The organism is Breznakia sp. PFB1-19, assembly GCF_029893935.1.
GTDB classification, from domain to species: domain Bacteria; phylum Bacillota_I; class Bacilli_A; order Erysipelotrichales; family Erysipelotrichaceae; genus Breznakia; species Breznakia blatticola.
The window spans coordinates 115343-173013 of sequence record NZ_JARXXJ010000001.1 but is presented as its reverse complement, the minus strand read 5'-3'; the positions used below and the strand labels follow the sequence as shown (position 1 = coordinate 173013).

The 57671-nt window shown below is 33.7% G+C and carries 50 protein-coding genes and 1 tRNA gene (2 of these 51 running past the window's edge); 12 read left to right on the top strand and 39 right to left on the bottom strand.

Going from position 1 to position 57671, the window contains the following annotated elements; all coding sequences use genetic code 11:
* From M2098_RS00690 to M2098_RS00675, 4 genes are all read right to left on the bottom strand, one after another.
* Nucleotides 1-113, bottom strand: the 5' portion of a protein-coding gene (locus M2098_RS00690) for a transcriptional regulator (RefSeq protein ID WP_280680838.1). Its footprint begins 184 nt before the window's first position; 113 of the gene's 297 nt are visible here — the first part of the coding sequence; it begins with the start codon at nt 111-113; its stop codon lies off the left edge, out of view.
* 1586 nt (nt 114-1699) lie between these two features.
* Entirely contained in the window at nt 1700-2038 is a 339-nt protein-coding gene (locus M2098_RS00685) for a hypothetical protein (protein WP_280680840.1), read from the bottom strand.
* Nucleotides 2039-2123: 85 nt separating this feature from the next.
* Nucleotides 2124-2199, bottom strand: a tRNA-Asp gene (locus M2098_RS00680).
* 134 nt (nt 2200-2333) lie between these two features.
* On the bottom strand, nt 2334-2945 hold the full coding sequence (locus M2098_RS00675) for a pentapeptide repeat-containing protein (RefSeq protein ID WP_280680842.1): 612 nt from the start codon (nt 2943-2945) through the stop codon (nt 2334-2336).
* 124 nt (nt 2946-3069) lie between these two features.
* Between M2098_RS00675 and M2098_RS00670 the strand changes: the two genes are divergently transcribed.
* On the top strand, nt 3070-3444 hold the full coding sequence (locus M2098_RS00670; RefSeq protein ID WP_280680844.1) for a nuclear transport factor 2 family protein: 375 nt from the start codon (nt 3070-3072) through the stop codon (nt 3442-3444).
* Between the two features lie 39 nt (nt 3445-3483).
* On the top strand, nt 3484-4410 hold the full coding sequence (locus M2098_RS00665) for a polysaccharide deacetylase family protein (RefSeq protein WP_280680846.1): 927 nt from the start codon (nt 3484-3486) through the stop codon (nt 4408-4410).
* 82 nt (nt 4411-4492) lie between these two features.
* Here the strand turns inward: M2098_RS00665 and M2098_RS00660 are convergent, their stop codons facing one another.
* The 3 genes from M2098_RS00660 to M2098_RS00650 form a co-directional block, all read right to left on the bottom strand.
* On the bottom strand, nt 4493-4756 hold the full coding sequence (locus tag M2098_RS00660) for a hypothetical protein (protein ID WP_134167447.1): 264 nt from the start codon (nt 4754-4756) through the stop codon (nt 4493-4495).
* A 208-nt stretch (nt 4757-4964) separates the two neighbouring features.
* On the bottom strand, nt 4965-5426 hold the full coding sequence (bcp, locus tag M2098_RS00655) for a thioredoxin-dependent thiol peroxidase (RefSeq protein ID WP_280680850.1): 462 nt from the start codon (nt 5424-5426) through the stop codon (nt 4965-4967).
* Nucleotides 5427-5480: 54 nt separating this feature from the next.
* Nucleotides 5481-6017, bottom strand: coding sequence for a GNAT family protein (locus M2098_RS00650; protein WP_280680852.1), 537 nt, complete (start codon nt 6015-6017; stop codon nt 5481-5483).
* 79 nt (nt 6018-6096) lie between these two features.
* Between M2098_RS00650 and M2098_RS00645 the strand changes: the two genes are divergently transcribed.
* The gene (locus tag M2098_RS00645) at nt 6097-7134 is read left to right on the top strand and encodes a lysylphosphatidylglycerol synthase transmembrane domain-containing protein (RefSeq protein ID WP_280680853.1); all 1038 of its coding nucleotides are present in this window, start codon (nt 6097-6099) and stop codon (nt 7132-7134) included.
* 30 nt (nt 7135-7164) lie between these two features.
* Here the strand turns inward: M2098_RS00645 and M2098_RS00640 are convergent, their stop codons facing one another.
* Together M2098_RS00640 and M2098_RS00635 are read right to left on the bottom strand one after the other, a co-directional pair.
* On the bottom strand, nt 7165-8382 hold the full coding sequence (locus M2098_RS00640; RefSeq protein WP_280680854.1) for an ATP-binding protein: 1218 nt from the start codon (nt 8380-8382) through the stop codon (nt 7165-7167).
* Nucleotides 8375-9058 (bottom strand): response regulator transcription factor, encoded by a 684-nt coding sequence (locus M2098_RS00635; protein ID WP_280680855.1) that lies wholly within the window; start codon nt 9056-9058, stop codon nt 8375-8377. Before M2098_RS00635 ends, M2098_RS00640 begins: the two co-directional genes overlap by 8 nt.
* A gap of 128 nt (nt 9059-9186) precedes the next feature.
* Here M2098_RS00635 and M2098_RS00630 point away from each other — a divergent pair, with 128 nt between their 5' ends.
* The 6 genes from M2098_RS00630 to M2098_RS00605 all read left to right on the top strand — a co-directional run bounded on the left by M2098_RS00630 (nt 9187) and on the right by M2098_RS00605 (nt 14059).
* Nucleotides 9187-9978, top strand: coding sequence for a polyphosphate polymerase domain-containing protein (locus M2098_RS00630; RefSeq protein WP_280680856.1), 792 nt, complete (start codon nt 9187-9189; stop codon nt 9976-9978).
* Nucleotides 9911-10594, top strand: a complete 684-nt coding sequence (locus tag M2098_RS00625; protein WP_280680857.1) for a DUF4956 domain-containing protein — start codon at nt 9911-9913, stop codon at nt 10592-10594. The genes M2098_RS00630 and M2098_RS00625 overlap by 68 nt, the downstream gene beginning before the upstream one ends.
* A gap of 8 nt (nt 10595-10602) precedes the next feature.
* Nucleotides 10603-12204, top strand: a complete 1602-nt coding sequence (locus M2098_RS00620; RefSeq protein ID WP_280680858.1) for a carbohydrate-binding domain-containing protein — start codon at nt 10603-10605, stop codon at nt 12202-12204.
* Nucleotides 12205-12260: 56 nt separating this feature from the next.
* Nucleotides 12261-13250, top strand: coding sequence for an aldo/keto reductase (locus M2098_RS00615; RefSeq protein ID WP_280680859.1), 990 nt, complete (start codon nt 12261-12263; stop codon nt 13248-13250).
* 99 nt (nt 13251-13349) lie between these two features.
* Nucleotides 13350-13829, top strand: a complete 480-nt coding sequence (locus M2098_RS00610) for a DUF2975 domain-containing protein (RefSeq protein WP_280680860.1) — start codon at nt 13350-13352, stop codon at nt 13827-13829.
* A complete protein-coding gene (locus M2098_RS00605) occupies nt 13829-14059 on the top strand; it encodes a helix-turn-helix transcriptional regulator (RefSeq protein WP_134167469.1) in 231 nt (76 codons plus the stop codon). Before M2098_RS00610 ends, M2098_RS00605 begins: the two co-directional genes overlap by 1 nt.
* Nucleotides 14060-14103: 44 nt before the next feature.
* Here the strand turns inward: M2098_RS00605 and M2098_RS00600 are convergent, their stop codons facing one another.
* The 5 genes from M2098_RS00600 to M2098_RS00580 form a co-directional block, all read right to left on the bottom strand.
* Nucleotides 14104-14436 (bottom strand): hypothetical protein, encoded by a 333-nt coding sequence (locus tag M2098_RS00600; RefSeq protein WP_280680862.1) that lies wholly within the window; start codon nt 14434-14436, stop codon nt 14104-14106.
* A gap of 199 nt (nt 14437-14635) precedes the next feature.
* Nucleotides 14636-15295, bottom strand: coding sequence for a TrkA family potassium uptake protein (locus M2098_RS00595; protein ID WP_134167471.1), 660 nt, complete (start codon nt 15293-15295; stop codon nt 14636-14638).
* 10 nt (nt 15296-15305) lie between these two features.
* Nucleotides 15306-15953 carry a TrkA family potassium uptake protein gene (locus M2098_RS00590; RefSeq protein WP_280680864.1) on the bottom strand — a complete coding sequence of 216 codons (648 nt, stop codon included), beginning with the start codon at nt 15951-15953 and terminating at the stop codon, nt 15306-15308.
* Nucleotides 15954-18770 carry a cation-transporting P-type ATPase gene (locus M2098_RS00585; RefSeq protein ID WP_280680865.1) on the bottom strand — a complete coding sequence of 939 codons (2817 nt, stop codon included), beginning with the start codon at nt 18768-18770 and terminating at the stop codon, nt 15954-15956.
* Nucleotides 18771-19011: 241 nt separating this feature from the next.
* On the bottom strand, nt 19012-19653 hold the full coding sequence (locus M2098_RS00580) for a Crp/Fnr family transcriptional regulator (RefSeq protein WP_134167477.1): 642 nt from the start codon (nt 19651-19653) through the stop codon (nt 19012-19014).
* 94 nt (nt 19654-19747) lie between these two features.
* On the opposite strand from M2098_RS00580, the gene M2098_RS00575 reads away from it, so the two are divergent.
* Both M2098_RS00575 and M2098_RS00570 read left to right on the top strand, forming a co-directional pair.
* Complete coding sequence (locus tag M2098_RS00575; RefSeq protein WP_280680866.1) at nt 19748-20488, top strand: 4Fe-4S dicluster domain-containing protein; 741 nt, start codon at nt 19748-19750, stop codon at nt 20486-20488.
* Between the two features lie 12 nt (nt 20489-20500).
* On the top strand, nt 20501-20836 hold the full coding sequence (locus M2098_RS00570; RefSeq protein ID WP_280680868.1) for a cupin domain-containing protein: 336 nt from the start codon (nt 20501-20503) through the stop codon (nt 20834-20836).
* A 32-nt stretch (nt 20837-20868) separates the two neighbouring features.
* On the opposite strand, the gene M2098_RS00565 is transcribed toward M2098_RS00570, so the two are convergent.
* The 8 genes from M2098_RS00565 to M2098_RS00530 all read right to left on the bottom strand — a co-directional run bounded on the left by M2098_RS00565 (nt 20869) and on the right by M2098_RS00530 (nt 32176).
* On the bottom strand, nt 20869-21834 hold the full coding sequence (locus tag M2098_RS00565) for a carbohydrate kinase (RefSeq protein WP_280680869.1): 966 nt from the start codon (nt 21832-21834) through the stop codon (nt 20869-20871).
* A 100-nt stretch (nt 21835-21934) separates the two neighbouring features.
* Complete coding sequence (locus M2098_RS00560) at nt 21935-22657, bottom strand: class C sortase (RefSeq protein ID WP_280680871.1); 723 nt, start codon at nt 22655-22657, stop codon at nt 21935-21937.
* Nucleotides 22629-23474 (bottom strand): class C sortase, encoded by an 846-nt coding sequence (locus M2098_RS00555; protein WP_280680873.1) that lies wholly within the window; start codon nt 23472-23474, stop codon nt 22629-22631. Before M2098_RS00555 ends, M2098_RS00560 begins: the two co-directional genes overlap by 29 nt.
* Nucleotides 23475-23562: 88 nt before the next feature.
* Entirely contained in the window at nt 23563-25134 is a 1572-nt protein-coding gene (locus M2098_RS00550) for a SpaH/EbpB family LPXTG-anchored major pilin (protein WP_280680875.1), read from the bottom strand.
* Between the two features lie 12 nt (nt 25135-25146).
* Entirely contained in the window at nt 25147-28641 is a 3495-nt protein-coding gene (locus M2098_RS00545; protein ID WP_280680877.1) for a SpaA isopeptide-forming pilin-related protein, read from the bottom strand.
* Nucleotides 28642-29019: 378 nt separating this feature from the next.
* The gene (locus tag M2098_RS00540) at nt 29020-30132 is read right to left on the bottom strand and encodes a hypothetical protein (protein ID WP_280680879.1); all 1113 of its coding nucleotides are present in this window, start codon (nt 30130-30132) and stop codon (nt 29020-29022) included.
* Between the two features lie 3 nt (nt 30133-30135).
* Entirely contained in the window at nt 30136-31506 is a 1371-nt protein-coding gene (locus M2098_RS00535) for a hypothetical protein (protein ID WP_280680880.1), read from the bottom strand.
* The gene (locus tag M2098_RS00530; protein WP_280680882.1) at nt 31499-32176 is read right to left on the bottom strand and encodes a response regulator transcription factor; all 678 of its coding nucleotides are present in this window, start codon (nt 32174-32176) and stop codon (nt 31499-31501) included. Before M2098_RS00530 ends, M2098_RS00535 begins: the two co-directional genes overlap by 8 nt.
* A 362-nt stretch (nt 32177-32538) precedes the next feature.
* On the opposite strand from M2098_RS00530, the gene M2098_RS00525 reads away from it, so the two are divergent.
* The gene (locus M2098_RS00525; protein ID WP_280680883.1) at nt 32539-33048 is read left to right on the top strand and encodes a hypothetical protein; all 510 of its coding nucleotides are present in this window, start codon (nt 32539-32541) and stop codon (nt 33046-33048) included.
* A 29-nt stretch (nt 33049-33077) separates the two neighbouring features.
* On the opposite strand, the gene M2098_RS00520 is transcribed toward M2098_RS00525, so the two are convergent.
* From M2098_RS00520 to pflA, 17 genes are all read right to left on the bottom strand, one after another.
* On the bottom strand, nt 33078-35732 hold the full coding sequence (locus M2098_RS00520; RefSeq protein ID WP_280680885.1) for an HAD-IC family P-type ATPase: 2655 nt from the start codon (nt 35730-35732) through the stop codon (nt 33078-33080).
* 151 nt (nt 35733-35883) lie between these two features.
* A complete protein-coding gene (locus M2098_RS00515) occupies nt 35884-37908 on the bottom strand; it encodes an ABC transporter permease (RefSeq protein WP_280680886.1) in 2025 nt (674 codons plus the stop codon).
* Entirely contained in the window at nt 37898-38665 is a 768-nt protein-coding gene (locus M2098_RS00510) for an ABC transporter ATP-binding protein (protein ID WP_134170972.1), read from the bottom strand. The genes M2098_RS00515 and M2098_RS00510 overlap by 11 nt, the downstream gene beginning before the upstream one ends.
* A 113-nt stretch (nt 38666-38778) precedes the next feature.
* Nucleotides 38779-38982 carry a DUF6440 family protein gene (locus tag M2098_RS00505; RefSeq protein ID WP_134170974.1) on the bottom strand — a complete coding sequence of 68 codons (204 nt, stop codon included), beginning with the start codon at nt 38980-38982 and terminating at the stop codon, nt 38779-38781.
* 8 nt (nt 38983-38990) lie between these two features.
* A complete protein-coding gene (locus M2098_RS00500) occupies nt 38991-39179 on the bottom strand; it encodes a hypothetical protein (protein ID WP_134170975.1) in 189 nt (62 codons plus the stop codon).
* 11 nt (nt 39180-39190) lie between these two features.
* Entirely contained in the window at nt 39191-40204 is a 1014-nt protein-coding gene (locus tag M2098_RS00495) for a sensor histidine kinase (RefSeq protein ID WP_280680893.1), read from the bottom strand.
* Nucleotides 40197-40868 (bottom strand): response regulator transcription factor, encoded by a 672-nt coding sequence (locus M2098_RS00490; RefSeq protein WP_280680894.1) that lies wholly within the window; start codon nt 40866-40868, stop codon nt 40197-40199. Before M2098_RS00490 ends, M2098_RS00495 begins: the two co-directional genes overlap by 8 nt.
* 59 nt (nt 40869-40927) lie before the next feature.
* A complete protein-coding gene (locus M2098_RS00485) occupies nt 40928-42241 on the bottom strand; it encodes a sigma-70 family RNA polymerase sigma factor (protein ID WP_280680895.1) in 1314 nt (437 codons plus the stop codon).
* A gap of 144 nt (nt 42242-42385) precedes the next feature.
* Nucleotides 42386-43756: a hypothetical protein gene (locus M2098_RS00480; RefSeq protein WP_280680896.1), complete on the bottom strand. Its 1371-nt coding sequence runs from the start codon at nt 43754-43756 to the stop codon at nt 42386-42388.
* A 609-nt stretch (nt 43757-44365) separates the two neighbouring features.
* Nucleotides 44366-45697, bottom strand: coding sequence for an RNA polymerase sigma factor (locus tag M2098_RS00475; protein ID WP_280680897.1), 1332 nt, complete (start codon nt 45695-45697; stop codon nt 44366-44368).
* A 186-nt stretch (nt 45698-45883) separates the two neighbouring features.
* A complete protein-coding gene (locus M2098_RS00470) occupies nt 45884-49006 on the bottom strand; it encodes a SpaA isopeptide-forming pilin-related protein (protein ID WP_280680899.1) in 3123 nt (1040 codons plus the stop codon).
* A 736-nt stretch (nt 49007-49742) separates the two neighbouring features.
* A complete protein-coding gene (locus tag M2098_RS00465; protein WP_280680901.1) occupies nt 49743-51995 on the bottom strand; it encodes a Cna B-type domain-containing protein in 2253 nt (750 codons plus the stop codon).
* A 362-nt stretch (nt 51996-52357) separates the two neighbouring features.
* Nucleotides 52358-54601 carry a hypothetical protein gene (locus M2098_RS00460; RefSeq protein ID WP_280680903.1) on the bottom strand — a complete coding sequence of 748 codons (2244 nt, stop codon included), beginning with the start codon at nt 54599-54601 and terminating at the stop codon, nt 52358-52360.
* 217 nt (nt 54602-54818) lie between these two features.
* Nucleotides 54819-55052, bottom strand: coding sequence for a glycine radical domain-containing protein (locus M2098_RS11555; RefSeq protein ID WP_134169972.1), 234 nt, complete (start codon nt 55050-55052; stop codon nt 54819-54821).
* Between the two features lie 26 nt (nt 55053-55078).
* Entirely contained in the window at nt 55079-57085 is a 2007-nt protein-coding gene (gene pflB / locus M2098_RS00455; RefSeq protein ID WP_348521530.1) for a formate C-acetyltransferase, read from the bottom strand.
* Between the two features lie 179 nt (nt 57086-57264).
* Nucleotides 57265-57597: a thioredoxin family protein gene (locus M2098_RS00450; RefSeq protein ID WP_280680905.1), complete on the bottom strand. Its 333-nt coding sequence runs from the start codon at nt 57595-57597 to the stop codon at nt 57265-57267.
* On the bottom strand, nt 57584-57671 hold the 3' end of the coding sequence (gene pflA, locus M2098_RS00445; RefSeq protein WP_280680907.1) for a pyruvate formate-lyase-activating protein. The gene runs 668 nt beyond the window's last position; the window shows 88 of its 756 coding nt (coding positions 669-756); its start codon lies off the right edge, out of view; its stop codon occupies nt 57584-57586. The genes M2098_RS00450 and pflA overlap by 14 nt, the downstream gene beginning before the upstream one ends.

Genomic DNA, 57671 nt, shown 5'->3' with positions numbered 1-57671 from the left:
CAAATATCTTTTAATTCGCGATATGTTAAATCAGATACTGAAAGGCTTGCGATCATTTGCAAACGAATATTTGATTCGAATACCTTTGACGTTTGAAGAAGTTTAGTCGACATCTTTAGCACTTCTCAATAATAACCAGCAATACAATAAAGAAATAATCGGAATTATATTAAAATCTGCAAACCAAACAAAACAATCGTTCATTTTAACTATAAAAAGAAAATAATCTGTCAATTCAACCGCTGTCTCCATAGTTATCCTTACATAAACAACACATGCAAAATAGATTAACAAAAAAATAATCGGTAGTAAAAAAGTTTTTCTTTTCGTAAAGTTATATATAAGCAGAAAAGCAGCTATCATAATAATTACTTCCAACGGTATCATTAAATGCATATAATACATTATAATTGAATCAAAATAGTATATAAGTATAAAAACAAGACTATTAAATGACAATAAAATCGGTATTATCATAAATGAGTGCAAGAAATTTTTATCAGATAAATTCATTTTATTTCGCTTAACAAGATAATAATATAAGCATGGAATTACTATATAAAATGATATCAGCATTATTCGATATATCGAATAATATAGTTCACTCTGATAAAGTCCATTTATGCGCATAATTGATTGGTATATATATATAATTGTAGATGCGATAAAATAGAAAAGGAAAAGATATTTCATATATTTCGATATATTACGAGTATCTTTGTTTTTCGACAATACAAAATGAGTATTACTTATTGCGGTGTTAATTATTTCTTTTGAATTTTTCATGTGATTCATCCTCTAAAATAATTATAGGAAAAGCATTTAAGTATGTAAAGATATTTGTCACGTAAACTAAGTGTTTTATTTTATCGATATTACTATTTATTAAAAAGTAATAAAGCTAAACTACAACTGTCGTAAAAAGCTTTTGAAAATTTATAACTCGATAGTTTGATAAAGATTCATTTCTTTTAATTTTACATTTATTATCAGACTTTAGCTTTCTTTTCATTTTAGAATAAGTTAAGTATTCTGTTTATTCCTTTAACTCAACTATTAATAATATGTGTACCATACATACACATTGTCTAATATCAACAACTTTACATCAATAGTAGCTTCAACTATAATAACCATATCGATAACTGTAATACATAAAGAAAGAACTACTAGATTCAGACTACTGACTTGAAAGGAGAAAACAATACATGTATAGACTTATTTATGACGTAATACAATTAATGTTATTATTATATATCGCAATAAAAGTTAGTGATATTAAGAGTAATGATCATGACAGATAATAAAAATATTAGCAGTAATTCTGTTTATCGCTGACTAATCTCAACACGATATAACACAGTGTTTATATAACTTGAGAAGATTAAAACGAGTAAAAAGCACTAGAGTTTATGGTGTGTGTTCATGCAAGCGAATAGTACACCACTATTGCTATTAAAAAGGGACCTCGCATACCACAATCTGTACAGTTCCGTATACACCGTTTCAATTAAACTTATATCTTAGTACATATCAATCTAAACAACTAACTAGTCAATCTTGACTAGTTTTTTAGGTATTACATGCACCATATATTATAAGCGTATAAGATGATAATGCAGGTTTATGTATGATTATTTGTCTTGCTTGGTCTATACAATAACTAACTTTTGAAGTCACCATTATTCTATTTATAAATTTATTTAGCAATATCTTCGTCACTAGCATCTTTGATATTTAATATATAACCATCGTCTGCATACGTCACTATCATTCCTTTGTATGGTTTTGGTAACCCCGTAATCTTCTCATTGCGTACAAGTTCTGGATATCCTCCTTCTTTGATAAGAAATGAGCGTTCATCCTGAAATTCAATGATCGTACCTGGCTTCATACTTGCAGGAATGAGACTTTCCACATTTTCACATGGCTCGCATTCCATTTGATTTGAGTTATCCTTTGCTTTCGATTCTTGTTGAGACTGACAACCACTTAGATATATACAGATGCAAACACATAAACACAACACTTTTTTCATACACAAGTCTCCCTATTATGAATTCAACTAGCTTTTACTAAAGCACAAAAAAAACTTGGAACATATCCAAGTTTAATAAGTAATATGGCGGTCCTGATGGGACTCGAACCCACGATCTCCTCCGTGACAGGGAGGCATGTTAACCACTACACCACAGGACCATATTTTCTTCGTTTGCGAATTGTTTACCGCTAACGAAGTTAATAATAACAAAGTTTTTCTATCTATGCAAGTCTTTTTATGCAACTTTTTTAAATTTTTTTCTTTTTTTTATAATTCGCTATATTTACTTGGTTTACGCAATCTCTAAACCTAGCATAATCGCGATACTTGCTGCTTGATCAAAACGTATTTTTAAGCCTTTACTATGCTGTAGATCTAGAAATAAACTTTCAAATTCACAAGTACTTATATCAATCCCTGCCAGTTTGGTTTCTCGCAAGTCTAACTTTTGAATCATACAATGATCAAATTGTAATTCCTTATGTTTCGTATGTAGAAATGAAGCTTCTACAAGTTCACATGATTCAAATAAGACATGTTTTATTTTTGTTGATGCAAAATTAGCATAACGAAGAATTGAATCTTTAAAACGTACATATCCCAAATTCGCTTCAATAAATAAAGAACCAACCAATTTGCAGTGAATGAAATCAACACGATGGAGTAAGGTTTCTTCAAAATTGCAGTTTGATAAATCACAGTATAAAAAGATCGTATCCAACATTTCAATCTTTTCAAAAGTTGGTAAGGTAAAAGTACAACGTTCAAACTTCACTTGATCATATGTATATGTCTCTTCATCAACAATCGTACATGATTTATAGTACGTATTTGGTTCAATATGGCTAATGACTTCATTTTCGATAATATCATCGTATTGTTCAATCGGTGTTGTATGTTTCATATATTCTATGATAGCTCAAATTGTGAAAATGCTAAAGGATTTTTTCAAATCCGTGTACCTGCTTTGCATGTATAGAAATGCTAAGGTATAGTAGAATTAGCTAAGAACTAGGGAGGGACGACAAATGAAACAGTTTGATGCGAAACGTATTACTGAAGTTGTTGAACGCTATATGGAAGCTGTATACAAAGGAGATATTGAAACCTTAAAAAGTATTTTCTATGGGGATGCAGCAATGTATGGATACATCAAAGAATATGGAGTGATGGCTACACCACAATTATTCTATGATGAAATCACAAGTAAACCAACAATGGAAGAAAACCATGATCTATGTGAATATGTGATTACACATTTACAAGTAGAAGGAAACATTGCTTCTGTTTGCTTGCAAGTAGAAGGCTTCTATGGAGAAGGTACAGTAATCGATATGTTCCACTTAATGAAAATCGAAGGTGTTTGGAAAATTACGTGCAAAACATTTTCACATAGAGCATAAAAGAATCCCAATGGGATTTTTTTATAGTATGATATACATATGAAAAATAGAAAACGAAAAAGTACTTTTTTAATTGGACTATCAATTCTTTGTGTTGTCTTACTAAGTGTAATTGCCTATGAAGGTGTTCGTACAATTATGCACAAAGAAGATATGACACCAATTGCTTTATATGAAAATTCAACAAGCTTATTTACAAAACAAACACCAGATATTTCTAGTGTAATAGAAACTGATTTTCCAAATGGAAGATTTTATGAAGAACGTAAAAAAGCAGAGGAAGAAAAAAAGGCAAAAGAAGAAGCAGAACGTAAAGAACGTGAAGAAAAGCAACGACAAGAACAAGAGGCAAATAATCAGCAACCGAACACCCCTGTTCAAATACCACAGTATAATGGTGATAAAATTGTGTGTTTAACTTTTGATGATGGACCTGGTTATGGCTCTACAGAACGCATTCTTAACACATTGAAACAATATAACATCAAGGCTACATTCTTTGTATTGGGTCAAAAGGTTGCACAAAACCCTGGTTTGCTTATGCGTATGGTAGCTGAAGGTCATACAATTGGTTCGCATAGTTATGACCACCCAGATTTAACTACTTTATCTATAGAAAGTATGAAGGCACAACTTAACTCAACTGACCAACAGATTATTGCTGCTGGTGGCTATACAACAAAATATCTTCGACCACCATACGGAAGTTATAATGATGCAATTACTCAAGCAATTGATAAAAAAATCATTTTATGGAATGTGGACAGCAATGATTGGCGTAACAAACAAAACCCACAAGGTACAGTTAATAATGTAATGTCAACACTTCAACCACATTCACTCATTCTTTTCCACGACATCTATGATAGTAGTGCAACTGCACTTGAACAAATCATTCCACAATTACTTGAAAATGGATATCGTTTTGTGAGTTTGGAAGAGTATATACAATTAACTGGATATTAAACAAAAAAGGTAAGTCAATCACCCCATGTGAACTTACCTTTTTTGCTCTCGATTTGCATGTATGTTTGTGAAACGACTCGATTTAGTTTCGATATTTACTGAATAAAATATCCGCTAGTTCTAAACTGAACTCACCTTTACCAATAAGTTCAATCGTTTTTGGATCAAATCCATCTTGACCTTTTACAAGATCTTCAATCTTCGAAAAGATTTGTTCATGTTTTTCTTTCACTTCACCATAACTTAAGTTATACATTTTGGCTAGCGAAAGTAATGAACCTTCTGCTTTTACATAGTCATCCATGTATGTTTTTTCTTCTTCATTTAAAATATTGTACCAATTCATGATAAGTCCCCACTTTCATATCGCTAATCATTTCACATTTTGTATAGTAAGAAATCCCCATACAATTGAATTTCTTAGTGCTATTCTAACAAAACCGAAATAAAACTTCTATAGAATCTTTTGTGTTTTTTGTGTGATGTTATACGTAATTTACTTTTTCTTAAGATTTTTCATGAAATCCAAAAGAAAAGTGAGCATACATCTCACTTTATAGTGCTTTTAAGTAATCAACAATTTGTTGCGCATTCTTTTCTGGACTTGCCTTTTTATATACTTTTATAATCGTTCCAGTTTCATCGATAACAAATGTTGAACGAGCAACACCCATGTATTTCTTTCCATACATGTTCTTTTCTACCCATACACCATAGTTTTCAATAGCATCTAGACTTGGATCACTCAACAAGATAAACGGAAGATCATATTTATCAATAAATTTCTGATGACTTTCTCTTCCATCTTTACTAATACCAATAACTACTGTATTTTCATCCTGTAAATCTTGAAATGCATTACGAAATGCACATGCTTGTTTTGTACATCCTGGGGTGTTGTCTTTTGGATAAAAGTAAACGACGACTTTCTTTCCTTTATAGTCATGTAAATGATGCAGTTGTCCTTGCGCATCTTCTAAAGCAAAATCATATGCTTTCATTTTTTCTTCTAACATGATATCCACCTCTTTTCATCCATACTTTATCGTGGTTAATAGTTGAATGCAATTTTATTGCCCGTAGTGTTCATTACATAAAGCATAAATTAGATGATCTTGCCATGCTCCATGTACATATATACTTCGCTTTGCTAGACCAATCTTTTCAAAGCCACAACGTTCAAGCAAATGAATGGACTGCTCATTTGATGGCATAACCCAAGCTTCCAAGCGATGCAATTGAAGTTGACTAAAAGCAAGTTGAATAATTTGCTTCATTGCTGCAGTTGCATAACCTAAATGCTGATAGTCTTGATCAATACAATAACCAATCCAGGCATTTTGCATAGCTCCTCTTTCCACTTGAAATACATCAAAAGTTCCAATCAATTCATCTTCAACAAAAATACCATAACTATATGCAAGATCGCTCATCCGCAATGCAAGTACATGCTCCATGCGCATTTCTTGTCCCTCACGCGTAAAAAAGCTATCTGGTTTGGTTGGGTTAAACTTCTCAAAATTTTCTTTATTGTATGTTTCGAACTCGACCAATTGGTCAATATCGTTGACGCTCAAAAAGCGTATTGTAAATTTTCCTTCATTCATATATCTATTATACCCTATTTACCTTACATTTTTGTTATGGGATACTTGAGTTATTCATGGTACAATAATTTCGGAGGGATTGCCTATCAAAAAAAATGTACTAAACGCACTGCTTTTAATTGCTCTTATTACATTTGCTTTGTGGTTTGCTTTACATGATGATTACCAACAAGTTATTGAAAACATTAAGGCTATACCAATATGGCTAGTCTTCATTGTTTGTGGCTTAGGTATCACCTATTATTTACTACAAGGATATGTTATAAGCCAATGTGCGAAAATATATAAAAAAGATATTCGAGTTATCGATGGAATTCAAAATGCATACGTTGCTGCTTTCTTTAATGGAGTTACTCCTGTTGGTGGTGGCCAAGTTGCACAAAGTTTTGCTTTAAAACAAATTGGAATGAAAATTCCTGACATTGCAAGTACGCTTTGGATGGATTTCTTCATGTTTCAAATTGTTGTAATTATCTATGCGGCTTTGATGTTGCTGTTTAATTTAGAATTTGTCTTTGGAAACATAATGCTGTACTTCCCGTTCATCATAGCTGGTTGGTTGATTAATTCAGCTGTAATTGTCGCTTTATGGTTAATGACAAAATTTCCAAACTTCTTTATTAAGTTAACAACAAAAATCATTAATTTATTACACAAAATTCGGATTATAAAAGAACCAGAAGAAACAGCAAAAAAATGGAAACTCTCATTGGAGTATTTCCATAGTGAAATCATCAAGTTGAAAACACGCAAGAAATTACTTGTCAAAGGAATTCTATGTAATATCATTCGTATGACAATTTTCTACAGTATTCCCTATGTCATTGCTCTAGGTTACAACATGCCTTTTGATGCCATTGATGTACTACATATCATTGCGATTTCTTCATTTGTGCATATGCTAAATGCATTGACACCACTTCCTGGTGATACAGGATTTACCGAAACCATGTTTATTTTAATGTATGCCGTTGTCTTCCATGATTATGCAAAACCAATCATGATTATATGGAGACTAGCAACATACTATATCAACATCATCATTGGTGCTTGTGTACTTTTCTATTTTCGAATCAAAGGTGCAAAAGCAAAAAGTGATGACATCTATCAACAGTAAGAGACAGATCCAATGGACCTGCCTCTTTTTTTATTGTATAGGTAGTATAACCTGTACTGTAAATATATCATTTTGACTATGTATTGCCATCGTTCCTTTATGCATCTCTACAATACGTAAGCAAATGGATAATCCTAAGCCATGTCCACCCGTTTGTGAGTTGCGATCATCATCTACACGATAGAAACGCTCAAATAAACGGGACTGTTTCTCTGCTGGTATGGTTGGACTTGGATTACTGATTGATAGGTTCACCTGCTTTTGGTCAACATGTAAATCTACATGGATTGTATGCCCTGCCTGTGTATACTTCAATGCATTTTCTAGTAAAGAGCGTACGACTTGTTCAAGTAATTCTTTATTTCCTAAAATGTGTACATGTTCTTGAATATTTGTTTGTACGCTTAACTCTTTTTCAAATGCTTGAACTTCAAAAGTTAAACATTCTTCATCAACGACACGTGAGAAATCAAAATCTTGATGTTGCAGTTCATGTTCATCTTCAATTTTGGTTAAGTACAGTAAGGAATTCGTCAATTTCGTTGTACGTTTTAACTCTTCTTGAATATTATCTAACCACTTTTTCTGACTTTCTACAGTTGCATCCTTGCTTGTAAGAATCGCATCTACATTTGTAGAAATGATGGTAAGTGGTGTTTTTAGTTCATGTGATGCATCACTAACAAAATCTTGTTGCTTCTTGAAGTTCTTTTGAATTGGTGCAATTGCTCGTCCTGCAAAGTAATTAGAAAATAGTGCAACCACTACAATAGAAACTACACTCACAAGTCCAAATGCAATCAACATTTCTGTAATCACACCAACTTGTTGGTTAATATCTAAAAATGCAACCAAATAATTATTACCGTATGCTTTCAACTTATAGGCAAAATAACGTCCATCTAGTTGGAAATATCCATCTTCATCTTCAATTTCCACATGTTCAAGTAAGTTTGAATAGACACTTTCACTCATAGATACAAATGATGGTTCATCTAAAGAAAGAATCTCTTTCTTTTGATTTACCAATACCAAATACGTCATATTTCCAGGACCTTCATCTTTTGGTTTCCCTTTTAAATCCGGCATGTTTCGTGGCACATCTAGACGCATGCTCAATTCATTATCAATATCTCTTGATGTATTTTGAATACTTATAAAACCAACGGCAAAAAAAGCAACCAAAAGGATACAAACAATACTGAGCAAATTCATCCATAAAAACTTTTTGCGTAACGTTTTAAACATCGGACACCTCCGTAAGTTTATAACCAACACCACGAATGGTTTGAATGATCGTTGTTGAACTTAAATATTTCAGTTTCTTACGAAGAAAGGAAATATAGACTTCAACATGATTGAAATTTGCATCACTGTCATATCCCCACACTTTATCCAAAAGTAACTCTTTTGTGGTAATACTTTGTTGGTTTGACATAAGTAGTTCAAGTATTTCTGCTTCCTTCAAAGTTAAACTAATTTGATCATTTCTACTTTTGACAATTAGATTTGCTTTATCAAGAACAATATCATGAAACACTAATTCATCATCTTCTATTGCCACATTGCGTCGTCGTAAATTGGCACGAATTCGTGCTAGCAATTCTTGTGTATCAAATGGTTTGGCAATGTAATCATCTGCACCATAATCAAGTCCACGAATTTTGTCCTGGATACGATCTTTTGCAGTCAACATTAAAATTGGAATTTGAATATCTTGCGCACGTAAAGCAGATAGCACTTCAAATCCATCTTGTTTGGGTAACATCACATCCAAAAGAATTAAATCATGGATATTTGCAAGTGCTTGCTCTTCTCCATCAATTCCATCATATGCAACGTCTACTATATAATTGTGCTTTTTTAGAACTTGCGCTAATGAATCAGCAAGTTTCTTTTCATCTTCAATAATTAATATACGCATAATGTTTTTCCACTTTGATTATAACATTCTTTCTTAAAATAACCTTAAAGTTCATTTCAAGTTCTTTTAAGACTTCTTTTGTATACTCACTGATGAAGCAAGAGCTTTACCAACAGAAAGGATAGATTATGGCAAAAGAAGTATTTGGTCGTCATGAATGTAAATTCAAAGTGACTCAACAACAAAAAGATGCATTACTTGCAGATCTAGCAGGTACAATCGAAAATGACATCTACAATAAAGATGGAAAACCCTATACCATCTATAACTACTATATCGATGATATTCACAATACCTTTATTCAAAGATCCGTAAGTAAACCGCTGTATAAAGAGAAATTGCGAATTCGCGCATATGAACCGTTTTGTGATAACACGATGGTTTTTGTGGAAGTCAAAAAGAAGTATAAGAAATATGGAAATAAGCGACGGATTATGATGCCTTTCAAACAAGCAAAAGCATTTGTTGAAAAAGGTGAACTACCAAGTGACCTTACAGACATCAACCAACAAGTTTTACGCGAATTGAAATATACCATTGATAAACATCGGTTACAGTTAAAAGTACATGTACAGTATGAACGATATGCGTATTTTTCAACCGTGCAAAAAGGACTGCGATTCACCTTTGATACAAATATCATCAGCAATCGTATTCGTGACAAACAACGAAGTTTACTAGAAAAGAACATGTACATATTGGAAATAAAAGCAGAACAAAGTTTTCCATTATGGTTAGTCAAACTACTACAAAAACATAAGATATATAAACAAAGTTTTTCCAAGATTGGAAAAGAATACGAGTTATATACAAAAGAAAGAAAAGAGATGAAACAACATCAGGAGGAATTATATGTTAGAAACACTTTTAAATATGAGTACGGATACAACAACGCTGTCGCTCACAAATCTACTACTTAGTATGAGCATTGCCTTAGTACTTGGAGCAAGTATTGCATTTACCTATAAACATACAAGTAAGAACCACTATTCGCAAAACTTGATTAGTAGCTTATTGTTACTGCCTGTATTAATGTGTTGCGTATTTCTACTTATTGGAAACAATGTAGCAGGTGCATTCTCATTAGCTGGAGTATTTTCTGTCATTCGCTTTCGGAGTGCACCAGGAAGCAGCAGAGATATTGTATATATTCTATTTTGCGTAGCGGTTGGTCTTGCTTGTGGCTTACAAGCTCCCCTATTCGCCATTATCATTACAGTATGTATTTGTATTGTCTTCTTTGTTTTGGACCTACTACAAGTAAGTACAAGTGGCACAAAACGAATGAAACTTGTGATGCTTGTTCCTGAGGAAATGAATGAAGAAGAAAACTTTAGCGAAATCTTAAAAGACTATACGAAATCATATGAACTGGTTCGTATGCGTACAAAAGACTTTGGCAGCATTTTTGAATTAACCTACGTGATTACCCTTTATGAAAGTCAAAATAAACACGAACTTTTAGATAGTTTACGTTGTCGTAATGCAAACTTAAACATATCGTTAAGTAATATGATGCATACAGATGAATTTTAGGAGGCTACATGAAATATATAAAACACATACTACCTATCTTACTTGTGTTAGTGCTTGTTAGTGCTTGTCAGACAAACACAAAAGAAGAAACTGATACAAGTACTACAGGATCAACCATCACCTTAAAAAACGATACCATTACCAGTGATGATACAAGTGTCCAAATTAGCGATACAACAGCTACAATAACCAAAGCAGGAACGTATACGATTAGTGGAACACTTGATAATGGACAAATCCTTGTTGATGCAAATGATACTGCAAAAGTTACCATCATTTTAGATAATGTAGATATTCACTGTGAAACAAGCAGTGCATTGTACATAAAAAATGCGGATGAAACAACTATCACCCTAAAAGAAAACACAGAAAATATACTAAGTGATGGAAGCACATATACAGTTCTTGATGAAAGTGAAGAAGTGGATGCTACACTGTTTTCTAAAGATGATCTTGTGATTGACGGAAATGGAAGTTTAACGATTCAAGCAAACTACAAAGATGGAATTGGTGGAAAAGATGATGTAAATATTAAAGATGCTACAATTTCCATCCAAGCAAATGATGATGGGATTCGTGGTAAGGATTCTCTCATTATTGAAAATGCAACGCTTACTATCACTGCAGTAAATGATGCACTAAAAGCAACAAATGATACAGAAGCAGACAAAGGTATATTAGAAATTCATGGTGGTTTGTATACTCTTACAACAACTGGAACTGATGCGACAAGTCACAAAGCCATCAAAGCCTATACATCTATCACTATTAGTGATGGTACATTTGATATTGATGCAACAGATGATGCAGTACACTCACAAAATGTCACAATTGATGGTGGAACCTATACGATAGCAACTGCTGATGATGGAATGCATGCAGATGCAACTTTGCTTATTCATGATGGAACAATAAATATCAAACAATCTTATGAAGGTCTTGAAGCTGCTGACTTACAAATCCATGGTGGGAATATTCAAATCATCGCTAGTGATGATGGGATAAATGCAGCTGGTGGTACAGACAGCAATACAGAAACAAGTACTCCAGGATTCAATGGTGGTCCTGGTGGAAATGATATGTTTTCTACCTCAACAGGTACTTTACAAATAAGTGGTGGTACAATCACTGTCGATGCACAAGGAGATGGAATTGATGTAAATGGAGATGCAACGATCACAGGTGGTTCAATTACTGTATACGGACCAGCTAACGATGGAAATGGTGCACTTGATTATGATGGAAGTTTTACAATTTCAGGTGGTCAATTAATCGCCTATGGAACAAGCGGAATGGCATTAAATGTAAGTGAAAGTTCAAGTCTAACAACTGTTATGATAAATCTTGATACAACCATTGCAGCAGGTGCAAATGTTTCAATTGTTGATGATGAAGGAAATGAAATTTATAGTGGAACAAATGCTAAAAACGCAAATTCCTTTATTATTGCAAGTTCTAAACTAGCAATTAATAGCACGTATACACTACAAGTTGATGGTAGCAAACAAACAACATTCAGCCCAACTAGTACAGTCACAACCATTGGAAATAGTGGTGGTATGAATGGAGGCCCAGGTGGTGGTTTTGGTGGACCCGGACAAGGAAGATAAGCTTCCTTGTTTTCTATTATTCTATTCATATGCTACACTATCACAGGAGGCATATCATGCAAAACATAAATAAAGATCGTTACAATAACATGCAGTACAACTACTGTGGCAAAAGTGGATTAAAACTGCCAGCTTTATCATTTGGACTATGGCATAACTTTGGTGATCATACACCGTATCAAAGTATGGTTGACTTAGTACTTACAGCATTCAACAATGGAATTACACATTTTGACTTAGCTAATAATTACGGACCGATTCCAGGACGTGCTGAAGAAAACTTTGGCAAGATTCTAAAAGAAGAAGTGGCGGGATATCGAGATGAGTTAATCATTTCAACCAAAGCTGGATATACCATGTGGGATGGTCCATACGGAGATTGGGGTTCAAGAAAATATCTTATTGCTTCACTAGATCAAAGTTTGAAACGACTAGGTTTAGATTATGTGGACATTTTCTATCATCATCGCATGGATCCAAATACACCACTTGAAGAAACAATGGGAGCTCTTCATTCTATTGTACAAAGTGGAAAAGCGTTATACGTAGGATTGAGCAACTATGATGGACCTACTTTAGAAAAGGCACTAAACATACTTAACAAGTTAGGTACACCTTGTATTATCAATCAAAATAAGTATTCCATCTTTGTGCGCGAGATTGAAGAAAATGGACTAAAGGAAACTGCAATCGCTGCTGGTAGTGGGATTATCAGTTTTTCACCATTAGCACAAGGCTTACTCACGGAACGTTACATTCACGGAATTCCTGAAGACTCACGTGTAAAAACAGATGCTCGCTTTCTTCAAGAAACTGGAGTGAAAGAAAAATTACCACAAATCCAAGCACTTCATGAAATTGCTAAGAAAAACAATATGACACTTTCACAAATGGCAATTAAGTGGCAATTTAGAGAACCAGGAATTATCAGTGTACTAATTGGAGCAAGTAAGCCTTCACAAATCATTGAAAATATAGAGGCACTCAATAAACCCGACTTAGATGCACAAACCATCGCTGAAATTGATGCAGTAATAAAACCCTAACAAATCGCTAAACAATACTTATTTATCGTAAAACGATATATTTGTATTGTTTTTTAATATTTATTGTGGTATTTTAAATATAGAAACATGGAGGTACTTATGAAGGGAAAACATATTCCAACCATTTTGTTTATATTTATTACATTGATTTTAGTATTCGTAGCATTTCTATATGGATTTTTTATTCCAGTATTAGCTGAACAGTATGCACATGGTTTTCCAGAATTAGAAAGCATCAAAAATATCGTCTTAGTTTTCATTGAATGCACAGGAATTCCTGTACTTATCATTCTTGGACTTGGATATGCTGTTGGTATTCAAATCATGAAGTTTGAACACTTTACAAGAAAAACCGCAAAGTACATGCGTAGTATTTCTGTTTTATCTTTGCTTGATGCAATCTACTTTGGTATTGGTATGTTTATTATGGCATTTCTTGGTTATATAGATCCACCTACGATCATTGGCTCAGGTGCTGCTATTATCTTTGCACTTGCTGTTGCTGGTGCAAGTTATGCTCTTAGTTATTTCATTTATGAAGCAGCAAAGTTACAAGAAGAAAGTGAGTTGACAATTTAATGGAAGAACAAGGTAAAATTGTTTTCAACATTGATGTAATGTTGGCAAAACGAAAAATGAGCGTCACCGAATTATCTAGACTTGTAGGAATCAATATGCCCAATATGTCTATTTTAAAAAATGGAAAAGCAAAAGCCATTAAAGTTCATACATTACTAAAACTCTGTGAAGCTCTTGACTGTCAGCCTGGTGATTTACTAAGCTATGAAAAAAATGATGATAACACATAAATATAAGCAAAAACCGCAGTTCTCAATTTTGAACTGCGGTTTTCTTACGCTTGTCGTAAATATACTACCATTTTTATATTATACTTCTTTGCAAGCGTTTCATATGTGACTTCTTTTATTTGTGTAATCTCATATATAATTCCTTGATAAGAAACTGTTTTTCCAACTGCGTATTCTTCATAAAATCTTCTTGTTCGCTCTTTTTGGATACCTCCAAAATTCAAAAATTCCATACATAATGAACCGTCATCCATTTTGCGAAACACTGGTTTAAATGCAGCCTTTTTCACATGGTGTCTAGATCCTAATATAATTGCGATAACAAGTACGATAATTACAACGGTACAACCTCCAATTACTAATGTTGCCTCATCCATATTCAATTGTCTCCTCTTCTTTACATACTATAGCAAAGCAAGAAAACAACCACAACGTATTCTATGTGTATATCGTGTATATTATGAATTATTGACATATTATGACTTGAAATACACAAAGCGATATAATTGTGTAAATTACATTAATAAAGAAAAACCCATCGTTAAAATGGATATTCTAACGATGAGTTTTTTATGTTTATGCAAATAATGCATTTAGTTCTTCAAGTTGATCATCATAACATAAGAACATGATGTGATCATTACTTTCAATTGTCGTATTTCCTTTTGGAATGACTACTTCATGGTTTCTTGTGATTGCAATTAAGACAGCTTTATCAGGGATTGCTAGATCCTTAATTTCTTTTCCAATTGCCATTGAGTTTGCTTCAACTGTGATTTGACTAATTGAGTATTCACCACGGTTTAATTTCATCAAGGTCATAACATTACGCATGTCAATTTCATCAACTACTAACCGTGCAAGCAATTCTGCTTGATTGACTTTCACATCAACTCCCATTTCTAAAGTAAACAGCCATTCGTTACTTGGGTGATTTACACGTGCGATTACACGGTCCACACCAAACTCATATTTTGCGATAGTTGCACTTACAAGGTTAACTTCATCTTTACCTGTAACACAAACCACAACGTCACAATCTTGCATCCCTGCTTGTGACATGATCACTGGATCACTACCATCACCTTCAACTAAGATGTCTGGACTAAATTTACCACGAATCTTTTGTAGTACTTTTTCACGCGATTCGATAACTTTTACATCGATTTCGTGTTTAACGAGTATATCTGTAATGTAAGAACCAACTTGTCCTCCACCAATAATAATAACTTTCATGATGTACCTCCTAATTCATTCCCAGTAGGCTTTTTAGTGTACCTACTGAAGAATTTAAGACAGCGATAAACAATCCATCATTTGGTTGAAGAATCGTTCCACTGGTTGGTAAGAAAGCATCGTTGTTGCGCTCAATTGAGACAACACGTACTTCTCCAAGTCGATTGATTTCTTCAATGGTTTTTCCTACAAGTAATGCTGGTACATCCACTTTTACTAATTCTACACCACCACCAAGTGACATAATACCATCAAGTTGAGTGTATGTAATAATCTCACTAGCTCTTGCGATTCCCCAGTCTGTTGTAGAAATGGTTTGTACACCTAACATTGAGTATATCTTTGCTTTGTCGCGGTCATACAAACGCGCAATAACATGTGGAACACGATAGATGTTCTTTGAGATTCTTGCAATTAGTGCATTGGTTTCATCAGAATTGGTACAACTGATTAATGCATCACTTCTTTCAATTCCTGCTTGTTCTAATACCTTTTTATCAAACCCCAATCCATTAACTGCTGTGAATGTACTTGTTTTTGCAAGTTTTTCTAATACTTCTTGGTTGGTGTCAATCAAGGTAATTTTGTGGCCTTCTAAAGAAAGTTTTTGGCATAATCCGCTTCCCATTCTTCCGCCACCGACGATAATGATATTCATTTACTTCACCCCTTTGCTTGATGATTTTTGATTCGCAATTTCTTTTCCATACATGATTTTCTTACGTAATTCTTCAAGTGCTACAACTGGAATTGGAATAAGTGCCAATATAATCCATTGCGTTAAACCAAGAGGTCCTGTATTAAAGACATCTTGTAAGAATGGCACATACATCAATAATGCAAGAAGCACGATTTCAAAGACAATTCCAAATACGATTTTTTTATTTGAGAATAAACCAACGGTAAATACCGAACGTTTATTTGTTCGACAGTTAATAACTGCTCCAATTTGACAGAACACAATTGCTGCTAGCGTCATTGTTGTTGCTTCCTTATAAACAGCTCCACTACTTGCAAGCGGCACATTTGGCCAACCATTTGCAATATTAATTAAGAAATATCCTGCCATTGAGATTACTGCCGCAATCAATCCATACCATAAGAATGCCTTGATGATTAGAGATTTCGACAACAAGCGATCTGATTTCTTACGCGGTGGTTGATCCATAATTCCTTCTTCAGGAAGTTCTGTTCCTAGACCAAGAGCAGGTAGCATATCTGTACCAAGGTCAATTGCAAGAATTTGCATAACTGTTAATGGAAGTGGAATGAGTCCACCAGAGAATAAGAATGCTGCACTAGGCACAGCTTCTGCCATATTTGAGTTTAATATATACAGTAAGAAACGACGAATGTTTGCATATACTGCACGTCCTTCTTCTACTGCTTTTACAATACTTGCAAAGTTATCATCTGTAAGAATCATATCTGCAGCTTCTTTGGCAACATCGGTTCCCGTGATCCCCATGGCAACCCCGATGTCTGCCTTTTTCAGTGCTGGTGAATCATTTACTCCATCTCCTGTAACGGCAACCGTTTCACCCATTTCTTGGAGCATGCTCACAACACGATATTTTTGTTCTGGTGCAACTCTGGCAAAGATAATTTCATCTTTTAGCGCTTGTTTTAATTCATCATCTTCCATGCTTTCTAGTTCCATTCCAGAAACTACACGTGGATTTTCGCCTTTTACAATACCAATACGTTTGGCAATACTTTCAGCAGTCAATCCATAGTCACCTGTCACCATGACAATACGAATACTTGCCTTGTGACATAGTTCAACAGCTGCTGCTACTTCTGGACGTGGTGGGTCAAGCATAACAACTAACCCAACAAAGACCATATCTTGTTCGATAATCTCTGGTGTATAAGCACTCATTTGTACTGGCACATTACTATCCTTTGTAATTGGTCGATAACTTAATGCCAACACACGTAATCCATTACGCGCATACGTGTCATTTGCTTCCATGATTTTCGTACGATATGCTTCGCTCATTTCCACTTTCTGACCATCAACGATAATATGTGTAGATAGTTCCATCACTTCTTTTGGTGCACCTTTTATAAATGCAATTCGCTTACTACCATCTACTTCTTGATGCATTTGATGAATCGTTGTCATACGTTTACGACGAGAATCAAATGGTAACTCACGAACTCTTGGCGCTTCCTGTGCAAGTTGTGTTAAATCAATTTTTGCTTTTTGAGCAACAACACCTAAACATGCTTCCGTTGGATCTCCTAACACGGTAAACCGATCATTATCTTCATTTGGTGGCACAATTCTAGCATTGCTACATAGTGCCATCCCACGTAATAATAAATCTAAGTCTTTATCATCCTTGTATGTTACAGCTTTTCCATCAAGTTCGACACTTCCTTCACTTGAGTAACCCAAGCCTGTAACTTTATATTCTTTATTTGGTAACCAAATATCACTTACTGTCATTTCATTTTGCGTTAGTGTTCCTGTTTTATCCGAACAAATAACACTCGTACTACCTAGCGTTTCAACGGCACTTAGTTTTTTAACCAAAGCATGTTCTTTTGCCATACGTTGTACAGCCATCGCTAGAGATAATGTAACTGTTGGTAATAAACCTTCTGGAATAAAGGCAACCATCATTCCTAAAGCGAAAATAAAGCTCTTCGCTACTGGATCATGTACAAATACAATTGCTGCAATAAAGAAGAATAATCCAATTCCTGCTGCAATCATTGAAATTTGACGGGTTAAACGGTCCAATTCTTTTTGGAGTGGACTTGATTCAACTTCCATGTTTTGTGTTAAATTGGCAATCTTACCAAATTCGGTATTCATTCCAATTGCAGTAACAACTGCCTTTCCAGAACCACTTGAAACACTTGTACCTGCAAAGATTAAATTTGGATATTCAAAGCGTGTTAAATCATCTTTTAGTACCGCATCACTTTGTTTATGCACAGGATTACTTTCTCCTGTTAAGGCACTTTGATTCGCTTGAAAATCTGAAGTTTCGACAAGACGTGCATCTGCACTAATCTTATCCCCTTCTTCGACAAGCATCACATCTCCAGGCAATAACTCTTCTGTTAGGATTTGTTGTTCTTGTCCATCACGAATCACACGTGCATATGAAGGCAACATTTTCTTCAATGCGTCTGTTGCTTTTCCAGCTTGGAATTCTTGCCAGAAACTAAACAATCCATTGATGACATTAACTAGCCAAATCGCTATACCTAACTCTGGCATTTCGGCAATAATCGCAACGATACCACCAAACCAAAGCAGAATTGCCATCATCGAAGTAAAGTGACCTAGAAACAATTTCCAAGTGGGCTCCCCTTTAACTTCTTCAATTTCATTCTTTCCATAGGTAGCACGTAAACGATCAAGTTCATCACTTGAAAGTCCTTGGGGCTTGCTACCAAGTTGTTCATAAACTTCTTGAGGGGGAAGTTTATAAATCTGCAAATTTTTCTTCTCCATAATTACCTTTCCCATAACATTCTAACAAATGTAAATATGAATGGACCTAAAAATCCATAAGCACAATCATACTCTTTTCTTCCTATAAATCAATACTAAACTTTAATGAATTTTATAGCAATTATGATACTTCATTTGAATGTTAAGATTCGGTTAAAATACGGTTAAAAATCGCTTATTTTCCCCTTATTATTTACGAAAGTATATGAGAGAAATATAAAACTTATATGGCTATTGTTGACTAGTAAATCGTGAATTCACTAAGATGATAATCAATGATTCCTTCATCACGCATCTTAGATAATTCAGCACTCAAAGCCGAGCGATCGACGGATAAATAATCAGCGAGTTCGTTTCGATTGAATGGAATACTAAAACGATAGTTTCTTTGTTGCTGGGCTTGCATTGATAGAAATGCAAGTACCTTATCACGTATTTTACGTTTACTTAAAATATCCATCTTTTGTGACATAAAGACATTTTTACTTGAAAGGATATACATCATATTTTTCATCAGTTGTGGATACCGAACACCAAAGTCAATAAACTGTTCCCCTGTAATAAATAAGATATCACTATCTTTATGTGCGACAACATTTACAGGTAATTCTTCTACCCGAGAAAAGGCAAAGGACTCACAAAAAATCTCACCTTTTCCTAATACATTGACAATACTACGATTTCCCCAGTAATCCAGTTTTGAAACGGTCACATTCCCTTTTAAAATGAAACCAATTGCATACTGCGATTCTCCCATCGCAAATACAGTCTGCTCACGGTCGTATGTCTTACGATGCAAACTTTCTAAGATTACTTGTACTTCTGAATTTTTTAATCCCTTGAATAAAGGATGTGCATAAATCATTTGAAATATTTTATTCATAAATTACCCCATCTGTTGTAAAAACAACATACTTCTTAAACTCACTATAGTATTCTATCATTACAAAGTCAAACGACGTAAAGGAGAAATTCAATTGAAACGTAACATAGTAACGATAAATGAAGATTTATGTAATGGATGTGCTGCATGTGCAGTTGCCTGTCACGAAAGTGCCATTGCAATGATTAATGGAAAAGCCAAACTAATCAAAGAAGACTATTGTGATGGACTTGGTGATTGTTTACCAAGTTGTCCAACAGGTGCAATTACCATTGAAGAAAAAGATGTAGAAGCTTATGACCAACAAGCCGTTGATATCCATGTGAAAGCGATGGCAGAAAAAGGAAATCCACATCATACGAATGTCGAAGTTCCAATACATGCGCATGCACACAGCGGATGTCCAGGGTCTATGGCAAGAAGTTTACAACCACAAGCAAACACTCAAGAAAACACACAAGTAAGCAGTCAAAGTCAGTTAAAACAGTGGCCAATTCAAATCAAATTAGCTCCTGTGAGTGCACCTTATTTTGAAGATGCAAATCTACTAATTGCAGCAGACTGTACAGCATATGCATATGCAAGATTTCATGAAGACTTTATTAAGAATTCCATTTGTATTATCGGTTGTCCAAAATTAGATGAAGGTGACTATACTGAGAAACTCGAGCAAATCATTGTGCAAAACAATATAAAGAGTGTCACAATTGTACGTATGGAAGTACCATGTTGCGGTGGGCTTGAACAAGCCGCAAAACATGCACTACAAAACAGTGGAAAGTTTATTCCATGGCAAGTAAAAACCATCAGCATCGATGGCAAAATCATAGATTAGAAAGGAGCTATCATGAATAAAGTTGTAAAGAATATCACACCAAGTGAAGTTATGGAACTAAAAGATTTAGTGAATGCGAACCCTGGAGAAGTCGTAAGTAAAATCATCGTCCAAAATGATAAAGTATCGATGACATTGTTTGCATTTGCCCAAGGCGAAGAAATTGGAGCACATACCTCAAAAGGGGATGCCCTTGTTACTGTACTAGAAGGAAGTGCGATTATTACTATCGATAATGTAGAACATACTGTATCTGCGAATCAAAGTATTTTAATGCCTGCAGACATCTTACACGCACTGTATGCTAAAGAACCGTTTAAAATGCAACTTACCCAAATGTTTGAATAATGCAAAGCGACCGATTTCACGGTCGCCTTTTTTTATAGATTTTGACTAAATGTATCAAGTTGCGCTTGTGTTGCTAGTACACTAAGTGCTCCTTTTTGTGTTACGGTATGTGCTGCATACAAATTTGCAAAATCCGCAAATTCCTTTAGTAGTAAGTCATCTACTACTTCGATGTTCTCTACATTTGCTTCAAGTAGTTTATACAAGAAAGCTCCAATAAAAGAATCACCAGCTCCTGTCGTATCAACGGCTGTTACTTTTACTCCTTTCGATGTAATGCATGTATCCTTACGATATATACTTGCGCCTTCTTCTCCACCTGTAATAATCAGTAGCTTACAACGATACGTAAATAATAGTTGCTTGATTTCTTCAATCTTCATTTCATCAAATAAAAATTCAAGTTCATCTTGTGAAATCTTCACGATATCAGCGTATTGTAAATACTCATGAACTACGTTTTTCAACGCAACTAAATCGTCCCATAAAGAAAATCTTAGGTTTGGATCAAAACTAACAAGAATATTTTGTTGGATTGCTTTTTTTATTACATATGTATGTGCATCTTTCATTTCACTATCTACAAGTGAAACCGAACAAAAATGTACAACTCCACAATCTTCTAGAGTCTTATTTGTCACATATGATGGTTTGTAATGTAAATCTGCAGCTGTTTTCCGATAGAAACTAAAATCTCTTTCTCCATTAGCTGCTAATGATACAAATGCAAGCGATGTATCATAATCTTTACTTTGGTGTAGTTCACTTGTATCCACACCGACTTTTTGTAATGTTTCAACAATATGATCACCAAATGCATCTGCACCTACTTGGCTTAAGATTTTAGCATGACCTCCAAGTTTAGCAACTGCACCTGCTACATTCGTTGGTGCTCCACCAACGACTCGATGAAAGCTTTCAACATCTTTGAGTCGACACCCTTTTTCTACTGGGATAAAATCAATTAACGCTTCTCCGATTGCACATAGATTTTTCATAACGATACTCCTCAATTCTTCTTTATCTAATTGTACACGAATTCCATTTTTCATCCAATAGGTTATATAGCATTCACTTAATCACTTAATACTTTATATATCATTCTGTTGTTCGTATAGCATAAACTACATATCGATGACTAAATACATCAATTGGATGGCATGTAAACAAAGTTAATCTATCATCACCTGGATGTATCAATATTTTATCAATACTGGTCGGATCAATAATTTCTGTCTCTACAACTGTATATGAAAGTTTTTCTTTAAAATTCTGTATATAAATTGTATCTCCAATATGAATTTCTTCAATGTCATGAAACATCTTTGCTTTATAGTGATTTCGATGTGCTGCAACCACAGCATTCGTATTAACTCCGCCTATTGGCATCGATGTATAAGTTAATAAAGTTGCACCATGTAACATGTTTTCTTCACTAGCTCCTAAGTATATAGGAAGTTCTAAATCAATTGTTGGGATACTAAGATATCCAATCATATTATCATCAATCCCATATTCGGATAAATCAAAACCTTGTTGTTCATAACTGAACGGGTCACTCAATTCGATTTGTCCGCTTTCAAATAACTCTTGATTATACTTTTGAAGTGCATCATATAATTCTTGCACACGCACCTGCTTTTTATTTTTATTGTCATATGTAACCTTGAATTCTTTTATTGTTTGTTTCATCTCTTTATCAAAAACAAATCGTGTTACATGTGGATACAGTAATGTACCTAACCCAACAAAAAAAACAATTATCCCAATAATCCAAATAAACTTCCTATGTTTACTTTCTTCCTTCTTCTTTGTTTTCATCCTTCTTCTTCCTTTTTTTAAAGTAAATATAACCTCCTACGCCTGCAAGAACTACACTACCAAATATGTATGGCCAGCGGATACTACGTTTTAACACCTGATTATTACTTACTGTGTTTTGATGCTCAACTTCATATGCAACTCGTGTTCCACGAACCAATAAACGTTCTGTATTTACTCCATATGGCACACAAGTTACTAGCGTTATATAGTCTTCACCAACAACTGGTAATAATTCATCTGTTTCATGCGGATACACCGTTTTAATTTGATCTACCTCATATTTCAAAGTGTCATTCAAGACATGGACATAAAATGTATCACCGACTTCAAGATCAACTAAATCAGTAAATAGATTTGCTTGAGGAAGACCACGATGTCCACTAAGTACGGTATGGTTATTTGGACCACCAATAGGCAGAGAAGTTTGCAATAAATGACCAACACCTTTTTGAAGTACCTTTTCACTAGTTCCATGATAAATTGGCAGTTTTACATCAATTGCAGGAATTTCAATATATGCCATAACACCATTTCCAATATCTAGTATTTCTGAATAATTTTCTGGTAAGACTGTCCCACTATTTTGTATAAATGGATCTTGAATATTTTCTCCAGAGATACTTGCATTATATTCTTTTGCTTTCTTCATTTCTTCGTCAACTTTTTCTTGAGAATAAGTATCTATATTTTGCTGATACGATGCGATGACCTTCTCTTCTTGCATTGTTGCCAGTATATTGGAAACTACTGGATACATAAGTAAGGCAAATCCGCCAAGAAATAGTAATGCCACAAGTGTTTTCTTTACTTTCATATTATCACCCTTTATATCACAAATTGAACGGCTAGATGCCGCTCAATTTGAATGATTACATAATATATGTATTTACTTTTTCTAACAATTAGTTTACTTTACTTTTTTTTGATTTTTTAATCAATAGAAGTGCAGTTCCCATTAATGCAATACCTGCAACTGTGAATACCACTGTACCTGTTCCACCAGTATTTGGTAAAGCAAATTTTTTATTGTTATATACACTTACTGATCCAATTTGTTTGTCTAAGTTAGAATTTGCTCCTACTTTTACTTCAAATGGTTCAGCCAATAATTGATATCCACTTGGTGTTTTAGTTTCAACAATCCAGTATGAAGTTGTAGAATTTAAAGTATATTTCAATCCTTGGAATTTTACAATACCAGTATCTGTAGTTGTAACTTCGTACACTGGTGCTGCATCATATCCTGCATCGCCAGGGAAGTAGATTTTTCCCTTCGAGTCTTTTTTAATGAACTTTCCAGCTGTTGCATTTGCTTTTGTATCAGCAATTACAAATGTAACTCCAGCAAGTTTATCTGTTGTACCAGAAACATATTTTGTAAATCCTGTTGATCCTGTATTAACTCCAGGTTTTGTTGGATCTGTTGGTTTATCATCTTTGGTATTTTTTTCGAAGTCTACACCTAAGTTATTTTCATAGTTAAGTGTTGCATCATTTGTTACTTCATCAACAGTAAGTGCATGTTCATTTACAGTAGTAGTTACTTCCACCATAAAGTGAGTAGCTTTACCACTTTGTGCTAATTTTACTTTTTTCATTCCAGTTTGTGTTAAAGTGAACACCATTTTCGTATTCTCACCATCTGCTGTATTAACAACTTTATAATCTGTGTTTTCAGTAAGAGTTAATGTTACTCCTGCATTTGCATTAACACGTGTTTTAAACGTAATACTTTTGTATGTTAATGCTTTATTTAGTGTATCTGTAATTTGGAATAACTTTGCATATGATTCTTTATTATCTTCATCTTTAAAGTATAAATCATCAGAAATTTCTGTAGTGATTCTCCAAGTTACATCATCACCAACATTTACACCTTTTTTTACACCGTTATCTGCATCAAGTACTTCTTTATCAATATCTGGTCCATCAACTACTTTATTTTTTGGATATGCATGAACATCGTAGTTCCATCCATCTCCATCTTTAGTCGTTGTTGGAAGTGATACTAAGAATGGTTTCCCTAAATCTGCTGGATTACTAATTGCTGGGTTTGAAACCTCTTCAACTAAATATATTCCTTGCATTGCTGAAGGAACTGTTTGAGTTGCTTCACCATCTTCATCTGTGATTAATGTATAATTAGCTGCACCAGTAATCCCGTATGTACTTTTATTTTTTGACACTGTATCAGCAGATGGCATCTCTGCATACGCATTTGGTGTTTGTGCCAAATTTGTTTTATACATTTTGAATTTAACATTTTCTAATGCTGTGTATCCATCTAATGAATTATCTGTAATTTTTGTACCATCTGTAGTATCTCCTACAGTTGTGTTGTCATATTTATGAATCGTGAAGTCCACACTTTTTGTTGTATCAATCGTTGTTCCTGCTGCATTTACTGTTGGAGCTGTTGATAAAAACATCACCGCAACTAATAAAACTGCAAATACTTTTTTCAATTTATTCATTTTTGATTCTCCTTATCCCTTTATCATTTTTCTTTTTAATACATATGCTAAACCAATAGCACCTACACCAAGTAACATGATCATAATTGGTGTAATATTACTTCCAGTGCTTGGAAGGTCATATGTTTCATAGTTGTAAATTGTGTATGTCTTGTCTTGGTTAGCAATGACTGCTGGCGGCATTCCGCCATTATCATTAGCAATACCTGTGAAACTAATAGTAACTGCTGTTGTTCCACCATTGTCTGTTACATTGATTTCCCAATGTCCATACGGTAGTTGATAACCTTCCTTAGTTTTTGTTTCACGTAACACATAAGTTCCTTCACCTAGATTGTCAAAATTCACTTTTCCGTCAGTTAAATCTGTGTCTTTTGTTTGTGTAACAAATTTATTATCATTTTTCTTAGTTAGTTCAAATGTAACACCACTCATTTTTGTGTTAATTCCATTAGTCCCATCTTTCTTTAAGATTGTAACTGAAGTATTTAATCGCCATTCACCAACTAGAACAATACTACCTCCGTTTAAGTCAATTGATTCGCCTGGTTCATAAATTTTGCCACTCGTATCGCCTTCTATTTTCCAACCAATAAATTCGTAGTCATCTGCTGTCAGCGAATCTCCTAAGCCATTATTTCCATCATTACTTTTAACTATAATTGACTCAGTTCCATCATATGTTCCGTTATCAACTGGCACATTACCTTTAATACTTGATTGACCAGCTTCACCAGGTTTATAAGTGACTGTATAACTAGCATTTTTTGTCCATTTTGCAGTTAATGTCACATTTTTTGCAGGCATAACAAATGTTGAGTTTGCATCATGATCTGTTTTAGCACCGCCATTATTTACATCAGTACTTGACCATCCATCGAAACTATGATTTGGCACGCTTAGTGGGTATAGCCCATCTTCACTCCATCCGACATTCCCCTTAACAACCACTTGTTCACCTTCATAGTATGATGCGGATAAAGGTAACGTACCAATAACTTGTTGTCCATCTACTTCATTAGGAGAGTCATAAGTGACTCTATATGTTTTTGCATACACAAGTTTAAATGTATTTTGTTGATTTTCTGCCCTGATTTCATCTAGTACCTTCAACTCATCTGAACCATTCTTTGAATTATTAACTCTTTTGTAGTTACCTTCATTGTCATAATAGCCTACTAGTTTAACACTAAATCGAGAAGAAACGTCTTCACCAATCCATCCCTGTACTCTAGCATTTAAATCAAATTGTCCTGTATTTCTTTTCGAGTTAACTCCTCTATTTCCCAAGTCAACTGTAGTAAGAGTTTTGTTTACACTGACTAAGTTCCACTGTTCATCATACTTTTGATCTACACTTAGAGGTGTTGTATCACTAACCAAGTTTGGATTATCAATTTTGCTATTATCTGTCAGTAAATAGTGTTCTTCGTTTATATCTATATCTGGAAGACCATCTCTATCTTTATCCCTATGATAATATGCTTTAATTTTATAGTTATCCGCAACTTCTTTGCCATTGAATAATCCATTAACACCAGTCAGAATAATTTCATTTAATGATCCATATGACTCCATATTATCGAAAGAATACTCGTACTCTGATTCCGTAATACCATTAGAGTCTGTTATTTCAATTTTCACTGGTGTCATTAAAGAACCATCCGTGTTTGATGCCTCAATTCTAAAGTAATTTCCATGTACTGTATCACTTGTATTAATAATATTCCATTTTAAGTCAGAATCAGTTTTTGTACCAAGAACCGAAGAAATGTCTTTTACATTTTTATATGTATCGTGATTTTCAATTTTTTCTCCTGCTTTTGCCATATCATTGAAGTTGTCCATCCACATAAAGTAGTTTTCAAATGTCCCGGTTACAATCGGAGCATAGTAGATCAATCGAATAACATAACTAGTATGTGTTGAATAATCACCATATGTATCAGGTGATATTTTTATATCATTCCAGTTATTTGTGATTTTTGTATCCACTATTTTTTCTACTTTATTTCCATTAGAATCTCTTCGCAATTGAACAACTTGATATCCAATGAAATCAAGATCAACTCCAGATTCAGTTATTTGACTTTGAAAACCGCCAGAACTTCTAGTGCCAAGAGTTGTCTCCCATTCTCCGCCACCCAACATTCCTTTGTCATTTCTTCTCATGGAATCACTTGGAAAGTTGTTTTCTTTTTCGTAATAGTTTGTTTTATAAACATATGACTCGTCAAATTGCGAGTCTTCTATTGCAGTTTTTGAAGTTAATGAAATATCATACGTTATATCATATGGATCATCCCATTTAAATATATTTCGTTCACTTTCGCTTCCACCGTAAGTTCCATCAAAGCTATGAAGTGTTCCATAAGCTGAAGTCCCCGGAGAATAAGCACCTACAATAATAGTTGAACCATCACTCATTCCATACTTACCACGGCGTGAATCATCATTACCTACTACTGCATCTAGAGTTTTATCCTTCGAGTTAGATTGTATCAGCAACAATTCCTCTGCTTTACTAGTTGAGTACCCATCAAACTCTCCTTTTTCAGGAAGAACTTCTATTGCATATCGTGCGTATTTCTCACCAAATGGCTCTAATTGATAATGTGTTAGATGAGTCATTTGAGTATCAATTAAGAATTCACCATTTGAATCTGTGCTTATCTGTATATGTCGATAAGATGCATATTCTGGTTTGTCCTCTGTCCCAGAAAAATACCGTCCCCATGGATCATCATCCATACGAATATTTTTTGAGTCAACTGGATTTATTCCATTGTCAGATAGCAAGTAGTTAACATCAATAGTCGCATTTGGTATCACCTGTTCATTACGATCATATAAAACACCATAATAGCGTACATGCGTGTGTTTTAATGCTCCTTCAATAATTACATTACCATCTCGTTCGAACCATTTTCCGGGCACGCAAGTAGACCCGTTAATTTTCATTTGCGATTGAGGGTTTTCAGCTGTTGCTTCAAATACAGTCCCTCCAAATGATAGTGCTTGTTCTTCACCAGGGGTTACCCATGATTCCGCATATACTTTAACTGAATAAGTACCTTCAGCAATATCCGTAAACGATGCTCTACCAGTATTAGTATATACTTCGTATGCTAAAGATTGCGACTGATCATATAACCTCACCTTAAACACTCTATCATTTGCTATTGTACCACTTCTTGCCAAAGCTTTATCCAAGTCATCTTGAGATAATGGCATTTGGCTGCTATCTGGTTTATAGTAGTACTTCAAGGGAATCGTAACATTATATTTACCATTATTTGGATCTTCTGGTTTCACATTAAATGTTCCATTATCTGGATTTATTACAGGAGCATCCAGTGTAGTTGGTGTCTCACTAGCAATTGCTACTGTTTCCATTGATTTTTTATTTAGTACATCCTTAGCAAGAGTTGGAGCACTGTTACTAAAAATCATTGCAGCAATTAATAGAAATCCAAAAATCGAACTAATTCTTTTTTTCTTTCTCATTTTATATTTTCTCTCCTTTCATAAACGCATATTTTACATATGTATTCTTATTAAACCTCAATAATCATAATCGCCTCCTCGTAATCATGATTTTACACACACCCCACAGTTTTTGTGCACTCATATATTACACATGAATGATAGATATTTCTCGATCTCTATCATTAAGTAAATGGTAGCAAATACTTATGTTTCAATACAAACAACTAGGGGTTTAAATTAAACACATTGTTAGTAATAAACACAATTGACTGAAAAAGTTGAAAATGTTTATTTTATGTACACAAAACAAACATTTCGTTGAGGGTAATGTGTATAAAAACGACTTTTTTTCACAGAAAAAAACACCAAGTTATTCACTTGATGTCTGTCTACTGTTTATCTTTTTCTTCTTTTTATCATGAAGATTATAGGAATTGAAATAAGTAGTATTACTATGGCAATCCATATCGGAATAAGTGTTGCATGTTCACCGATTCTTAAACTCCGACTTACATAATCACCATCCGTATTGCGATTGATATTCTGCTTTGCATCTTCTATTTTACTACGATCAGATTCTTCATCCAGTTTCACCATAAGTTGTGTTTTTTCTTGATCTATTGTATACGCTATAGATACTTCTTGCTCATTTGTTTGTTTCAACAATTGAACTCCAACAATATCTGTAATATACTCTTCAAACTTATTATCTTCAATCAAACTTAAATATGTTTGACGATCTAATGTAATTTCTTTTATATTAAGGCGATACACAGACTGCTCATTCGCATATGCAGGACGAGCAAGTGCAAGTAAAGTAGCACCAACAATAAGAATAAACCACTTTCCTCTTCTTTTCGTTTTTACTGAACTCATTGTATTGGTTCGTTTAATGATATCATCCAGTTTTAATTTCTCATGTTCCATTAAAACCATAAGGGCAAAAGATAGAATCACTGGAGTAATAAGTAAAAGCAAAAAGACAATCGTGAAAATACTACGATATTCAATCTCCCAATTTCTTTCATTAAAATTTCCTTCAATATTAGGATATTCCTTATCGCTGAAAATCTCTGTTCCGTTTGCATATGCATGAACTGTTGTTTTGGTATTTTTTGCAGTATAAAATGTTACAAGACTTTCAATACTGTCAATTGCTTCAATTTCAACTTTTTTTATTGGAATATCATTCCCATCTTTTGTTGACCAAGCTAATGCATTTGCTTTTTTTATTAGTTCTTCCGTCTCTAGTTTTTTTAAATTCTTTTCATTATATTCAAAATCTCGAGCATCAATTCCTTCGTTATAGTTTGAGCTGATAACTGTATTTTTACCTTTAATTGTTACCTTCAGTTGCTCATAATGATCATCCATTTCATTATATGCATGTATATTTAAAAAGTACGTTCCTGCATCTAGTGATTTATCATTTGATGCATTTATATTTCCCATTTCTAAAGTAAACATAAGTACAAGAAGTAGACACACAAAACCACTTATCTTTTTCATATACTACTCCTTATCTGGGAGCGTCAATATTGTTGTTACAATATCACCATCAAACACATACGTACATTCTCCATCCAAGAATTTAGCAAGTTGTCGAATAAGATATAACCCATTGCCACTGCTATATGCATTCCCTAAATCAGATACATACACCTCATTATATGAATCGTATTTCATTCCATCCTGTATTTTTTGCATATTCTTTTCATCTGTTTTGTTGCTGCACTTAATCATGATTCGATTATCTATACGTTCCATAATTACTTCAATGTATGAATTTGGAACAGAATACAATACCATGTTTGAAAAAATATTATGGAAGAGTAATTGCACACCTACTTTATTTTGATAGAATATCTCAGTTTCTGCACCTTCAAACGAGAAACTCATCTGTTTTCTTCGCATTTCTGAAACGTGGTGTTTTTGTGTAGCATAAACTAGACCCACTCCATCAATTTCTTCAATTGATTTATCTAATGTATATACATCTTCTCTTAATACCTTTAACAAGCCATTAATTTCAGTTAAAAGTTGCGTACATAATTCAATATTTCTTTCAAGAAGCCTTCTTTGATTTGTATCGGTTTCTGTTTCTAATTGAATTTCACAATCCATTTTTACATTATATACAGGACTTTTTAAATCATGGATTAATCCTCTTGATAAATGAATGGTGTTTTCTAGATGCTCTCGTTCTAAAGCTAAATCAATTTCTAAAGTTGTATTATGCGTACGAACATTTTTTAGCGTTCTTCTTTGTTTCAAGAAGAAGTTTGTTAGTCTATGATTTAAAGAATCCTTTTCATTGTCTACTTGTAAATCATCAAGTTCATTATTTTCAGCCATTTCAATCGAACGTGCCACACGACGCAAAGGCAGTAACAAACGAAACTCAAATAACATAACTAATACTATTAAAAGAAGATAAATAAAAACAACAATCAAATTAACTTTCGCTAAAAAACTTTCCATTGTTTTAATAAATGGAATTTGATAAATAACATACCAAATGGTATATTCCTTGTTTTGAACTTCTAACTTTTTGAAACTTTCTTGTACTTTGGCATTGTCGTTTACAATTCCTTTTAAACTGGTTCCCTCTTGCAAAGGAATTGAACTGTAAATTAATTGATCATCTTCATGTACCATTACTTCCATTGCATACTTTTGTCCCAAAGATTGTAATTCCTGTACTATGTTATCTGTATACAAAGCATCGATAATACTCGACTCTACTGTATTTATATATCGTTTTTCTTCCATTCGATATTCATTTCTAAAATTCACTACACTATAAAGTATCATCCCTATAATGATGATATAACAAACCATCGATACTACATAAATTGATATGCGTTTTGATAGTTTACTCATTCCATTTATACCCAAAACCACGAATAGACGAAATGCAGAAAATTCCTAATTTTGAACGCAATCGCTTTACGTGTCCATCAATAACTCGCAGTTCTACATTTTCTATATCAATTGCCCAAAGTCTTTCAGCAATCACATCACGACTTAATGCAACTCCTTTGTTCTCTAAAAAAATCACAAGTAACTCATATTCTTTTCTTGTAATCTCGGCTAATTCATTGTCTTTATAAACTAATCTACTTCTTAAATCAACTACTATATTTTCAGTATGTGATATTAACTCCGTTCCTGCCATATCACGTTTTACGATTTCCTTACTTAGTAAATCTTCAATGTATTTCACCATAATTGCAATACTTTTATCTTTACTTAAGTAATGATCTACACTTGCTTCAAGTGCTGCCAATTCAATTTCCTCTCCTGGAAATGCTGTCATTATTATACTTCGTATTGAAGGGTTTATTTTCTTTAAAATGGATACCATTTTCACTCCATCCATTTCATCCATTTTGTAATCTGATACAACCAAACTATATGGCTCCTTAACATACTGTGCAACCGCTTCCATCGGACTTGATAAATACGTAACTTCATGACCTCTTTTTTCAAGTTCACCTTTTAAAGTATTTGCATACGTTTCGTTGTCATCTACTAATAAAATTCTATTCATTTTTCTCTCCCACTGTAATTAGTTTTCCATTGCTTCTAGCATACATTATATGCTCATGAAAGTTAAGGGTGACGCTAGTTTATTTTGTCATCCGAATATAGATTGCATTATTCATGAATATCACATTTTGTGAATAAAACTCATCATATTTCTATATTTAACCAAATTCTAACAAAAGCGACATCTCTTCTCAACGCAAGTAAAGATGCATTTGTTTATTTTGTGTAGTAAGTATAAAAATATTACACATTTGTATTTAATTGTTTTGTATGGAGAATAAAATTGCTTATTTCAGTCGGAATTCATTTGTTTAGAAAAACATCATTTGCTATATTTAAGAAAACCATAGTAAGGAGTTAATTATGAATCGGGGAGCATATTATTCAAGTCATAAACTGTCAAATAGGCATGATCTAAAAGGACGTATTATCAGTTTAATCATTGGTTGGACAGTTTTTATCATTCTTTTTTCACTTTCAAAATACGAACCATTTCAGGAGATTCTTCTAGAATTTTCACTAAAAATGAATGTTTCATGGATTACATCTGTTATTGATTTTATATTAAATGGGTTTTGGTTTTTGTGTATCCCTATGATAACTGGAACCATTATTACGCTTTTAAATAAGAAAATTTTCGATGAAATCCAAATTTATGAACACGGTCTACGTTTCATTAATAAAAAAACAGGAAGTGATACATTTGTCACATATCATAATATAAAGTGTTCATATGGAAAGCAAAGTGATAGTTTTTGGATCACTGTAAAAGAAATCAATCTAAATAATCGAAAGTTTTACTGGAATGACTTTACAGATGATGTGAACATGAAAATATACATGATGAAGTTTATTATATTTGAGCCATATTAAAAGGATAGCAAAGCATGCCATCCTTTTCTTTATTTCATTTTAAATACTCGTTTTAGTACATATACAATGATGGTTGCAGCAATCGAGAAGGTTAGGATATACATCCAGTTCTCCACTCCTAATGGAACTGTTCCAAGTACATCATTGAATAATGGTACATAGATTGCTACAAGTTGTAATCCCACAGCAACAAGCATTGCTATAATCATGGATTTGTTTTGTAGTAATGTTTTATCCAATCCAAACACTTTTACACGACGTACATTTAGTATATGTAACAACTGCATGATTGCCATCAGTGTAAACGTTGTCGTCTGTGCTTCAATAACAGAGAAACCACGATGTAGTGAAAATGCATAGATTCCAAATGCAGTGAATCCTAGCACAAGACCACTAAGTAAAATTGGCTTCAAGAAACTTGCAGATAATAAACCTTGCCCTTTCTTTCGTGGCGGTTGATCCATAATGTTATCCTCAGCTGGTTCAAAACCTAATGACATTGCTGGTAAGATATCAACAACCAAATTCAGCCATAAAATATGTAAGGGTAATACTGGTAAATCTGGAATCAAGAATAATAAACTTAAGATAATCGAAGTAATCTCTACCATATTACATGAGAATAAATAGTAGACAAACTTACGTATATTAGCAAAGATAATACGTCCTTCTTTAACTGCATCTACAATCGTAGAAAACTTATCCGTTGTAAGAATCATATCAGCTGCTTCTCTAGCTACTTCGGTTCCTCTTACACCCATTGCAATACCAATATCTGCACCATTTAAAGCAGGAGCATCATTCACACCATCACCAGTCATTGCGACAACTTCATTGGTTTCTTGTAATATTTTAACAATATCCAATTTATTACGTGGACTCACTCTGGCAAATACACCTGTACGACATACATCATGATCAAACTTTTGCGTATGTTTTGAATTATCAAACTCAAATCCAGTCATAACATTATCATACGAGCGCATCCCAATTTGCTTTGCGATAACACTTGCCGTTTGTGGGTGATCTCCAGTAATCATTTTTACACGGATTCCTGCTCTTTGACATAAACGAATGGATTCCATAACATCTTTTCTTGGCGGGTCAATAATTCCTACCAATCCTAGAATCCGTACATTCCCATCACATGTATTGTTATAGATGGCTTCATTATCATCAAGCATCCCGATAGCTAGTACACGCCAACCGTGACTTGCCATTTCCTCGTTCTTTTCACGTATTTTTGCTTTTGTATCTTGATCATGATGTGACATATCAAGTAGTACATCTGGACCACCTTTAATAAAGGTATATTTTTGATCACCTTTTTGATACAACGTAATCATATATTTTAATTTTGAGTTAAATGGAATTTCATCTAATCGTTCAAAACCTTCATCATGTAAACGATTTCGACTATAGCCTACCTTATCACCAAGTACGATAAGTGAACCTTCTGTAGGATCACCAATAATACTGTACTCTCCATGCTCCTCTTGTAGGGTGGCATTTGTATTCAGTACTGCTGCATATAAAAACTGTTGTAGTTTTTCAACACTGTCCACTGTAATTGCAGTCCCATCATGTAAGATTTGTCCAGTTGGTTCATATCCACCACCTGTAACTTCATATTCTTGTCCATTTAATAAATAGATGGACTCTACTGTCATTTGATTTTCAGTAAGTGTACCTGTTTTATCCGAACAAATAACACTTGTACTTCCTAGTGTTTCTACTGCATCTAATGTTTTCACTAACGCTTTATGTTCACTCATACGTGACATACCTTTTGCTAGTGTAATTGTGGATACTGCAGGCATTGCCTCAGGAATCGATGCAATTGCTAGTATTAAGGCAACTTGTAAAACAAATGATAATTCACGTCCTGTTGCTAATCCAATCACAATTACAATTAGAGCAAATAGTGCTGCAATTCCAATTAGTAAACGTCCAAGTTTATCGAGTTCTTGATTTAATGGACTTGCTTCTTTTTTGGTTTCTTTTAGTAAACTTGAGATTTGTCCAACTTCACTATAACTTCCTGTAGCAGTAACAATTGCTTTGGCATTTCCTCTAGTAACTGCTGTTCCTGCAAACACGTAATTTTTACGGTCACCTAAAGATACATCTTCATCGAAAGTTAGACTTGCATCCTTACTTGAAGCAATACTTTCACCAGTTAAACTAGCCTCCATACAAGCTAAGTTTGTTGATTCGATTAACCTAGCATCTGCACTAATTGCATCTCCACTTTTTAAAGATAATAAATCTCCTGGAACCAAATCTTCTGAATTAATTTCCATCAACTGTCCATCACGAACAACATCTGCTTTTGTCTTAATCATGCTTTGTAGTGACTCGACAGATTTTTGTGCCTTTAGTTCTGAAACAAACCCAAAAGCAACGGCTATAAAAACAGCAATTAGTACTGCAATTCCTTCTACTGTATCACCTAGCGCAAATGAAATTGCAGCTGCTGCTAACAATAAATATACAATAATATTATTCAGTTTTTCTAACAATATATGCCATGGTGATACTTTTTTACCACCTTCTAATACGTTCTTTCCATACTCTTCTAAGCGCGTTTCTACTTCCTTACTTGTTAGTCCAACTTGACCATCACTTCCTATATCAACGATGACCTGATCGATCTCACATTTATAATATTCCTTATTTGCCATTGACCCACTTCCTTTCCTTCTTCCTACAAATATCGTAACAAACATGTAATCATATACAAAATGATATGCATAATAAATTATAACTATCACAATGTTTCACAAAGCAGAAAACACAAAAAAAGAAGATGTTTTTACACCTTCCTTAATCTGGTTATTTTGAATGAATGATCTTCTTTGCGCCCACATACGTAACCACAAAGTAACATCCATAAATTAGTAATAATATGGCACATGCAATTGCACTACCTTCAAGAATCGAACTTCTTCCAGTTGTCATAATAATTGCATCAACAAAATGGATTCCGACAAAACTATGTACTAGTGCTAATGCTAATGGAATAAAGAAGTAAATACATAATTGTTTAAATAATGCACGGTTCATCATCACATCATCTGCACCAATTTTATTTAAAATCAAGTACCGTTTTTTATTGTCATTTGCCTTTGTGAGTTGTTGAAGTGCTAATAGTGTCACACTACTTAACATAAAGACAATCCCTAAATAGATACCAACGTATGTCACAATAACTGAAGTACCTCTATTTCCATCATATATATCTTGACGTGTCGATGCAAAGTAAGAAAAGGAATATCCCTTGTTAGAGAATTGTTCAGTTATTTCGTTTTCTAATGCTTCTCGAATTGCATCATGTTTCGCTTCATCTTTTGCATTTATATTAATTGCATGATAGACAAACATCGGATCATCAAATTCGATTTCATCATCAACGACACAAATAAATGAATTGTCGATAAGTGGTGATGATGCTAATGTCATTTCAGGTAAATCGATTTCTTTTAAATTAAATGTATATCCTTGAACATTCAATGTACGTTTATTTGCAATATCTTTGCTTATTGGATCACGTAGCTGTACAGATGTTGTATAAGGAACAAGCTCATTTTTCTTTATCTCAATGGGTTTGTAGCCTTGATCAGTAAGCACATCATTGAAATCACTTTCATGTATAAAACTAAGTTCTACATAGTTTGATTGCTCTGTCATTCCAATTTCTCTATTTGCATAATGATTCACTACATGCTCAAATACGTTATTGTATTCTGCTGTAGGAATTCCTATAGCTACCTTTTTTTGAACCCGAAGTATGCTTGCATCATCTTTGACACTATCTGGTAATTGTAATTCGATGACTTCAATTGGTGTATCTTCACGATATTGTCTATATTCAACACTTACATCATATGGTGTTGATTGTTTTAATGTCTTATTAATCGTTGCATTCAAACTCAATCCTGTACATAATGCTCCAATTGACAATAGAAGTAGAATACAAACAAAGCTCATCGAAATGAAGTTACTTTTAATACTTGCATTTACCTCTTTCAAGACAAACATATTTAAACCTTTGTAGTATAGTTTTTTACTGCTCGATACAAAGCGTAGCATAAATCCTGCCAAACTTAGGAAAAACAGTAGTGTTCCAATACAACCAAAAGAAATTACAAATAGAAATTTATCACCAAGTACATGAAATGGATCGGTCCATGCATGATAATAAGCAATACCTAAACAAACTAACGATGCAATAAAAATCAGTACATAAATACCTACGTATTTAATGTGAATCTCTTCATTTTTACGATCTGCATATAGTAAATCTATCAGTTTAAATTTTGATAGTATTACTATATTTAGTAACATGGCAAGAAAGAATACAAGACCAAAACATAAGATTGTCAGTATTAGTGCCTCAAATGAGAAGACAAAACGATAGTTCAGTTGCACTTCAAACAAACTTGCAGTTGCAATCGTCAACACTTGTGATAATGCAATACCAAATACAATTCCAACAACTAGTGATAATAAACCAATAATAAATGTTTCATATAGTAGAATTCTTGCCATCTTGGATTTTTCCATTCCAAGTAGCATATACGTTCCAAACTCTTTTTTTCTACGACGTACAAGAAAACTATTGGCATACATAATAAGAAAGCATAGTACTACAGCTACAAACACTGACATATATCCCATGATTTCTGTAAGTAACTTCATAATTTCTGATTGTGAAGTTGTCATTTCAATGACAGCTTGTTGTTCCGTAAATGAGTTAAAAGCAAAGAATAAACAAACCGAGAACGCTAAAGTAAGAAAGTAAATAAAATAGTCTTGAAAACTCTTACGTACGTTCTGTAAAGCAATTTTAAAGTACATTAGAGATGTCACCTCCTAATAAGGTAACAACTTCAATGATTTGATCAAAAAACTGTTTACGACTTTGATTTCCTTTGTAGATTTCATTGAAGATCTTCCCATCTTTAATAAATAATATACGATCACAGAAACTTGCAGTAAACGTATCATGTGTAACTAGTAAGATCGTACTGTTATACTCTTTATTTAACTTTTCTAATGATTCAAGTAACATTCGACTTGATTTACTATCTAATGCTCCTGTTGGTTCATCTGCTAAAATCAAACTTGGGTTATGAACCAAAGCACGCGCAGCAGCAACTCTTTGGCGTTGTCCTCCTGACATTTGATATGGATATTTTGGAAGTACTTCTTCAATATCTAATTTCTTTGCGACTTCTTTTACTTGTGCATCAATCTTCTTTGGATTTACCTTTTGAATCGTTAATGCTAATGCAATATTTTCAAATGCTGTTAGTGTATCAAGTAAGTTAAAGTCTTGGAAAATAAATCCCAATTGTTCGCGACGAAATTTACTTAGCTTTTGTTTTTTCAATTCTGTAATATTTGTATCATCAATTACAATATTTCCACTTGTTACTTTATCAATAGTAGACACACAGTTTAATAAGGTTGTCTTTCCAGATCCACTTGGACCCATGATTCCAACGAATTCCCCTTCGTTTATATCAAAGGTAATTCCATCAATTGCCTTTGTTAGGTTATCCTTATTCCCATAATATTTTTCAATATTTTGAACATTTAATACTTGTTTCATTATGTTCTCCTCCTGTATGTAACTATCATAAACTTTCTATCTTTAGTATACACGCGAACTATCTTACACTTTCCTTACATTTTTGTAAGAAAGAAAAAAGGTGCGCTAGCACCTCACTGATGAGAATCAATTTCTCCCATCATATATTTTGTAATTACGACATTTCCATGACTATCCAGTAATGGTGTTAATCCACTTCCTTCAGGAGTATTGACCAATAAATAATTGACACCCGTAATTTGATCTTCAAGAATACGGATACCTTGAAGTGTTGTTTCTTCGTGGACAATAACAAATCGTTCCTTATCTGTACGCATGATTCCTCCTAGTGAAATAAAATAAAGTAGATAACATAGACCCAACCTAGCAAACCGTGAACGATTGCCCAACCAATACTATGCCAAGTTGTATAACTTATCACCATTGCTAGTGCACTACCAAAGGACAATCCTTGTTTGATCGTCTTATTCACAATTGTTGTTTTGCCATCTGCACGGCGTTCATATTCTGACATAGTTTCTCCTCTTACAATAAGTTTTTATAAAATCGACTATTAGGAATTGTTATACTCACACAAGTACCTTTATGTACTGTACTATCTAGTCGTATAGACATATAAAGCTTGTCACATAACGCTTTACATAAATACAATCCCATACCTGTTGCTTTCTTTTCCAATCGTCCATTTTCACCAGTGAATCCACGATCAAAGACTCGAGAAACATCTTTTGGATCAATTCCTATTCCTGTATCTGAAATACGTACTTCAAGATCTTGATCATGTACTACAGTATCAATATGGATAGATCCACCAACATCTGTATACTTTAATGCATTATCTAATATCTGATGCAAAATGAATTCTAACCATTTACTATCCATCGTAATCATGTGATCACTATTCGTAATTGTTAATTTAATTTCTTTATAAATGAATCGCTGTTTTAAACGACGTACAGCTGCATTGATAGTATCGCTAAGCTGAATTTCTTTTAATACATAATCGCGTGAAGGATCACTGCTTTTTGCATAATATAAAGCTTGCTCAATATAATCATTCATCCGCTCGATTTCCAAGTCCAAAGCTTTACTTATTCCACTTGGATGATTGGTATTCATCAATTTCGCAGCAGTCAATGGACTTTTTATCTCATGAATCCACATTTCGATATATTCTTTATAATCTTTTTCACGTTTCTCATATGTTGCGATTCGATCGTTGTAGTTTTTATTAATTTCTTCTAAGGTTTGATATAGAATTCTACCTTCTTGAAATTCTGGTTCATCAATAACTTCGATTAATAAACTTTTTTGATCCAGTCGTTCCAACTGGTCTTTAAGTTGTTTATAGTACCCATTTTTTCGTCGATACTCAATAAATAAAAAACCAAAGATAAATGACCATATACTAACAAGAAAAAGTATAACGGTATCTATGCTTAGTTTAGAAGCAAGTAAAAAGAATCCTTGCAACGCACTTAACAATGCACCTAAAACTAAAATATAAAAATGCTCTTTTAGATATGTATACTTACTCATTAATTAAATACCCCATACCACGTTTTGTTTCAATAAAGTTTTCCAAATCAATATATGCAAGTTTCTTGCGTAGACGATTCATGTTTACCGTTAAAGCATTATCATCCACAAACATATCACTATCCCACATTTCCGACATCAACTCTTCACGTAAAACAATACGATTTTTATGTTTGAATAATGTCGTCATAATGCGCAGTTCATTTTTTGTGAGTTCGATACTTTGTTTATTGTAAGTAAGTGTACTTTTTGCGACGTCCAGTTGGACACCCGCAACAAATAATTTACTACCATTATCCCCTTCATAGCTACGATTTAATAATCGTTCCATGCGTGCAAGTAAAATTTGTAAGTTATATGGTTTTGAGACAAAATCATCTGCGCCCATATGCATACTCATCAACTCATCTAAATCTGTATTACGACTGGTAACAATGATCATTGGTACATTGCTTTGCTTACGTACTTCTTTGGCAATGTGATTTCCATCAATACCTGGTAAATTCAAATCAAGCAAAATCAAATGTGCATCACTATCAAGAATTTGCTTGCTCACATCACAAAAATCCACAACGGTTTGGACATCATATCCATTGGTTTGTAGAAACGTTGCAAGTTCATCACGAATATTAATTTCATCTTCAACAATTAAGATTTTATACATATTTTTATTATACATGAATTTTATGGTAAAGCGACAAAAACGAGCATTCGCTCGTTCTCTCATGATTCATCATGTAATGTAATCTCTAACTCATTTCCTGCATAATCAGAAATATAAAGTACACCTGTTATCCCATATGGACAAGTTACAATCATTTGGTTCAACGATGGATGTATCGTTATTTCTTTGTTGATACGTACTCCATTTTCATAATAGCGAATACTTTCAAAGTTAACTTGTGATGCATCATCAGAAACATAAATTGTGTACGTTGTTCCATCAATTTCATAACCTTGGACTACCGGACTATGCATATCAAATGTAGAAATACTCACGATTCGCTCATCAATTTGTTTGCCATCCTTCATTAGAGTTACACTATAACTTCCATTACTTGTGATGACTAGACTCTCCTGATTATTCACAAGAATTTGATCATACTCCATATTGGATGTAATTACAGTTAATGTAATTGGCTGATTTGTCCAATTTGTTGGATACTGAACATCTGTAATACTTGCGAGTTCTTGTACAACAGGTTGTACATCTTGTATTTCAGGTGCTACTGCTGGCTGTTTTTCTTCTTGATTTAACATGATTGCACCTACAACACCACTTACTCCAATCGTGGAAGCAAGTGCAATTTTTGCCCCTACGCCAAGCCCTACTTTACTTCCTGCTGCGGCACTTCCTACACCTATCGCACTTGTTTGTAATGCAAGATTGATCACTGGAGCATGAATATTCTTTGCTGCTGAAGCATATGCAACTTGAATTAGCATTGGTGAAATTGCAAATCCCGGTAATGATTTTGCACTAATCCCCTGTTTTTCCAACATTACTTTTAGTTTACTACGAAGATGATTCAATCGTGAATATACGGTACCTTCAGGTATTTGTAAAATGTATGCAATCTCACTTACTTGAAGTTCATCATAGTATCGTAAGAGTGCAACATTTCGTAATGACGCATTTAAAGAATGAATGCAATTATATACGATTGCTTGCATCTCTTTATTCTCAATGATTTCTTTTGCTGTTTGTTGATTTACATCTTCGAAATCTTCCACGCGAACATCATCTCCTAAATCCAGTAGTTTCTTTTTCTTACGCTCATAATCATGGCAAATATTCATTGTAATACGTTTCATCCAAGGATAGAATGCTTCAGGACTCTCCAATGTATCAATCTTATTGTAAATACGGATAAATACATCTTGAACAACATCTTTTGCTGTATGTTCATTATGAAAATAATCCCATGCTGTAAAATACACATTGTTTGCATATATCTCGTACAATTTCTGAAATGCCTCTTGATCGTTTTGCTTAACTCGATTCACTAACTCTACTACTTCTCTTTTCTCTTTCATCGAACACCCCTCACACAAACTACCAGTTCTAAATCTTTTTCTTTCATACAATTATGTCGCTACCCAAATGGATGAAAGAATTATGTAATATTTGACACAAAACGAGGCAAATGGTTATGCCTCATTTTGCGCTGCCCATAATATTTAGTTTTCTTTCTTTTTCTTAATTGCGATTGCACCAATGACAACACCACTAATCAATAAAGTGTATAGAAGTGCATTTGTTGTATATACATCACCAGTTGCAACACTTGGTTTACTTGATAGTCCTTTTGATGGATCATTTACTGGTTCAGTTGGTGTCGGTTTAACTGGATCCACTGGTTTTACTGGATCGATTGGATCGACAGGGTCAACAATCGGTGGTTGTTTTATACTAACCTTGGATACGATAAACATATACTCTTCTCTTTTTGCATCATCACCAACTACATACCCATCTGGAGAAAATAGTCTTTGTGGACGAACTTTAATTTCATCAACTCTGTAGTAATAGTTTAGTGCTTCTAGTTCAGCGGCACGTAAAATAAAACTATGTTCATCTAGTACTTCCCAATTACAATCTTCGTGTAATTCAACTTTATTCATATTAATACCATCAATAGTTACTACATACCCATCATCTGTTTCGTCAGCAATTAAATCAATTACATTCGACTTTATCGCAAAATCTGCTTTTGTACTTCTATCATAGAATCTGTAATGTACGGGATCACCACCAATTTCCAAAAATGGAAATTGATTTCCACCTAATATAACTGATAAATAATCATAATTTGAATCTGCCAAAAAATACGGATTACTAAATAGAGTATTAAGAATTCCAACTGTATGAACATCAGATAAATCGAAATATTCATCTGTGATTGGAACACTTTCAATATCTATAGAATCAGTCACCTTAACTACACCGTTAATACTCGTAAGTTTTGGTAATGAAGATAATGAAAATACTTCAATTTCACTTTCTTCATGTAGTATCAACGATGAAAGACTATCCATCGCCCATAAATTTAATTCTCCTATTTCACGCATATGTGAAACATCAACACTTGTAACATTAGGAACTACTGATAATGTTAAATAATACATGAAATCTACAGCATCTAAATTTACTGTCTTAAGATCATCTGTTTCATATACTTCTAAGGCATTCAGTTTGCTTCCTTCAGGTATTACTAAATTTGAACCTTTAAAATGTCCCAAAGTAAGAGATTTTGTCTCCAGTAATTCAATTCCTTTGAAATCACGAATATCATATTCATCGCAATCAATATCTAGATCTTTAAATGGATTATTGGTTGCAAGTTCTTCTTTTGTGATGATACCATCACTTGCAATTTCTTTACTTTCTACATAACTTCTAAAATTTGCATCAGGAAAATTTTCCTTTGTAACATGCACATCACTATCTACAACATTCATTGGTTGTAGTGTTTCCAAATGTTGTACATTTGGTTGCATGATTCCTAGTGACAATGAAATCATGGCTACTGTTTTCAATACTAAATTCATTCCTTCTCCTCCTGTTAATATTTTATTAACCACACAACAATCCTTAACACTTTCTTGCACACGGATAGCAACGAGATCGATGATTCATATTAAGGATCCAAGAATATTCAGTTGAATATTTCTTTCAATACATAGACGTAGCACATTTCGCTAACCATCAAACTTTTTTTACTTTTTATCAGCTCCTTACTTTTGCATATAAAAAAACAGCTCGCACAATTTTGAACTGTTTGTAAGGTTAAGCTATATTTGTCTAATTATACCGATATGACAAAAACTGTAATTTGGATAGACTAAAAAAATCCCTATTACATTACTTTCCATTATTGGCACATATACACATAGAGTACACACATACTCTACTTTCATAGTAAACAAGAAAATGAAAACTGTAAAGAAAAAGGATAGATATCTTTATTGTGATATTTTATGTATGTTATATATAATCCAGAAAAAAGAAAACAGCCTTTGCGTTCAGGGTAGCAAAAGACTGTTCTCCAACTTCGTTTATGTGTGATGGAAGTTTTGAAGGTATGATTTCCCTCTTGTATCACCCTTCACTTATTAGACGCATTTTATAGCGTATATCTTCAAAAAAGTTTGTTTTTTTTATCTATTACCATCGCGCAACACCAATTTCAGCTCATTTCCAGCATGATCATAGATGTAGACAATTTCTCTACTACCATATGCACAATCAAGTGAAATTGTATTTGTTGACGGATCAAAATGAATATCTTTTTGAATATATTGACCATCTTTTTCACATCGAGTTTGTGAAAAATCAATTCCGGATAGTGTATCAGCTAATGCAATTGTATATGATGTTTGCTCAATTGTATAATCTGGAACCGTTGGACTTGCAAAATCAAAGTTTTGAATTGTTATAATTCGTTCATCAATTTGTTTTCCTTCATACTGTAAAGTGACTACATATTCACCATTATCTACAACTGTTAAATCCTGATTTCCATTAAGTAATATTTCGTCGTATACATCACTAGTTGTTGTTACTTGCAAGGCATATGCCGTATTCGTCCAAGCCGTTGGATATGTAATATCTTTTATTTTTGCATGTTCTTTTACTGCAGTTGCTGGTTGTTGAACAATTGGATCTGGGTGGTTATCTTCTAATGGCGTACTTTGTGGTTGATTGAAAAAGTATAATCCTACTAAGCTTGCTACACCAATAGTGGAAACGAGTGCTACCTTAGTTGATGCCATCCATCCAGATTTCGTACTTGCCGTTGTTAATGCTTCTTTACTTACTCCAATAAGCGTAGCAGAAGACATAGTTACAGGAACTGAAATATGATTTGCCCCAGCTTCGAAAGCAAGTTTCAATAATGTTGGAGTTAATACAAAACCTGATAAACTACGAGAAGATATTCCTTGTTCTTCAAGTACCTCTTTTAGTTTTACTTTCATACTATGTAATCTAGAATGTACCGTTCCTTCAGGAATTTGTAATACATCAGAAATCTCAGAAACCGATAGTTCATCATAATATCGAAGAATACCAACCGTACGAAGTGGTGTACGTAACGATTGTATCCCTTCATATATGGTTTGTTGAAGTTCTTTATTTTCTAAAATTGCGCTAGCATCTTTTTGATTGAAGTCTTCAAAGTCTTCTATTGTATATTCACTTCCCAAATCTACTACCTGGTCTTTCTTTTTATCATAGTCATAACATACATTATAGGTAATTCGAATAATCCACGTATAAAATGCACCTGGATTATCTAGCTTATGAATATTTTTATGTATTCGAATAAACACATCTTGAACTACATCACGTGCAGTCACTTCATCATGAAAATAGTTTAGTGCTTTGAAATACACATTGTTTACATACGCTCGATATAGTTCTTCAAATGCTTCTTGGTTTCCTTCTTTTACCTTCACTATCAGGTCTTTTAATTTCTCTTTATCTTTCATTTCACACATTTCCTTGATTTATTTTATTTATAACGGCATAGCGCCACTTCACTAATTATTGCTACCCTTAAAATCGAATATCATGTATCGAATAATAGAAATTTTGTCCCCCTTAGTCTTTGATATAGCTTTAGCTTTCAATGTTGGTAAGGAGGACATTTCATTTATGTTAAGAAATACTTATATCTATTTCTTTTGTAGTTTCTTGCGTGCAAATAATAAGCAAATTACAAATCCGCTCATCATTACACAAGCAAGTAATGCATTAGTTGCACTTACATCACCTGTTTTCACACTTGGAATTACATCTAATTCCTTCACTGGAGATGTTGATGGTAATTCTGTAAATGGATCTTCAGGTTTTTCTGGTGTTGGTGGCGTTTCTTTTGGATCTTCCACTTTCTTCGCATTGTATGCTTTTACAACAATGACACCTGTTGTATCTTTTGTAACTTCAAATTCTACATTGGTTGCATCTAATACATATCCTTCAGGTGCTCCTACTTCTTTAAAGTAGTAGGAACCTTCTGGTAAATCTTTTACTTCAATGCGTCCATCTGCATTTGTTGTATACACCTCATCATTTACTTTTGTTGCATTTCCTTTTTCATCTACAACGTATAGATAAAATTTAGCACCTTCTAATGTGATTGTTTCATTACTATCTGTATCATACTTAATTAACTCTACATCTGCAACATTTGGTGGAGTTTTCGTATTGTATGCTTTTACGATGACTTTCGTATTTGTGTTTTCATCAATTTCAAACATCACTTTTGCATCATCTAAGTCATATCCATTTGGTGCTTTTACTTCTTTAAAGTAATATGAACCTTCAAGTAGATCTTCAACTGTGATTTTTCCATCTTTATCTGTAACATATGGAGTTGCATTTACTTTCGTATCACCATTTGTAGCATCCACGACGTATAAATCGAATTCTGCTCCTTCTAATGTTACTGATTCATTTGTATCTGCATCATATTTAATTAGTTGAACATCTTCTGTATGTGGTGGAATTTTTTTATTATATGCTTTCACTTGCATCGTTGCTTTATCATCTTTGCTGATTGTAAATGGAATATGTTTATCATCTAACTCATATCCTGAAGGAGCTTTTACTTCTTTAAAATAATATGAACCTTCAAGTAAATCATTTACTTCGATTTCACCATACATATTTGTTGTGTATGGTGTGCTATTCATTTTTGTATCACCATTATTATCCACTAGATATAAATCAAACTCAGCACCTTCAAGTGTAGTTGTTTCATTGCTGTCTAGGTCATATTTTGTTAATTCTACACCACCAGTATATATTTTTTGGTTATACACAGTTGTATACACAACCTTTTGTGCATTTGCTTGTTCGATAACTTCAAATACAATCGGTTCATTAGACTCTACACCATTGTGTTGATAAACCGCACCGTTCATTGAATAATTTGGAGCTGCTTTTACTTCTTTCCAATAGTAGTAACCATCTTCAAGTCCACTAACAGTAATCATTCCCCAACTATTTGTAGCTTTCTTTACAATAAGTTCATCACTACTACTTGGTGTTGTTCCATTTGCTACTTTATATAATTCAAATTCTGCATTTGCGATAGTTTGTGGTTTTTCATCATCTTTAGTTGCTAAATCGTATTTATACAGTCCAGCACTTCCTTTTGCACCACCAATAATGGTTCCACTATATTCGCTAAACGAAAGTTTAATCTCATTTGATTGCTCACTATTGTTGTTCCAGTATAAATGTGCTTGATTCGTATATTCTGCACCTTCTGCCATTCCCTCAGGAAATCTTGCTTTAAAGTTTACACGGTATGCAGGAATTACATAATCAACAGCTGCTAACTCTTTATCTAAATACTTAGCTTGTTCATCTGTATAGTAACGGTATTTAACTTTTGTACCGTTTTCTTCTTTTTCATATGTTAATGTCTTTAAATATGCCAAGAATTTACTATCACCGTTTGTTGGTTCTTGTGCCTTCACTGCTGGTAAATCTGTGAACTTAGCACCAACATATGAATCACTCGATGGATCTTTATCTCCTAAATCACCAAAATAAACTATCATTGTTGTTTTATCTAAACCGTTTGTATCTTTTTCACGATATAAAACAATCGATTGACGATCCACATTTTCTAAAAATGCTGCCTTAAATTCATCATAGCTTAGACCAGTTGCAAATGAATAGTTATCATTTAACTTTAATGTCTCTGTACTGTCTTTATGATATTCGATTTTATCAAAGATACCTCTGGTATCTGCTCCATTTGTTTTATCTTCTGTATATAAAGCATACCATGCATATTGGCGATCTGAATATGCTCCTATTCCACCATTGTCAACATTTCGTTCTTCATAATCCAATTCATTTCCATCTTTATCTGTAGTCGCAAACACACGCATAATATGTTGAATTGAAATAGAATCAATCGTTTGGTTATAGGTTAATTCATCTTCCATGTACATTTTTGCACGTGCATTTGTAATTTTTCCATTCTCATCTTTTCTTCCATTGTATAGGGATATATTGTAGTCTACACCTAAGTTAATCGTCCAACTTGTATAACCTTCTTTTTCATAGAAAACACCTTCTTTTGAGATTTTTGTAGAATTATCATATGGATTTGCCCCAGTATCTTCAACTGGTTGTTTTTCTGGTGTTTGAATGTTTCCTCCATCAAGAATCGCATTTCCATTAATTACGAGTCCTGAATCTAAGCCATTTCCAATAATTTTACCTTCTGCACTTACTGATCCACCCCTAACTACATATGGACTGTTTGGATCTTCTCCAGCAGGAAGTTCTAAAATTGTAATTTCAATTGTTGTTGTTCCTGTTTTGTCATCTGTTTTAATGGTAAATTCTGCAATTTTATTATTCGATCCATCATATAGTGGAAATGATTTGTCTGCAGTATCAAATACAAGTCCAAACCCTTGACCTGGTACTTTCGAATTGTTAATTTCTTCAATTACGAATTTAAATGTATCACCTTCTTTAAGTAAATTATCACCATCTGTAACATTTGTATATAAAGCTTCCCAAGCAATATTTAGTCTAACTTGACTATAGTTTTTTACTTGATAATTACCTTCTAGGTCAACCAAATCTTTGATATCCACAAAATTTAGTCCATTTGTTACTTCCACAGTTACTGTTGGTGCTTTAATCTTGTGATATGCATTACCATAATCCACGTCACCTTCTGCTGCTAATGCTGTTCCACCGCTAGCAAATATCATGTTAATCATCATAAAAGCCGCTAATAAAACACAAAAAAATTTCTTCTTCATAACTTGTCTCCTTATCTTTCACACATACAATTCACACACTGACCAAGTTTGTAATTCACTGCCTACTTTGCTTACACATTCAAAGTGCAACGAGAGTTCCATATCCTAGAAATCTATCTTTGAAGTCATCTACACAAACAGTTATCTATCAAAACACTAAAAAAGAGTGTCTATGCTATGTTGAACAACAAGACACTCTAAAAAAATGTTTCCATTTTTTCATAGAGAGTTTCCTTACCCACACATAACACACTGATATTTACACACTTTAACTCAATTTTGTATATCTTTCCCACTCCACACAAATTCAAGTATTGAAAAGCAACCTTTAATTTTGAAGATTGCTTTCAGACTTCAAATTAAATGTGTGTATGGAAGTCCTGAAGTTCAACTCTTTATTTTCTTTTTCTATGAGTATCGCTTCATTTATATAGACTTCAATTTTTCTAAAATCTTCGGAAATTTATAATTTTTTTTCATTTTTTATTCAAATTTAATACCATTACTATTTGATTGATAGTTTTGATTGTTGTAAGGTGTATTTCAATCAAAACAAAAGAACAATTTCTCGTTCTTTTTAAAATATATAATCGTATCTTATCATCATATTTACCAGTATATAAGATACGATTGCTGTTGTCCACTAAGTTACATTATATAATAATTAGTTATAACTAAATAAACATATCGCTAATAACATATAGTTTTAAATGTAAGAGAACTACATTCATGTTTCTTATACTTTGCGTCTTCTACGAATTGCTACTAGTATACATAGAGATATCCCACTAACAATCATCATTGCATGTAGTATCGCTTTTGGACTTTGATCGCCAGTACTCACTTTGCTTGAGGATACCACTGATGGATTAATAAGCAATTCCTTCTCTGGTTTCTTTGAAGGATTTGCTGGTGTCACAATTTCTGGTTGTTTAATCACTGGTGTTTCTACAAGTGGTGGTTGTTCTATCATTGGATCTTCTGGTACAACAACTTCCTTCTTGTACGTATTAATAATCGTAAACTCCGTTTCTGTATTTTTTATTACTTTGGATGTATAGTTATTTGCTACTTCAAGTTCCACAACTGTATAGGTTACCGATTTCCCATTAACTAACATTGGTAAATCATTCCATGTATATGTCCAATGATCTTGTTTTGTCACTGTTGCATCAAATGTCGCAATTGCTACATGTTCATCTGTAGACTGAATCAGTTGAACTTTGATTGCTTCAGGGCGAACATCTAAATCATCATTTTCCCATTCTTTACTTACTGAAATGGCTGTAAGTGGAAGTTTATATGTGTTTGTAATTGTAAAGTCATTTTTTGCATGTTCTTCAACACTTGCTGTGTAATTTTCTGCTACATGAATTTCATTTACCGAATATGTAACTTCTTTATTTCCTTGAAAAGCAGGTAAATCATCCCATTGATATTCCCACACATCGTCTAGATCTTTTTCTATTTTCACGGTGTCCACAATTGATGTATTTCCACCAACTGATTTTTGTAATTGCACTTCAACAAATGATGGTCGCACCCACTGATCATCATCACCAGCCCACTTCTTAGTTACATGTACACTTGTTCTTGGTACTTGATAATTGTTTACAATCGTGAAATTATTAAATGAATTTTCGATTACTGTCTCAGTATAGTTATTTGGCACACTTGCTTCTTGTACTGAATACGTTACATATGAAGTACCTTCTAACATCGGTAAATTGGTAAACTCATATTGCCATTGATTACCTGCATTTAAGTCGATTTGAGCAATTTGCAAAGGGCTTCCACCCTTTAGTGTTTTGTATAAATTTACAGTTACCGATTCTGGATGTGTAATTTGTGGATCATCACTTTCCCATACTTTATTAACTTGTACGCTAGTTGATGCATCACCAGAACCAACTCCACCAGTTACAAGACGTTGATCATATGCCTCGATTGTCCCAGATTCATAGTTATCTCCTTCAATCGTAGCTTTATTTAAATAGATTTGTGAAGCTTTATTATCTAAGATGCGTGTTGAGTATTTAATATATAAAGTCTTTCCATCCGCTTTAGCTTCTTGTTTTGTTGCTTCATCATTTGGGGTAAATACTCCACCGTTTTCTGGTAATGCTGTAGATGCACCACTAACAAGATCACCCAAACGTACAGTAAATCCATCATCTTGAAGTGTAAATCGCTCTGGATTTGTATTTGATGTATAGTATCCAAAATACTTCCAAGATGATGCACCTTTATCATTCCAATCAATACGAGCCACTTGTACTGTGATTGCTGGCTTTGTTGGATCATCTACTACAAGTTCATGTTTTCCAATAATTTCATCAATGACTGTCGCATTGTAAATATCCTCAGCAGCAACATTTACGCGAATTGTCCAATCTATAGTATTTGTTGTTGTATTCGCTGTTCCCCACTTTGTTATTTTCTCATCACGTGGTTCATAATTTGCTTTACCTACCCAAACATCTTGACTACTTGTATCACTGAATTGAAGTACAAGATCTTCAGCACCTGCTACTTCATTGCGATCCCATGATGCAACAACAAAAAAGTGTCCTTTACGATTCTGCTTATTCTTAAAATATTCATTGAATGTAATCGTAATACTTTTATCTGCTGCATTCATACTTGCACTTGCAACTACATTTTCTGTTTCATTATTTTCTGCATCAATTTCTTTAAGCTCAAATTCAAGATTTTTTACACTTAATTGCGAAGGTAGTTGAATAACTACAGCATCTCCACTATTTACTTCATAAGTATCAGCAAATGCATATTCATAATATACACGCATCGAATCATAGTATCCATAGTATTGACTATCTTCACCTGTATACGTTGTTACTTTTCCACTTACGATAAAATCGCTTTGTGAAATGCTACCCTGTGCTTCTGCAGCTAGTGTTTTTCCTGTATACGAAAGCATTCCTGCAAGCACACAAAAAACTGCCACAATTTTACTTATTTTCCTCATTGTTCCTCCTTATATAACACACTTTGGTTTCACACACCAATTGTCTCTTTCAAGACTCAGCGAGGCTATTATACTATGTTCATTATCTTTTTACCAATATAATAATATTTTTCTACAAGACAAAAAGAAAAGCAATCCAGGTAGCATATGGATTGCTTTTCAAACTTCTTGGTGTGTGTGTGAAGTCCAAAAGGATAACTCGCATTGAGTACCCTTTCACTTAATAGACTCTTTGAATAAAGAAAATCTTCACTTTTTTCGATGAATTTATAATTTTGTTTTCTTATTTCGAAATAAATTAACTCAAAATAAGTAACAATCGTGCATTTCTTGAAACGTATGGGTGCCTACTTTTTACACCTTTACTTAGTTTTTACTTGTCGTCTGCGTGATAGTAACATTCCTACAGCAACTAAACTCAATCCACCAACTAGAAGTAGTGTTGATGCTTTTGTTCTATCTCCAGCAGCAATACTTGGTAGTGTCGTTGTACTAGTTGTTGTTGTATCTTTTGATGGTAATTGAATAATTGGATCCTTTGGTTCTTCAGGATCTTTTGGATCTACTGGAATTTCAGGTTCCGTTACTTTTGGTTTCACTGGAAGCTTTGGTGTACCAATCGTATAAATACGGTCATCCTCTGCAGGATCTTTATAGTATAATTTTGCTCCTGTATCGCCATCATCTACACCACGATCTGGCGTATATAAATCTGGCTCAGGATTATCCGCATTGGTTGGATAGTATGTTAGCTTTTCCACATCTCGGTATTCTTCACGTAATACTAAAGGTACAGTAATCGTTGGTTGTTCAGCTTCTGTGTATTCGAAGATATTTCCAATCGTCCATACGATTGTTTGTCCAGTTTCTTTAGTTCCCTCAATTTCAACATTTGGAATATCGACACCTTCTGGAATGTAGTAATACTTACTAATCGTATCGCGTAAAACTGCTTGTCTACCTCCAGCAGTTAAAAATCCTTCAAATACTTTATCTGCTAAAACACCAGATGTCGAATCTTGTGCATTTGCATCTAGTTGGATGTGGTCCAATACTGGATCTGTTGCAATCTCTCTTAATTGATCATTATACAATTCATTTTCCATCATATAACCAACTGTAAGAATTCTTGAATTGGTACCATGTACACCAACATAAGTAGAATTTCCATTCTCGTCTAATTCACTTACAAGATGTTCATCTAATACATCATGACGAGGGTGTGTTGTTGTTTTAGAATTCCAGAAATTTGCGAACAGTGGTTCACCATCGTATTTAATAACCTCATCAGTTGACCCTTTAATCGCATTTGCAAGTGGTCGAACTGTAGCCATACGATTTGCAAACGCTGTTAAACCAGCTAAATTTTGATTACCTGACGGATCTGGTTTCCCATCGGATAATAAAATTACAGTAACATCTTTTTCTTCTTTTGCTTTATCTGTCCGTGCTTGAATCAAGTTATATGCTTCACTTAATCCATAAACATAATCGGTGTTTGCTGTTGTAAATAGTTTATCAACCGCATTACTTACTGTTGTAGCATCATCTGTCCAATTGACTTTCGAATCATATGGCAGAATATTTCCACTTCCATCAATATCTAATCCATAATCATATGTGCCAGATTGTTGTCTACTCACAAGATACTCTTTTTGTAAGGTCTTAGCCTTGTTTAAGAAGTTATGTAAAGTTGCATCTCTTCCAGAAAATGGCACGACAGAAATCTTGTTATCTAATCCATATGTTTCATTTTGTTTAAGTAATTCAGCAGCAAATTTCTTTACAGCCGCTTTTGCTTCTAACCAACGGTCATAGCAACCTTTTGCTTCATCTGCATGGTCCCATAACCCTTCACTTGCACCGCTACGTGTATCGGTTGTATCCCATGTACTAATGCGTTCATAAGAATCACCAACTTTTTTGAAGTGATATGCTGCATCGTTGTATGTTCCATCAACTGCAGGTTTTGTCTCTCCTTTTGATATGCGTTCTGGTTGGTTGTGCGCAAATAAGTGGTAGTGATTGACTGGTTTTGTCATATCTAATACAACCCATTTCGCTTCTACAGATGCATAATCTTCCGTATCTGTAATAGAGCCAGCTTTAAGTCGTGCTTTAATTGTAACTTCTTGATTGTTGTACACAATCATTTCTGTGTTATCCACATTTGGATAAATTTTTGTTGTATCTGGATCTATTGGAATTTCACTAGAATCAGCATCTCTTTTCTTTTGGAAATAGAAATGATCCGGATTTAAACATGGTGATGATGCAACATGTGAACCAACATAACTTTGTACCTTGTTTCCACCAGCATCAAGCTCAACCATATTTCCTTCTTGAATGTATTCCATATCCATACTACCTGAACGGTCAAGTACGAATACAACATCTTGTGATTTAGCAAATTGCGAACCATTTACTTTTAATGTTAAATCCGCTTCATAATTTGCTTCATTTGACCACACTGCACTTTTCTCTGTGATCATTGCTGTATGCTTATTTGCATTTGCTTGTACGTTGTTACTAGCAAACACAAAGACAGTGCACAATAAAACTGCTACTATTGCGCACTGCAAAAAAATCTTTTTTGTTTTGAACATAAGAGTTCCTCCTCATTAACACACTACACATTTCTTTTTTGCACTGTTTATATTATACCAATAGTTTCGACAAAAGAAATAGTGTAACACTATTTTTTTATATATTGTAAACGAATGTATAAAATAATTGCTATTTGACACTCTATGTAGTGCCTTTTTCTATAAATAGAAAAAACGCCTACTTATGTGTAGACGTCTTCTTAATATATCTTTTGAATTACATCCCTTCGTGCATTGTACGGTGGATAACATCATCTTGTTGTTCTTTTGACAACTTGTTGAAGTTTACCGCATATCCAGATACACGAATTGTTAGTTGTGGATATTTTTCTGGGTGTGCTTGTGCATCTAATAATGTTTCACGATCAAATACGTTAACATTTAAATGGTGTCCACCACTTTGTGCATATCCATCAATCATTGTTACTAAGTTTTCTGCTTTATTGTTCATTTTCGCCACTTCCTATCTATTTTTTATTAGTCTTCGTCTTTTCCTAGCGCGTCAGGTACAATTGAGAACGTGTTAGAAATTCCATCGCGTGAATATTCATATGGTAATTTTGCGACTGATTCAAGTGAAGCTACCGCACCATGTGTATCACGTCCGTGCATTGGGTTTGCCCCTGGTGCAAATGGTTCTCCAGCTTTACGTCCATCAGGCGTATTTCCTGTTTTCTTACCATATACTACGTTTGAAGTAATCGTTAAGATACTCATTGAAGGTACACCATGACGGTATGTACGGTGTTCTTTAATCATATTCATAAACGTTTTTACTAAGTCAGCTGCAATACGGTCAACACGGTCATCGTTATTTCCATATTTAGGGAAATCACCTTCGATTTCGTAGTCTACTGCAATACCATCTTCATCACGAATTGGTTTAACTTTTGCATATTTAACTGCTGATAATGAGTCAGCAACTACTGATAATCCTGCAATACCTGTTGCAAAGAAACGACGTACATCGTGATCATGTAATGACATTTCTAATGCTTCATATGAGTATTTATCGTGCATGTAGTGAATTACGTTTAATGTATTAACATAAAGTCCAGCCAACCATGACATCATTTGTTGGTATTTTTGCATTACTTCTTCATAGTCTAAGTATTCAGAAGTAATTGGTTCCATTCTTGGTGAAACTTGGATTTTTTTCTTTTCATCAACCCCACCGTTAATTGCGTAAAGTAGACATTTTGCAAGGTTTGCTCTTGCTCCAAAGAATTGCATATCTTTACCAACACGCATACAAGATACACAACATGCAATTGCATAGTCATCACCCATTTCAATGCGCATTAAGTCATCATTTTCATATTGAATTGAACTTGTTTCAATTGAGATTTTTGCACAGAAACGTTTGAAGTTATGTGGCAATCTTGTTGACCAAAGAACGGTTAAGTTTGGTTCTGGTGCTGGTCCTAAATTTACAAGTGTATGTAAGAATCTAAATGAGTTCTTTGTTACTAAAGAACGACCATCAAGTGACATCCCACCAATACTTTCTGTTACCCAAGTTGGGTCTCCAGAGAATAATTCGTTATATTCAGGAGTACGCATGAATTTAACTAAACGTAACTTCATAATGAAGTGGTCAATCATTTCTTGCGCTTCTTCTTCTGTAATTTTTCCAGCTTCTAAATCTCTTTGAATGTAGATATCTAAGAATGTAGAAGTACGTCCTAATGACATTGCAGCACCATTTTGGTCTTTAACAGCTGCTAAGTATCCAAAGTAAACTGCTTGAATCGCTTCTTGTGCAGTTACTGATGGTTGTGAAATATCGATTCCGTAAATTAATGCCATTTCTTTAAGTGCAATTAAAGCACGAATTTGTTCACTTACTTCTTCACGATCACGAATTCTTTCTTCAGTCATTGAACCAAGAAGAACTGTGTTTAACAAGTTTTGTTTGTCTTCAATTAAGAAGTCTACACCATATAGGGCAATACGGCGGTAGTCACCAATGATACGACCACGTCCGTATGCATCAGGAAGACCTGTGATGATTCCACAAGTACGTGCACGACGCATCTCTGGAGTATATGCATCAAAAACACCTTGATTGTGTGTTTTACGGTATTTTGAAAATACTTCTTTAATTTCTGGATCTAATTCATATCCATATGCTTGTAAAGCTGTTTCACTCATACGAATACCACCAAATGGTTGTAATGAACGTTTGAATGGTTTATCTGTTTGGAACCCAACGATTTTTTCTAAATCTTTGTTTAGGTATCCAGCACCATGACTTGTTAGTGAAGATACGATTTTTGTATCTGCATCTAGCACACCACCAGCAGCAGCTTCTTGTTTATTTAATTCTGTAACTTGATCCCATAATGCTTTTGTTCCATCTGTAGGATCTGCTAAGAAACTTTCGTCTCCTTCGTATTCTGTATAGTTACGTTGAATGAAATCACGAACGTTGATCTCGTCTGTCCAGTTTCCTAAATTAAAACCTTCCCAACCTTTGTACATTTGTTTACCTCACCTTCTTAAGGGGCAATTCCCTTATCATTTCGATGTTTGCAGTATAGCATAATCGTATATACTTGTCACACTTTATATAACATCCTATATATTAGCATTCCACCAAATATAATATTTTAAACTATATATAAAACTTTGTAATTTATATACCCTAATATAAGTATTATTTAGTGCATGGCTTTTGCTTTATATTCTTCCATTTTTGATTCAATATAAATCTCTAAGATTTCCTCAGGTTGGTACCCTTGTACTTTACTAATTAATTCATCTCTAAATAAAAATAGAATGGTTGGTACTTGTTGTACCTTATAGTATGTATTTATATCTTTGTTTTGTTCGCTTGCATCTACAATATATACTTGTAGATTCTCAAACTTTTTACCTACATTTTGAATAATGGGTGACATCGTTGTACAGTTTGCACAACCATCTCCACCAATTAATACCAAAGAAAATTCATTCTTTGCAAATTCATTTCTAAAATTCTCATTTGTTAGCATGTGATTTTACTCCTAAGATTTCTTTTGTTCTATCAATAACTTCTTTACTTGGTTTTTGTACACCTTCAAGAGGA

What these genes read in the sequence shown, in the direction of transcription:
- M2098_RS00670 (WP_280680844.1), top strand. Translation starts at nt 3,070, where the DNA reads ATGAAACAGTTTGATGCGAAACGTATTACTGAAGTTGTTGAACGCTAT.
- M2098_RS00585 (WP_280680865.1), bottom strand. Translation starts at nt 18,770, where the DNA reads ATGGAGAAGAAAAATTTGCAGATTTATAAACTTCCCCCTCAAGAAGTT.
- M2098_RS00685 (WP_280680840.1), bottom strand. Translation starts at nt 2,038, where the DNA reads ATGAAAAAAGTGTTGTGTTTATGTGTTTGCATCTGTATATATCTAAGT.
- M2098_RS00490 (WP_280680894.1), bottom strand. Translation starts at nt 40,868, where the DNA reads ATGTATAAAATCTTAATTGTTGAAGATGAAATTAATATTCGTGATGAA.
- pflB (WP_348521530.1), bottom strand. Translation starts at nt 57,085, where the DNA reads ATGTACAAAGGTTGGGAAGGTTTTAATTTAGGAAACTGGACAGACGAG.
- M2098_RS00525 (WP_280680883.1), top strand. Translation starts at nt 32,539, where the DNA reads ATGAATCGGGGAGCATATTATTCAAGTCATAAACTGTCAAATAGGCAT.
- M2098_RS00590 (WP_280680864.1), bottom strand. Translation starts at nt 15,953, where the DNA reads ATGAATATCATTATCGTCGGTGGCGGAAGAATGGGAAGCGGATTATGC.
- M2098_RS00595 (WP_134167471.1), bottom strand. Translation starts at nt 15,295, where the DNA reads ATGAAAGTTATTATTATTGGTGGAGGACAAGTTGGTTCTTACATTACA.
- M2098_RS00560 (WP_280680871.1), bottom strand. Translation starts at nt 22,657, where the DNA reads ATGAAAACAAAGAAGAAGGAAGAAAGTAAACATAGGAAGTTTATTTGG.
- M2098_RS00520 (WP_280680885.1), bottom strand. Translation starts at nt 35,732, where the DNA reads ATGGCAAATAAGGAATATTATAAATGTGAGATCGATCAGGTCATCGTT.
- M2098_RS00615 (WP_280680859.1), top strand. Translation starts at nt 12,261, where the DNA reads ATGCAAAACATAAATAAAGATCGTTACAATAACATGCAGTACAACTAC.
- M2098_RS00540 (WP_280680879.1), bottom strand. Translation starts at nt 30,132, where the DNA reads ATGAAAAAGATAAGTGGTTTTGTGTGTCTACTTCTTGTACTTATGTTT.
- M2098_RS00450 (WP_280680905.1), bottom strand. Translation starts at nt 57,597, where the DNA reads ATGCTAACAAATGAGAATTTTAGAAATGAATTTGCAAAGAATGAATTT.
- M2098_RS00580 (WP_134167477.1), bottom strand. Translation starts at nt 19,653, where the DNA reads ATGAATAAAATATTTCAAATGATTTATGCACATCCTTTATTCAAGGGA.
- M2098_RS00625 (WP_280680857.1), top strand. Translation starts at nt 9,911, where the DNA reads ATGTTAGAAACACTTTTAAATATGAGTACGGATACAACAACGCTGTCG.
- M2098_RS00545 (WP_280680877.1), bottom strand. Translation starts at nt 28,641, where the DNA reads ATGAGAAAGAAAAAAAGAATTAGTTCGATTTTTGGATTTCTATTAATT.
- M2098_RS00630 (WP_280680856.1), top strand. Translation starts at nt 9,187, where the DNA reads ATGGCAAAAGAAGTATTTGGTCGTCATGAATGTAAATTCAAAGTGACT.
- M2098_RS00675 (WP_280680842.1), bottom strand. Translation starts at nt 2,945, where the DNA reads ATGAAACATACAACACCGATTGAACAATACGATGATATTATCGAAAAT.
- M2098_RS00510 (WP_134170972.1), bottom strand. Translation starts at nt 38,665, where the DNA reads ATGAAACAAGTATTAAATGTTCAAAATATTGAAAAATATTATGGGAAT.
- M2098_RS00570 (WP_280680868.1), top strand. Translation starts at nt 20,501, where the DNA reads ATGAATAAAGTTGTAAAGAATATCACACCAAGTGAAGTTATGGAACTA.
- M2098_RS00460 (WP_280680903.1), bottom strand. Translation starts at nt 54,601, where the DNA reads ATGTTCAAAACAAAAAAGATTTTTTTGCAGTGCGCAATAGTAGCAGTT.
- M2098_RS00465 (WP_280680901.1), bottom strand. Translation starts at nt 51,995, where the DNA reads ATGAGGAAAATAAGTAAAATTGTGGCAGTTTTTTGTGTGCTTGCAGGA.
- M2098_RS00500 (WP_134170975.1), bottom strand. Translation starts at nt 39,179, where the DNA reads ATGTCAGAATATGAACGCCGTGCAGATGGCAAAACAACAATTGTGAAT.
- M2098_RS00640 (WP_280680854.1), bottom strand. Translation starts at nt 8,382, where the DNA reads ATGTTTAAAACGTTACGCAAAAAGTTTTTATGGATGAATTTGCTCAGT.
- M2098_RS00565 (WP_280680869.1), bottom strand. Translation starts at nt 21,834, where the DNA reads ATGAAAAATCTATGTGCAATCGGAGAAGCGTTAATTGATTTTATCCCA.
- M2098_RS00480 (WP_280680896.1), bottom strand. Translation starts at nt 43,756, where the DNA reads ATGAATTTAGTATTGAAAACAGTAGCCATGATTTCATTGTCACTAGGA.
- M2098_RS00600 (WP_280680862.1), bottom strand. Translation starts at nt 14,436, where the DNA reads ATGGATGAGGCAACATTAGTAATTGGAGGTTGTACCGTTGTAATTATC.
- M2098_RS00635 (WP_280680855.1), bottom strand. Translation starts at nt 9,058, where the DNA reads ATGCGTATATTAATTATTGAAGATGAAAAGAAACTTGCTGATTCATTA.
- M2098_RS00475 (WP_280680897.1), bottom strand. Translation starts at nt 45,697, where the DNA reads ATGAAAGATAAAGAGAAATTAAAAGACCTGATAGTGAAGGTAAAAGAA.
- M2098_RS00495 (WP_280680893.1), bottom strand. Translation starts at nt 40,204, where the DNA reads ATGAGTAAGTATACATATCTAAAAGAGCATTTTTATATTTTAGTTTTA.
- M2098_RS00650 (WP_280680852.1), bottom strand. Translation starts at nt 6,017, where the DNA reads ATGAATGAAGGAAAATTTACAATACGCTTTTTGAGCGTCAACGATATT.
- M2098_RS00605 (WP_134167469.1), top strand. Translation starts at nt 13,829, where the DNA reads ATGGAAGAACAAGGTAAAATTGTTTTCAACATTGATGTAATGTTGGCA.
- M2098_RS00505 (WP_134170974.1), bottom strand. Translation starts at nt 38,982, where the DNA reads ATGCGTACAGATAAGGAACGATTTGTTATTGTCCACGAAGAAACAACA.
- M2098_RS00660 (WP_134167447.1), bottom strand. Translation starts at nt 4,756, where the DNA reads ATGAATTGGTACAATATTTTAAATGAAGAAGAAAAAACATACATGGAT.
- M2098_RS00515 (WP_280680886.1), bottom strand. Translation starts at nt 37,908, where the DNA reads ATGTACTTTAAAATTGCTTTACAGAACGTACGTAAGAGTTTTCAAGAC.
- bcp (WP_280680850.1), bottom strand. Translation starts at nt 5,426, where the DNA reads ATGTTAGAAGAAAAAATGAAAGCATATGATTTTGCTTTAGAAGATGCG.
- M2098_RS00555 (WP_280680873.1), bottom strand. Translation starts at nt 23,474, where the DNA reads ATGAAAGTAAAGAAAACACTTGTGGCATTACTATTTCTTGGCGGATTT.
- M2098_RS00470 (WP_280680899.1), bottom strand. Translation starts at nt 49,006, where the DNA reads ATGAAGAAGAAATTTTTTTGTGTTTTATTAGCGGCTTTTATGATGATT.
- M2098_RS00550 (WP_280680875.1), bottom strand. Translation starts at nt 25,134, where the DNA reads ATGAATAAATTGAAAAAAGTATTTGCAGTTTTATTAGTTGCGGTGATG.
- M2098_RS11555 (WP_134169972.1), bottom strand. Translation starts at nt 55,052, where the DNA reads ATGAACAATAAAGCAGAAAACTTAGTAACAATGATTGATGGATATGCA.
- M2098_RS00610 (WP_280680860.1), top strand. Translation starts at nt 13,350, where the DNA reads ATGAAGGGAAAACATATTCCAACCATTTTGTTTATATTTATTACATTG.
- M2098_RS00535 (WP_280680880.1), bottom strand. Translation starts at nt 31,506, where the DNA reads ATGAGTAAACTATCAAAACGCATATCAATTTATGTAGTATCGATGGTT.
- M2098_RS00620 (WP_280680858.1), top strand. Translation starts at nt 10,603, where the DNA reads ATGAAATATATAAAACACATACTACCTATCTTACTTGTGTTAGTGCTT.
- M2098_RS00665 (WP_280680846.1), top strand. Translation starts at nt 3,484, where the DNA reads ATGAAAAATAGAAAACGAAAAAGTACTTTTTTAATTGGACTATCAATT.
- M2098_RS00530 (WP_280680882.1), bottom strand. Translation starts at nt 32,176, where the DNA reads ATGAATAGAATTTTATTAGTAGATGACAACGAAACGTATGCAAATACT.
- M2098_RS00485 (WP_280680895.1), bottom strand. Translation starts at nt 42,241, where the DNA reads ATGAAAGAGAAAAGAGAAGTAGTAGAGTTAGTGAATCGAGTTAAGCAA.